Consider the following 56,778-nt stretch of genomic DNA (forward strand, 5'->3'; position numbering starts at 1 on the left):
CGCATCTTCGCGGTGCCCTCGTCCGCCTCCACCGGTGGAAGTTTAAGGATCGCACGGAAATACCAGTTGAACACGGCACTTACAGGTGAAGGAGATCTTCAGTGCGAGCGTATTCGGCCCTTAGAGCCATGCACCCACCAGCTGGCGAGAGATCAGAGGTCGGTGGAAAGGTTGTTGATTTCCGACGACCGGTCAGCCATCGCGCTCAGGCGAGGATGGTTGAGAAGAGCTTCACTCACCCTCGCCAGAGGTACTGCGAACTCCTGCAGTATGGCCAGATAGGTAACCAAGTGAACTGACTCCGCAATGATGTGGAGTTGCAAGCTATCGCGAAGTGGACGCCACCTCTTGGTTCCGCCGTGTGCAACGTGGTTTCGTGCCCAGACCGCCCAGCTGGCCCACTGCTCGGTGTCGAGTCCGAGTGCATCCCGGACTTCCGGCGCGAGTTTGTCGTGCAGTGCTTTGAGGCGAGTGTTCAGGGAAACATCGTTCCCACGGTTGAGACACCAGCAATGGAACCCTTCGGCCGCAGCCAAGGCCTGACTGACATACTCCTCGACCATCCGCGACGAGTATCCGCACAGGCCTACAGCTACGCTCCATGCATAGCTTGCTTGGTTCCCGTCAGTTAGCCGTTGCCGCGCATGGAGGTATCTCTCCAGTGGCACATCGGCCAGGGTGAACACTACGGAAGCGGGCTGGTGAACGTCATCTGGACGAGCCACCTTGCCGACATGCGTAAGTAGAGAAACGTCACTGTCACTGCCGGTATCTAGGGTGATCTGCTCGACTCCGCACGCCTCAAATGTGGCCAACTGGACGAGGTCGTCGATCGGGGCTATCCGCTCAACGAAATCGGCAGCTGACCCGGAGGCGTTGTCCGGCAGCCGAATAGAGGCATGCGCGCTGACTTGGAGGGTTACCATTTGGCCACGCCGGAGATTGGTCGTCATCATCTGAAGTTTCAGGTCGGGCCAGGTCTCCGTTGCTTGGCTGATCCACGGCTGTGTTGCCGTGGTGGCAATTGAGTAGCAGGCGTCCTGTGTGTCCGCCCGCGCGTATGCCGCTCGGCGACCGCCAACTACGGGAAAGATGTACGGCATCAATAGTGTTCCGTCGGGTTGTTCTTCGCGTGGATGCTCGACACCTTCAATCTTCGCCCATTGCGGCGGGTAGATTCGTTGGTCGTCGGTGAGGTAGTACAGCTCATCGATCTTGACCGTAGCTCGGGTCAAAACTGGCTCCTGCGGGCTCGGGATGTGCGCTCCCACGCAAATCCATGACGAATGCCAGAATTCGTCATGGATGCGGCCGATGAGTCCGGCAGTGTAGGCGCCACGCTGGGCATCCCAAAGGGTCACTGCCTGTCCGGACTCAGATTCACCGTAGATCGTTCCGGGGCGCACGTCTCCGACAATCTGATTGGTGTAGGACCCGCCAGTTGGAGTCTGTTGGTATTCGGGTTCTGGTGAGAAGCCGCCGATTAGTTCGAGCGTTGCGCCGTCGTCAGGCTCCCACATCAATAGCCCTGGGATGCGGTGGTCAGGAGATTCCGGTAGGTAGAACCATCCCTTGATCCGGTGGGACTCTGACTGTCTCATGACACAACCGAGCCGAGTCGACTTGCTAAGGCTGGAGGCGTTGGGAACGCTGCTGCGGGGTTCTCGAATAACGGTCGCCAAGCGGCCACGGTCGGCTCTAGGTAATCGGGGTAATTTCTGCGCCGTACATGGGGTTTCGCTGGGTGAGTGGCCTGAGCTTCATAGAGGGCGACCGCGCATTCGGTCATGATTGCCGCCGCCGAGAGGCTGTCCGCTAGCTGGGCCAGGACATCTTCCTCTGTTCCGATGTAGGCAGTCATCCATTTGTAACCGTGCACGAAGCTCGAACCGACAGTGTAGAAGCGTTCTGCACCGATTGACATTCCATACCGCAACCCGTCGGCATTGGTGATGTGCGGTGGCGGATTCCGGTCAATCCAGTCCCCGGACCAGCTGATGAAATGCTCGTAGCCTGACGATGGTCGCTGTCGAGCGGCTTTCGGAAGGGCAGTCAAGATACTCAGGCGCTCGCGATATTGCCGTTCGGTCTCGACGAAACTTTGATAGGCCGCGTCGCGGCCGTCATCGGTTCGCGAAGTGAGGAAGCGGCTCTCGACCGCGATATACCCCTTCTGGTAACCGATCTCGCGCTCGATGTAGCCGAGGCACCGAGCGCGTCGAATGGCTCGACTGGAATCGGCGAGAAGCCAGATGGTCTTCGCGGCGTTCTCGATCGCGCAGCGGCAGAGGATTCCCGTCGAGAGAGTGCTGGCCCGCTTCTCTTTGAGGGAAGCACCAAACGCCTGAGCTGCGCCAACAAGGCATTCAGCGGCGTTCATGACCGGGAAACGTGCAGTCGAGCTAACCAAATTGTTGCCCAGCGCAGGCATAAAGTATCTGTCGTCCAAGTCCAAGCTACTTCCCTGGTCGGGCGCGAAACGGGAGGGATCACGAGGCTTGCTGCTGTTGTCCGCGCATACCTGAAGAAGTAGCGCCCATTCGCCCATCCGCCACGCGCGTACAGCCCGGTCCGCGTTGCTCCACATTAAGCTCGCTATGTTCAGCAGCCGTTCCATGGGATCAGTCACCATAATCGGGCACCCTAACCCTCATCCCTGACAGCAGTCGCTCCTACGGACGTACGCGGTCGGTGACGCTGGGGTGCCAGCCATCGACGATCGGGCCTGCGAGGCGCGACGGATTCTGCGGCAAGGTCGCGCGAGGAACGCGAGGAAGTTGTAGGCCGTCCTCGCGCGTACGGCCGCAGCCGTGCGCCTCGGCGGCGTCGCGCTATACGTCGACCTCGCTGTGCCCCTCGGGTGCAGGAAGACCGTCGCACTGGCGTTGGCCGCCCCGGCGACTGTGTGACACCAGCTAGGACCCGGGCAGCTCAAATCGTAAAGAGGCCGTATTCGACGACTTCAGGCGTCTGTTCCCACGTTGGATCAGATGCCCATTCCCCAGCCAAATTCAGGTAACTAACGTAATCGGCCTGCCGTACCAAACCGTTCGACGGCACCGTCCCGGGCGCGATGTCGGGTTCGTTAAGTGCTTTCCGGACTCGCTCGTCAAGTATCAGCGGCCGTGGACGATGGTCGGTGTGGTACCCGGCGAAATAGAGCAGTTTGGTACCGAAGGACATATTCAGGCCGTCGATCTTGTGGGTGTTGAGCAGTGCGCGCCAGCCCGCCGCTGCGCCCTGGCTCCGCGTGATAGCGACGATCGATCGGATCTTGTCCCTTGCGCCATCGGTGCTGAGGATCGTCTGTACACGGTGTGGTCCATAGTCTCTCGGTTTGTATCCCCACGCCATAGCCATCAGGAATAAGTCGACCGAATCACCATCTGCTTGCTCGTGGATGAACTTGCGGGCGATTCCACCTTCGGCTTTTGAATGGGCAGTCAGATTGCTGTGGGCAATCATGTGACCTTCGAATGCGGTGGCCCACCGTTCAGGTACCCACAAGATCCGCTGGGAGTCGACATCAGCGGCGGTGTACTTCCGTAACCGGTCAGGGACACCATGGTTCATCTCGGATCTCCCATCACCAGAATGACGAAGGCGTCTGATCGACTACCACTGCAGCGACGCTAGTCAACGATGGCAACAGACGAGGGCGGTTTTCCGGGCACAGGGGCAGGTGCCCACTCGGTATGTGCTGCGGGGACAATCGAACGATGGCCGTAATCGTCCTGGATACGAACATTTTGGTCGCATCACCGCTCCTTGACAGCCGAGAGTGGTCGTCGTTGACCGAGCACGCAGCCGACTGGGGCATCGAAATCCTAGTGCCCGATGTCGTGCTGATGGAGACGGTGAACGTGGTGAGACGCGCCTGGACGAGCATGCGGCAGAAACTGGACGACCTGGCGCTCGGCGGTTTCGGGCTGGAAGACGCGAAATCGGCGATTCTGGTAGAGGTCGGCAAGCGTTCTGTGGCCTACGAAGAATGGCTTCGCTCACGCCTCGATGAGATGGGCGTCAAGGTCTCACCCACACCGTTGATCGACCATTTGGAGATCGCCCGCCGAGCATCGGAGGGCCGAGCCCCATACTGCGGCAAAGACAAAGATGGATACCGCGACACCCTCGTGTGGTATTCCGTTCTGACAACGGCGCAGGAAAACCCTGATACCGAGATCTGGTTCGTGAGTGACAACCACACCGACTTCGGCCCCAAACCGCCCAACTGGACGGGCGAAGGCTCCGGCCAGCGCGAATCCTGCCCGATCTTGTTCCACACCGACCTGACCGCCGAACTGGCAGAGTACGATCTCGACCGACGAGTGTTCTATGTGGTGAGCCTGGCCCGTATCGAGCAGCACTTCGCGTCGCAATTCGCACCGATCGACGCCAGCGACCTTCAGCGACTCATCGACACGATGGACAAGGATGCACAGGCGCAGAAGCTTGTCGATGCAGTCGCCGGTTTCAAGCTTGATCCCGAGGAGGCTGCGCTGCCATTGGATGCAGAAGCCGCCGAGATCATAGGGGCGCGCGAGCAGGTCGACGGTTGGGTATTCACTGAAGCCGCACGCCGGGGCGACGCGGGGTGGACTGCACGATTCGCCGTCGACACTGAAGTCGATATCGCATTGGTGGGGACCGGGATGGTCGCCTCGGAGCACACTAAGGTGCTGCGGCTTCTCGGCCAGGTCTGGATATCGTCCGATGGCCAAATCCTCGATATCGCCGTGGACTGCGCCGAAGCTCTAACCGATGATCCGATGCGCAATCGATGGCAAAGGCGAGCGGCGCGGTCCCCTCTTGGGGACACCGAGCTGTCCAACATTTTGGAACTACTCAAATTCCAGCAGGAAAACCAGTCCAAACTGGTCCGCGATGCCCTGCCTACATTTACAGCCCTCGCTGACATGCTCAAAACCGAAGAGGAGAAGCGGGCCAAGCTAATCCGAGAAGCCATCCCTACCTTCACTGGTCTCGGCGACATGCTGCGGGGCCAGCAGAACGAGTGGGCGAAGTCCATCCGCGAAGCGACCCAATTGTCCGGCCTTGCCGACATCCTGAAGACTCAGCAAGAAAAGCAGGCCCAGATGATTCGCGACGTCATGCCCGGTCTCAGTGGAATCGCCGACGTCCTCAAGGACCAGCAAGCCCAGTGGGCCAAAATGATTCGCGATAGCACGCCCAATTTCACCGGTCTGGCCGAGGCCCTCAAGATCCAGCAAGACCAGTGGGCCAAGACGATCCGCGAAGCCACGTCCGGCTTCACCGGGATCGGGGCCATCCTCAAGAGGCAACAGGAGCCTGCGCCCATAACCGATGGCGTCGCCGACGCCGATACAGGCACGGATGCCGACACCGACACCGACCACCAACCGTGAACCGACGACAGTCTCGATAAAGACCACTTTTGCGACGCCAAAAACGGCCGCGTGAGCGCGAGCGTTTGCCCAGCTCGCGTTGTCTCATATGTCCATCTCAGAAATAGATGTCGCAAAAAGAGCGTTGAAATGAGTGATGAGACACGCTTTCGAACTGCCCAGCGACCGAAGCACCGGTGTCCGCCTTGGCTATACACGCGTGAGCACCGTCGCCCAAACGCTCGAACAGCAGAATGCTGCACTTGAAGCGGCAGGCGTAACGAAAACTTTTTCTGACGTGATGTCCGGTGCACGGGACGACCGGCCCGGGCTTGCGGCTCTCATCAACTATGTTCGCGCGGGCGACACCGTGGTCGTGTGGAAGCTCGATCGGCTCGGGCGCAACACAATACACATCTTGGAGACGGTCAAAGCGCTGACCGACCGTGGAGTGACGCTGGTATCGACGACAGACGGCATCGACTCCTCGACGCCAGCAGGCCGGATGATGATTGGGGTTTTGGGGTCCCTCGCAGAGTACGAACGGGAGCTGATCAAAGAGCGAACCGCCCTGAAGCGGGCCGCATCTCGCGCCAACGGCACCAAATTCGGGCGACCTCGAAAGGTCGACGACACCGAGCACATCGCCACCGCCAAGCGGATGAAGGCCGACGGTCATACGGCCCGGGCGATTGCCAAGTATCTGGGTGTTAGTCGCGCGACGCTATACCGCTACCTCGCCACCGTCTGACCGACGACGTAAATCAACGCGATCTCGACCCGCGTGCACTCTGCCATCGGCGTGCAGTCGCCGGTGGCGAAGCCAGCAGCGATCGCTGCCATCCCACGAAAGGAGATATCAGATGACTCACTGGAGCCTTGGAGATACCAAATTTGTTGAGGGCCAAGCCCCCGACAGTGATGAATTGCTTTGGGGTGAGACCCCTGGAGCCATGATCGAGGCGGGCATACAGCGGCTCATCGCCCGGCTGTACACCGAGCTGCGCCGCCAACCCACGGTGGCCGAAATCGACGAGCAGATCTATGGCCCCGCTCCGGCACCGGAGATTGTCGAGGGTATGGCGAATGCGGCCAGGGTCTTCCGCGAGGACTTAGGCCGTGACCCCGCGCCCGATGAGATGCAGGCGGGACTACTGCTCGCTGATACCCAGGGCGCCCTGTTCACCTACCTCGAACTCGAAATCCAGGTTGGAGATCGAGTGATGTGGGCCGAACGTGATGACGACGGCGAGTTACTGCGCCAGAGTGTCGATGGCCGCGACGAGATCGTGCCCGTTTACGGCATCGTCACTGCCCAACCCGAGGGCTGGCACGGCGACAACACCGTCACCCGCGACGACGGCCACATCGCCATTATTGGCCGAATGTGGCTCATCAAAGTGCACGGGTGAGCACGCAGTTGAGACTGACCTAGTGAAGGCTGGCTCAGCAGCTTCTCGAAAATGGGAACACCGAGGTGGGCGAGACAAGGAAGTCGGCGCATGTTCAGACCCGAGTCGTCGGAATCTCGGTTAATCTCCCCCGAGAGGGCTAAACAGGGAGGGGTGACGGGCGCGCGGTGGCGACGACCAACGCTGCGACGGTCCGGAGCACCCCGGCGCCCTGGCAACGGGAGCTGGAGTGACTGAAGAGGAAGCACGCGCCATCGCGCTCTCGATGATCCCGACGTCGTCTGGACCGCTCAGTCTCAGTGAGTTGGAGCAGTACCTGGCGGCGGCGGCGGACCGGCTACGTGGCTCGATCGATCAGGCCGACTTCAAGGCGTACATCTTCCCGCTGATGTTCTTCAAGCGAATCAGTGATGTTTACCTGGAGGAGTACGGGCAGGCGCTGGCCGAGTCCGGCGGGGACCACGAGTTCGCCGCCTTCGCCGAGAACCATCGCTTCGCCATCCCGGAGGGGTGCCTGTGGCAGGACGTTCGGGAACGGACCGAGAACGTGGGCCAGGCGCTGGTGACCGCCTTCCGGGAGATCGAGAAGGCCAACCCGGACACGCTGTACGGGATCTTCGGCAACGCGGCCTGGACGAACAAAGACAAGCTGTCGGACGCCAGGCTGATGGACCTAATCGAGCACTTCTCGACCAAGGCACTGACGAACTCGGCCGTGTCCCCGGACGTGTTCGGGCAAGCCTACGAGTACCTCATCAAGCGGTTTGCAGACCAGTCAAACAAGAAGGCCGGGGAGTACTACACACCACGGTCGGTGGTCCGCATGCTCGTCAACATCCTTGACCCCCAGGAAGGGGAGACCGTCTACGACCCGGCGTGCGGCACCGGCGGCATGCTGATCGAGGTGATCGAACACGTTAAGACCGCAGGCGGCCGACCTCAGACCCTGTGGGCCAAATTGTTCGGCCAGGAGCGAGTGCTGGCGACCTCCGGCATCGCCCGCATGAACCTGCTGCTGCATGGTGTCGAGGATTTCCGCATCGTCCGCGACGACACCTTGCGCAACCCAGCATTCTTCGACGGCACCCACCTCGCCCGGTTCGACTGCGTGATTGCCAATCCGCCGTTTTCTTTGAAGAACTGGGGCTCCGATCAGTGGGTGACCGATCGGTGGGGCCGCAACCGGCTCGGTGGGGTGCCCCCCAAGGGATACGCCGATTGGGCTTGGGTGCAACACATGATCTGCTCGGCCGCACCGCGCAGTGGCCGTGTGGCCGTCGTCCTGCCCCAAGGTGCACTGTTCCGTCACGCAACTGAAGGCCGGATACGCGAGTACATGTTGACGGCCGATTTCATCGAGGCCGTGATCGGTCTCGCGCCAAACCTGTTCTACGGCACCGGACTTGCCGCCTGTGTCCTGATCCTGCGCACCGCCAAGCCCGCCCGTAGGAAGGGCAAGGTTCTATTCATCAACGGCGAACGACTGTTCAAACGCGGACGCAACCAGAACACGCTGGAACTTGAGCACGCCGCCACGCTCCTGAGCGCCTACCAAGCATTCGCCGACCAGCCTGGCCTGGCTCGCGTCACCACCATCGACGACATACAAGCCAATGGCTACAACCTGAGCATTCCGCTATACGTTGAGCCAGCACTAGCTGATGAACAGGTCAGCCTCGCGCAAGCCCTCTCCGACCTCCAAGCCGCCCACGACGCAGCTTCCGAAACCAAGGCTGCCCTGGATGCCGAACTCGCAGAGTGGGGACTAGACGCATGAGCAATCGGATCACCCAGAGCGAACTGGAGTCCTACTTGTGGGGCGCGGCTGTTGTCCTGCGCGGCCTCATCGACGCAGGCGATTACAAACAGTTCATCTTCCCGCTCGTCTTCTTAAAGCGCCTGTCCGACGTTTACGACGAGGAGCACGCTTCAGCCGTCGAGATCTACGGCGACGAGGAACTCGCCGACCTCCCGGAGAACCACCGATTCGCCATCCCTGATGGCGCGCACTGGGACGACGTCCGCAAAGCCACCACCAACGTCGGCGCGAAAATCCTGCAAGCCATGCGGGCAATCGAGTCGGCCAACCCCGACACCCTTACCGGAGTCTTCGGAGATGGCGACTGGGGCAACAAGAACCTGCTACCCGACTCGACGCTGAGTGATCTCATCGAACACTTCTCTATCAAGACGCTTTCGGTCACTAACCTGCCCGAGGACGAACTCGGCCAGGGCTATGAGTTCCTGATCAAGAAGTTCGCAGACGATTCGGGTCACACCGCCCAGGAGTTCTACACCAACCGCACACTCGTGCATCTGATGACGATGATACTCAAACCCCAACCCGGAGAGTCGGTATACGACCCGACCTGCGGCACCGGCGGCATGCTGATTTCCACCGCTGCCGAGCTGCGCCGCCAAGGCAAAGAATGGCGCAACCTGCGTTTGTACGGCCAAGAACTCAACTACGGGACCTCGGCCATCGCCCGGATGAACCTGTTCCTGCACGGCATCACCGACGCCCACATCGCGCACGGCGACGTTCTCACGGCACCCGCCTTCCACGACCGGCACGGACGCCTACAGACCTTCGACGTGGTCCTCGCCAACCCGCCCTACTCGATCAAGGCGTGGAACCGCGCCGCGTTCGCCAAGGACTCCTACGGCCGCAACGTGTGGGGCGTCCCCCCGCAGGGGCGGGCGGACTATGCCTTCTTCCAACACATCGCCAAGAGCCTCGATCTGAAGACCGGCCGTGCTGCGATCCTCTTCCCGCATGGCGTCCTTTTCCGGCGCGAGGAAGCAGCACTACGCGAGGCGCTCGTAAAATCCGACCTCATCGAATGCGTCCTCGGTCTCGGGGCCGGTTTGTTCTACAACAGCCCGATGGAAGCCGTTGTAATTACGCTGCGCTCGCAAAAGCTGATCGAACGGCGCGGCAAGGTCCTATTCATCAACGCCGTGCAGGAAGTCGCGCGCGAACAGGCTCAGTCGTTCCTCCGAGACATCCACCAGAAGCGAATCCTCGATGTGTACGAATCGTTCGCCGACGAGGCAGGATTCGCTACTGTGGTCAAGCTCGATCAGATCGTGCAGAAGGGGTACAGCCTCGCCATCCCGCTGTACGTCGCCGGTGAGGCCGACGGCTCGGCCGTCGAGCAGATCAGCATCGAGGACGCAGTCACCCAATGGCGCACCGCCGCAACGGAAGCCGAGCGCGCCGTCGCCGACGTCATCACGATGCTCCGACACGAAGTGAGCCATTGATGCTCAAACTCGACAAAAGCGCTTGGAAGCGAGTCGCATTCGGAGATGTCGTCACGAATCGCAATGACTACTTCAACCGCGATCGGGACGGCGAGCTGCCATATGTCGCAGGGCCACATATCAACCCAGGTGGCGTCTCAATCGAGCGCTACGGGTCGACTCAGGACGATGACTTTCCACCCACCTTCAAGCGCCTGTTCGCCGCAGGGGACGTATTGCTGCACACCCGAGGGATTGAGAAGATTGCCGTCGCAGACCGCGCGGGAGTGACCGGTGAAAAACTCTTCGTCTTGAGAAGTTCGGACCCGCAGGTGCTCGATCAACGATTCTTACCATGGCTGTTGCGTTCGCCGTCGGTTGCTCGGTACCTGAAAAACAACTTCTCAGGTTCGGTAAACAAATTTCTGAATTGGAAGCCGCTAGCCGCGATGGATTTTGGTCTTCCACCGCTGGACGAGCAGAAGCGCGTCGCCGACCTCCTCTGGGCAATGGAGGCGCACCGGCGTTCGCTAATAAGATCCATTGGGGCGGTCCGTATCGTCGAGGCTCGCGCACTCGACGGGGCGGTTGGTTCGGACTGGCCGATCAAGACGGTCTCGGATCTCGGAGATGTCCAGCTTGGGCAACAGCTCCACCCGAAATACCGCTCGGGTCCCAAGATGCGAAAGTACCTGCGGGTCGCCAACGTCTACGACGACCAACTCGACCTGCGCGATGTTGCGGAGATGGATTTCAGCGATCGTGGTGCCGAGAAGTTTCGGCTGGAGACTGGTGACATCCTGCTGAACGAGGGGCAGAGCATCGAACTTGTGGGGCGTTGTGCGATGTATCGCGGCGAAATTGAAGACTGCTACATCCAAAAGACGTTGCTGCGATTTCGATCAGGCCCCGAGATCCTTCCTGATTTCGCATTGGCGTGGTTCCGCCGATGCTTCCTGGTCGGGGCATTCTCTGCGCTCGCGAAACGCACAACTTCCATGGCGCATCTGACCGCCGTTCGGTTCGCGGCAATGCCCATGCCTTGCCCGTCGATCGAAGAGCAACGGCGGGTTGTCGCAAGCACTTCGACATTGAAGCAGGCCCGTGGCGCCCTTGAGGGTGAGTGTTTCCACCTCGCCGCCCTGCGCGCCGCCGTCTCAGTCGAGACATTCGGAGAACTTCGATGAGCCAATTCAGCGAAGCAAACTCGGTCCGCGATTTTGTGCGTGATCTTGTGACATCGGTCGATGTCCAATTCGTGCCGGGTGGCGATTTGCCGCGCACCACTGGTCAGGTACTCCTTGAGCCACAGGTGAAGGCCGCTCTGATCCGGCTGAATCCGGAAATCGAGGCGGAGCCCGGTCGCGCGGATGAAGTGCTGCACCAACTGCGGGCGATCATCCTCTCCGCGCGCCACACGGCGAATCCGGTTGTGGCGAATGAAGAGTTCATGGCATGGCTGACAGGACAGAAGTCGATGCCGTTCGGGCGCGACGGATCCCACACAACCGTCCGGCCGATCAACTTCGATGACGCGGATGACTCGGCGAACCATTGGATGATCTCGACCGAGGTGACGTTCGCGCAAGGCCGAGTTGAGCGTCGTTTCGATCTGGTGTTGTGGTGTAACGGGTTTCCGTTAGTGGTGGGGGAGGCGAAGTCGCCGGTGCGCCCGGCGTACACCTGGATCGACGGGGCAGCACAGATCAATGAGGACTACGAGAAGAACGTCCCAATGTTCTTCGTGCCCAACGCGCTGAACTTCGCCACCGAGGGCAAGGACTTCCGGTACGGCACCGTCGGCATGCCGGTCGAGCTATGGGGACCGTGGCGCGAGGAAGATACCGGCCAGGACGCCCCTGCGAAGGTGGGTCTTTCGGCGGTCAAGGAGGCCGTGGAAGGGGTCCTTTCGCCAGTTGGGGTGTTGGACTTTCTGCGGTTCTTCACCGTGTTTGCGACTGACAAGAAGCACCGAAAGATCAAGATTATCGCGAGGTTTCAGCAGTTCCAGGCGACAAACCTCATCGTCGAGCGGGTGTTGCTGGGGCGCATCAAACAAGGGCTGATTTGGCACTTCCAGGGGTCGGGCAAGTCGTTGCTGATGGTGTTCACCGCGCTGAAGCTGCGGGCCATGGCCGGGCTGACCAACCCGACGATCCTGATCGTTGTGGACCGCATCGATCTCGATACCCAGATCACCGGCACCTTCAACGCCTCCGATGTCCCCGGCCTCGTATCCACAGACAGCCGTGCTCAACTCCAGGCGCTGCTGGCGCAGGGTGCGCGGAAAATCATCATCACGACGATCCACAAGTTCGGCGAGGCTTCCGGCGTGCTGGACACCCGCGACAACATCATCGTGATGGTCGACGAGGCCCACCGTTCCCAAGAGGGTGATTACGGCCGCAAGATGCGTGAGGCGTTGCCGAACGCTTTCCTGTTCGGTCTCACCGGCACCCCGATCAACCGGCGTGACCGCAACACCTTCATGTGGTTCGGCTCTACTGAGGACGAAGGCGGTTACCTGTCGCGGTACGCGATGCACGACTCGATCCGCGACGGCGCGACGCTGCCACTGCACTTCGAGCCTCGCCTGTCGGAGATCCACATCGATGAGGAGGCCATCAACGCCGCGTTCGAGGAGTTGGCCGAGGAATACCGGCTCAGTGAAGCCGACCAGACCACACTGTCGAAACATGCCGCCTCCATCGAGGCATTGATCAAGGCTCCCGAACGCATTCGCAAGATTGCCGCCGACATTGCCGAGCACTTCACCACCAAGGTCGAACCCGAGGGCTTGAAAGCACAGGTGGTCGTCTACGACAAGGCGACCTGCGTGGCCTATAAGCAGGAACTGGACAAGCTTCTCGACCCCGCCGCGTCGACAGTGGTGATGAGCAAAAGCCGCAACGACCCGCCTGACTGGTCACAGTGGACACCGGACGGCGACGAACTGGAGCGGATCGTCGCACGGTTCAACGATCCGTCCGACCCGCTCAAGATCATCATCGTGACAGCCAAGCTGCTGACCGGCTTCGATGCTCCCATCCTGTACGCCCAATACCTCGACAAGCCGCTGAAAGAGCACACTCTGCTCCAAGCGATCACCCGCACCAACCGCGTATTCCCGCCCAACAAGACTCATGGTCTGATCGTCGACTATCTCGGCGTCTTTGACGACGTCGCCAAAGCGTTCAAGTTCGACGACAAGAGCGTCCAGCAGATCGTTACCAACATCGAGGAGTTGAAAGCCCAACTCGCCCCGGCGATGGAGGCGGCACTATCGTTCTTCCCCGGTGTCGATCGCACCGTGGGCGGCTATGAGGGCCTTATCCAGGCCCAGGCAGCGATCGCCGACGACGCCACAAAGGATGCCTTCGGCCTCGCCTACAGTGTCGTGTCGCAACTGTGGGAGACGATCAGCCCCGACCCGATGCTTACTTCTCATGAGGGTGATTACCGTTGGCTGACCGACGTTTACGAGTCGGTGCGGCCCGCCGATGTAACCGGCCGTCTGGTGTGGCACGCGCTGGGGGCGAAGACCGTCGACCTCATCAATGAGCACGTCGTTGTCGAGGTGCCCCGCAGCGACCTGGAGACCATCGTGTTGGATGCGCAGGTCATCGAGGACCTGATGAGTGGCAAGAAGAAGGACGTCACGGCCGAGGAGATCGAGAAGCAGATCACCGCCCGGATCGCTCGTCACCTCAACAACCCGAAGTTCGTCGAACTCGGCAAGCGGCTCAACGAGTTACGCGAAAAGTACGCCGACATCCAGCAGTCAAGCCTGGACTTCCTACGCGAACTTCTGGTACTCGCCCGCGACACCGTTGCCGCCGAGAAAGAGATCAATGAAGTACCTCGCGAGGAGCAGGGCAAGGCGGCACTAACCGAACTGTTCGAGTCGTTGAAGACCGATGGGACCCCCGTCATCGTGGAGAACATCGTCAACCGGATCGACGAGGTCGTAAAGGCGGTGCGCTTCCAGGGCTGGCAGGCCACCATCCGTGGGGATCAAGAGGTCCGCCAGGCCCTCCGAAAGACGCTGTACGTCCAGTTCAAGATCCGAGACAACGACGTCTACGAGAAGGCGCTCGGATACGTCCGGGAGTACTACTGAGCGGGATGCTTTCCGACAGAAACGCCCCGAATTTCGGCGCAACCGCCAAGGATTTACCGATACATCTCCCGAACGAAGTATGTGGTGGTGGTGATCAGGACCACGGAATCGTCGCTGGCCACTCCGGCGCAGGCAGGATCGAAAGTATTACCTCGGTGGTGATTACGCGTTTACCTGGGTGGTGATTACCGCGTAGGTGTCAACTTGCTACAGGAACATGCGCGATTCTGGATGGACTGAACTATGTTCTTGGGTCATCCGACGACGCCGCTTGTTGACCATCGGCCAGGCAGCACCGCGCGCGCCCCTACGGTGAAGTCGGGATTGGATGGCGGCATCGATGTCCGGCGTCGGTGCTAATCTCGCTCGCGCCGAGACGCTTTGACGAGTGGGGGATAGGTGCACGACTACGACCTGAATGATTCCGACCGGTTCGTCAAGGTGCTCGACCTTGAGGTGCCGTGGGCGCACTCCTACGCTGACATGCAGCCGGGCAAGACCGACCGTGAGCGCCGCGAGAACTATCGCAGGGCGGCAGCAGGGAGTTTGGTGCCCATCCCAGCCGATCCTCAGTGGTGGGCGTTCCGCATCGGCGTCCAGAAGGCGGGCAGAGCGCTTGACGTGGACAACGTTGCCAAGACGATCATCGATGCATTCTGCTCATGGCAGATTGTCAAGGACGGATCCCCATTCATCGAACTGGGTCTGTTCCCAAATGACACTTTCGACCATGTGCGTGTCCTTCAGGTCGTTGGGCAACGTGGCGCTTCCGACAACACGCGGATCGAGATCTTCGCCTGTGTCAGGTGATCGACGCTGTCCGCGCCCCGCGATCAAAACACAATCGTCTGCACAGATTCGTGTTGACCATTATCGTCCTTCCCAACAAATGCGGAGGTTGACGAGGTCCGCAGTGCCCGAATGAAGCATGAGAGCGATCGCAATATGCGCACCCTCGACAAGCGACGAGATCGGGCTTTCAATGTCGTGAGCGACAGGAGGCTGCAGTCCGTCTTCGATGTCATCCGTCACCCAGGTAAGGCGCACATTGCGGGCATCGCCCGCTCCCTTGTTCTCCACGATCAAGTAAGGGTGATCTCGACGTTCGAACCTCGCCACTGGTCGGCCGCTCGCTTTGCGGGCGGTTCGCTGACCTGCGGCAGGTAGATGTGTTCCCGGACTGTGGCCAGGAGGTCGCGACGGGAGAGGGTCACCAGTTCATCCACGCCGGAGTATTCCCTGTAGTGGCCCCACGACTGCGCACGTACTTTGAAATCGCGCACTGCAGCGTACTGGTTGTGGTCCAGCGAATCGGGTACGACGGGCGTGTTGGAGAAGTAAAGCAGCGCAGGCTGATTTCGCGCCTGCGGCACCGCAACTTCGGGGTCTTCGTCGCGCTCTCGTATTTCAACTCGCAGGTGTATGACGAAGTGCGTGCGGACGGTCACCCCATTGCGCTGGTCTGTGGTCGCGACGTCGTGGATGCCCTGCGGAGCAACGGATACGGGGGCGTGGCAGGGAACGAGGTATCGAGCCACGACTGCACCGCTGCGGAAGCGGAAGCTTGATCGTGCTTATCGACGCGTCGTGCCCAACAAGCTGGTCCGGCGCGATCCAGACCGCTGATCGAGCAACCGCACAACATCGTCCATTAAGCGGAACGCCGAGAGGGTGGGGTAGAGCACGCGGCTGAGATCGCTCGTTAGTCTGAGGTTAAGCACGCCCGGGTCAGGGGTCTCGTACTGCTCTTGCTCCGACATACCAAGGACCGCCCAGGGTCGACCGTGCGCGAACCCGGAACACACCTGCCACGGCAGGAGTGGAGCCGCGGCCGTCGAGTGATCGTCGGCGTACTTGACTGCTGTACTGCTGCGATAGCCCTCCCGCACTTTCGCGGTGGAGATACCGCGCGGCGTGGCGACGGAATCGAGCTTGGCCAGTTTGGCGTCGCGCGTCGTCTCGTCCGCCAGCCCTAGCGGCTCCAGCGCGATCCGCTGTTCGATGAAGTTTCTCGCGTGCCAACGGAGCGTGCGCTCAATCCGTTCGTTGCGCAATGACGGATGCAGTATCCAGAATGCGGCCGACAAATTTTCGAGCGATCCGCGCACGAGGCTGTAGACCGCGTCGGCGTGCAAGAGCTGCAGGTCGACTACGAGCGACTTCGCGGCATGAAGGTGATCCACTCCACCTACAAAGCACATTCGAGCGGCGTGAGACACGCAATACGGGCTGCTCTTCTTGTCGTCACCTGACAGCGAAGAGCCAGGGCGTACTGGGAAGTCATTAGGATCTTGGATTCGTTCGGTCATCTTGTCGATAACCGGCGCAATCTCCAGCCATCTCGTCACTACCTGCTCTTCAGGCAGTTCGGCGGCCACCTCGTCACCACTCACCAGACAATCGTCTGCCTTGCCGCCGACAAGACGACGAAGACACGCTCCAAGCGCAGAAAGCCAGTGAGCTCCGGCGTATTGAGCGACAACGACTCCGCGTCTAGATCACTTCGGTTACGGTTCTCCTGCGCCTGAGGTCAGCTGGATACGACGCCCGCCTTCATGCGACCCGATACTGGGTCTCCTCAAAGCGGGAGGTGCCCGTTCGAGTCGGGTCCGGCGCACGTGGATCCGATGCCACTGGTGTTGAAGGCAACGCCTGCTCGTTCAGCCTTCAAGAAAATGTTGGGCCAAAACAATCACTTCCTCATAACCATTCTTGTAGGCCTCGACGCCGTCGAATCAGGACAAGCGAACCTCTCGCCGGAATTTTCAACGTCCTGGAGCCCGATCAATGCGCATGCCTCGGCTCGGCGGAGTCGAGACTTCGCAACCAAGGCGCTGCTGGCTTGGGCTTCAACAGCACTCGACACTTATCGCAGACAGCTGTCGACTCCGACGAATGTCTACTTATCCATTGGTGAGTGCGATGCCATCAAGGCCGAAGAAGGGCTAGGGGCTCGGCTTCAGCGGCTCTCACAACTGGTCGGAGCTGTAATGGGTCCAGAGAAGGAGTTGGTGGAACTCTTAGTGGTGTGGCGTAACCGGGTCGTCCATACGAATGCGCGGGATGTGGTTTCGGGTGGTCTCAAGCGCCGTTTGCTTGCGAACCAGGCCCTTCTCGCCAAGGATTACCAAGGCTTGAACATCGAACGAGCAATGGAGGGTGCGAGGCGAGGTAATGCGCCGAAGTTCAAGGAAATCACCGCGCTGGTGAGGGCCGCGCACATCTTTGTCCGGGAGATCGATAAAGCCATACTCGCCCGCGTTGATCTCGATAAGTGCCTTCTCGCTGTATTATCGACCTACGTATCGGAGGATCCCGTTAAGCGGTGCAGGAATATATGGGGCCGAGATGCCGCTCGCCGTCGTCGGTCGATAATGCAGGTAGCGCAGAGCTACGGGATGTCCCAGGAGGACGGGACCGAATGGTATCGAACGAGTTCCTTGCCCAAGTCATCTCGTGGAGCACAAAAGACGCACTTCTGCGGTTGACGCAGGATCAGATTCCGGTCAGACACCAATGATGTTCGCGATGGCCGACTCAATGTCGGACCATTCCTGAATCCAAGCCACTCTTACACCCAGGTGCGTGAGTCCAGCCTGCTTTATGGCCTTCAATCCTTTATCAGCTGGCTCACGAGTGATCCATAGGTGCGGCAAGTACTCAGATGGCTGTCCCAACGCGGTGAGGTTAGCTATCGTCTCCGCCTTTGCACCCGCCAGCCAACGGCGGATATTGGGATCGGACATCGAATGTCCGACGAACAGCATCCGATTCGTAGCCGCATGATAAGCGAAGAGGGTTTGGGCCCACGATGATGAGCTGGTAGCGACTGTCAGGTAGTCGGTTTCATTGAAGACGAGCTTGTCGGGTGAGTGACGTCGTTCAGAAACTTTTGGATTCAATGACTTTGGTATCAGCGATCCGTGGCAATGGAAGATGGGTATCCGGAGACTTGCGTTGTTATCGAGGCCACGCAGCACCCTTTTGTATCGTGGCGCGGGACGACCTTCTCCTGCGCTATATGCTGAATAGATGCGCGACGCATCTAAAAGTGCCGACAGGAACACATCTGCGTTGAACGTAATGATAGATACTGGCAATCTTCCTTTTGCTTCCGCTCGATTCAACGCGTTAACGGTGCCAAGTAAACTGCTGTCAGGATAAATTTCAGTAAAGAACTCCCAAAATCGAATAAGCTGTAACTTTCGTAAGAAGTAAACGTAGTTCAGGCCCAGTTTTACCAAGTCCTTCAATCCCGCGCTATCGGCATCGCTTAGAACGCGCTCGTAAAGCACATCGTTCAGAAGCTCGTGATATTCGACAAGCGACCGGCCGCTAGTCGTGTAGTGATTGGCGCAGGCTTGGAGAATGCTATCAAGACTCCAGCCCGTGCCAAGGATTGCGTCGCGAAAAGAATCCGCATCATAATTCTGCCTGAAGACCGTGTTGACAACTGTCCGTGTTAGATCAGCCCACGTGGGTGCAAGGCCTTGAGAAATCCCTGCACCTACGCACAACGTCCATTGACTCGACCCAAGCATTCCTCTGCTCTTGGGTCCTGTCCCTTCGACTGCTTCGAACTTGTTCTTAGTCACGGCGCTAGGTTCGCAGACACGCGTCGATGGTGTCCATGAAGAGATTCTCCCGTCAGAGGCGGCCCGACACCCGCATACACCTACACGCCAAGCAGGCGCCTTGAAGCCGGACCATTGGCCGCGCTGGATGAGCACCGCGTCAGCCTGCCCCTACCTTGCTGGTCAGTCAGCAGTGGACGACGTTGCCAGATGCGTCAGACCGCCATCAACGGGCGTCCCCGGCAGTTTGCCCTCGGCGGTGTCCAACACCCGTTTGACTGCGCGGTGGTGCACGCCGACGGCGGCGGGCGACGCGTTGGTGAGCTAAGTGGCGCGGCCGCCCATTAGACCCGGCCGGGTCTAGGTAACCTCTGCTGCGCAGTTGGACGGACGCGAAAAGCGTACAGTCGGACCGCGAGGAGAGGATCCCTGCATGGTCGTGTGGATAGTCAAGGGCGGATCCCAAGGCGAATTTGAGGAGCGTTTCCTGACCCAAGGGGTAGTCGGAAAGGGCGGCAACCTCCCAGATCTCTCCAATGTCCAATCGGTTGAAGACCTTCGGGCTATTTTCGAGACCGCCTATCCAGACGCCAAGAAGAGTCAGGTAGCCAACCATGTTGGCCAGTTTTGGTCGCTTGTTCATCGCATGGACAAGAGCGAACTTGTGGTAGTTCCCCTGAAAACAACCGGGACCATCGCGATCGGGCGGATCGACGGTGACTACCAGTATCGAGTCGACCTCGGGGAATCCCTGCACCATGTACGCCCCGTGCGGTGGGTCAGCACCGAGGTGCCGAGAGACGCTTTCGATCAGGACCTGCTCTATTCGTTCGGCGCGTTCATAACTGTGGGACGGGTACAGCGGGATCTGGCTGAAGAAAGGATCCTCGCCGCCACAAAGCGGCAATCCGCCCCCTCTCCGCCTTCTGCCGCCGAGGGGGCGGAGGTTGCGGCTGCCGTCGAGGAGGCACCGGATGTTGAGGCGGTCGCCCGTGAGCAGATCCGCCAGTTCATCAGCGCCAACTTCGCCGGTCACGAACTTGCTCGACTAATTGGCGCGATTTTAGAAGCGCAAGGGTTCATGACCACGCTCAGTCCTCCTGGCGCGGATCAAGGCGTGGACATTTTGGCCGGATGTGGGCCCATCGGACTCGATAGCCCGCGCGTAGTTGTTCAAGTTAAGACAGGCCAAGCTGGCATCGACGAGTTCAGATCACTGCGGGGACTCGTTACTTCGCTCGGGGCCGATCAGGGCATGCTGGTTGCGTGGCGCGGTTTCAAAGGAACTGTGCGTACCGAGTCGAAGCAGGACTACTTCAAGATGCGTCTATGGGACGCCGAGGATGTACTGACGGCCCTGTTCTCTGTATACGACCGACTGCCAGCGAGCCTGCGGTCCGAACTCCCGCTCCAGCACATATGGGCGTTAGTGCGGCCGTCGGAATAGCCGCGCGGCCGCGCCGAAGGGCCTTGAGTCGTTTTCCGTCCCCGGTAGCTCCATCGAACTTCGCGGTGCTTGCGGTGAGCGGCGTAGAGATAAATCGCTTCCAAATTCCACGCCGAGCGTGCTAACTAAGGTAGGCAGGTGGGTCGCTACTCCTGTGTGCTGCAATCGGTGCGCGCAGAATCCGACGTGGTCATACGAACGCGAATCAAGGTGGAAGCGATGGGCGAGTTCGAAAACAAAGACTCCAAGGACGGCTTCACCGCCAAGGTGTGGCGCGGCGAGCGGATGAACCTGATCGGTTTCGACGTCGTAGCTCCGGAACCGGACCTCGTCGGCTTTTCGATAGAGGTCAAAGGCCCCCATGCAACGGACTTCACGGCGCTACGCAACCGAATGACCTTCTCCTACCCGCAGGGTGCGGCTACCGAGGTGACCGGCGACCGCAACTTCCCGTCGCTGCAGGCGCCGTTCCAAAAGTTTCGCTGGGTGCATTTCCCCGCCCAGCCGGTCGACGGCACTTACTCCTACCGTGTCACCAAGCAACACATGCCGGAGGACAACAAGCTGCTCGCGGGCACCCAGCTGATCCTCGACATCGACAATCGCGCGGTGACCTACGACGGGCTGGTGGATGTCGGATTCACCCGGAACTTCGCGTCGTCGCAGGCCTACCGCGAGCAGTTCGGCAACAACCCCGACATCATTCCCGCCGACGCCAAGGACGGCCTGGACTTCACGAAATCCGCGCTGAAGAACGACCGCGGCGAAGGCGTCTACAACTGGCTCGGTTTTGAGGCCAAGTACCTGCTGTTCGACTTCCTGGCCCGCGCACACGACGATCCCGGGCTGACACTCGATGTGATGGCCTACGACCTCAACGAACGCGACATCGTCGACGCGATCGCATCTTTCGGGCCACGGCTGCGGGCGATCATTGACGACTCCACCGGACCCGACAACCCCCACGACGCGCCCGACAGCACGGAGACCCGCAGCGCCGAGCGGTTCACCGCCGCAGGCGCCGAGGTCAAGCGCACCCACTTCCAGAACCTGCAACACAATAAGGTGTTCATCACCCGACGCGACGGCGTACCGCAATCGGTGCTATGCGGGTCCACCAACTTCACCTACCGGGGTCTATACATCCAGGCCAACAACATGCTGGTCTTTCGCTCGCTCGGCGTCGCGGAGCACTACGGCGCGATGTTCGACCTGGCCTTCGCCAACCCCGACACCTTCCGCGACCAGGACTTCGCCAAGAACTGGCACACGGTGGTAACCGACAACGCCCCGACCATCCAGCTGTGCTTCTCCCCGCACCGCGACACTAACCTGTCGCTCAACCCCATTCGCGCGGCGGTCGACCAGGCCACGTCCTCGGTGTTTTATTCGGTGGCTTTTCTGAGTCAGATGACCAAAGGACCGACGGTGGACGCGTTTCGGCGGCTGATGAGCCGCCCTGTCTTCAGCTACGGGACCGTCGACAAACGCGGCAAGCTTGAGCTACGCAAGCCCGACGGAACCATCGGGCTGGTCGATTTCGCATTTCTCGCCCGCCAGGCCCCCGAACCGTTCAAGACCGAATGGTCAGGCGGCCAGGGCCGCAACATCCACCACAAGTTCGTGGTCACCGACTTCAGCCTGCCGACGGCGAAGGTGTTCACCGGCTCGAGCAACTTCTCGCCGTCCGGCGAGGCGGGCAACGGCGACTCGCTGATCGAGATCGACGACCGCAAGGTCGCTACCGCGTATGCGATCGAGGCCGTCCGAGTGTTCGACCATCTGCAGTTCCGCAATAAAATGCGCGCCGCGTTCGGAGCCAACGCCCAGCGGCTTGCCAAAGCCCAAGCGCCCAAACCGATCACCCTACAGAAGCCGACCGTGATCAGCGGCGCCGACGAAGCGTGGTTTGACCGCTTCTACAGGCCCAACACACAGACGCTTCGTGACCGCCTCCTGTTCTCGACCTGACCGACTCCACAACGACTGCCAGTGTGGCCGACCGTCGCGCGGTGACCTCGCCTCAGAGTGCCTCGAAAGCCGGGCTGAGCCTTCCCGGCCTGCCCACAGTTACAGACATCTTCCAGTGATCCCCGGTAATGAACTTCTGCTGCTATAGCGGCTTTTCAGGCTCCTCCGGTGGACTGCCAGGACAGTTCAATCTTGACAGGGGGTTAGGGCATCCCTCTGGACGGCGAGAGATCACCGGTGAGTGGTCCGTTCCGACCGTGGTTCCCAACGCCCTGGGATCGCGAGGACCGTGGGCTTAGTTCACAATCGCTGACGTGGCTCTTGACGCTCCGCTGAATCGTCGTCAAGTAGAGGTCCTCAGGTGGATCAGCGATGGCTGTCCGGCTGACCGTTACACCGACGTCAGGTTTAAGACTGTCGCTATCGCGCTTCAGAGCAGGCGCCTCGTGTCGATTTCCAAGCGTGGCGGAGTGTGGTCCGCGACAGTGCTCCCGGCTGGCATGCACTACCTGACCCACGGTCAGTACCCACCCGGGCATTGGAGGATCAGAAAGGCCCGCAATTCTTCGGATGAGCCCGATGCCGCGGTGGCCAATCCAGCGCAGATTTCACGGCTAGCGGCAAAACTGCCGCCACCTCCTAGGCCGAAGCCGCCAGATGGCTTGACGCCAACGCGAAAGCTGTTGAAAGACATCATCGATGCGGGCGGCATCTTGGAACGTGACATCCGCGAAGACGACACCAGCTACCGCAGCTTGGTTGGAATCATTAACCGCAGGAAGATGGCGCCCGATGGCCAAGAGGTGATCATGCTAAGCGGCGCCACGTACTACGAAATCATCTTTCGCCTGTCGTCGGTATCAGACTGGAAGACCGAGCCGCCAACGGAGGTCGTAGCGGCTGAACGTGTCACACGATGGCATCCCGTGGTGGCGACACTGCGCAAGGAGAAGTCGCTCAGCTCCATTGAGAAGACTTTGCGAGAGCGCGCTTTCAGGCTGCTTCATGCTCTGGCGCGAGAGGCGGAGAGCCGTGGCCATAGCATTCGGCAGCCGAAGCGGAACGTCCATGGGTATGTCGATGACCCCAGCCAGTTATTGGGCGACCTGATCATTCACGTGAAGGACATCCAATGCTCGCTAAATCTCTGGCAGCCCAAGGACAGAGTGTCTCATACAGCTACGCCCGATGAACTGGCGAGAGCAAGGCGTGAGACGTGGTATCGGGTGTCCACACACGACTACGTCTCGGCCGACCGCCTCAGCATCACGCTGGATACTGACAGTCGTTACTCGACGAAGGTCACGTGGTCGGAGAAGAAAACGCTGTCGCTGGAGTTGCGACTACCCGATGTGATGACGACCTTCGAGCGATGGGCGGTCATTGATGCCGAACGCAAAGACGCTGAGCGGCGCGCGGCGATTGAAGCCCAGAAACGGCGAGAGCGGGAGAACGAGCTTGCTCGAAAGGCGTATACGCAGCAGGCGCTTGCCGATGCCATGATCGCTGATCTGGATGCATGGGAGCTTGTCGGCAGACTCGAGCGATTCCTCACCGAGATGGAGAAGCGAATCGGGCATCTGACTGATGAGCACGAGCGTGCTCGTGCGATCGAGTGGCTGGGGTGGTGCCAGCGCTTTATGGCTGAGAGGGATCCATTTAGCAAGCCGATCCAGACGCCGAGCGTCAAGCCGCCCGCCTACAGCGACGTCGCGGTTTTCCGCAAGCGCCTTGGGTTTGATGCCTCTTACTGGTGACACGGCGTGCGCGCTGGGGCGCTAGGGGAGCGTTGATGCCATCAACACCTTTTGTCGTATCCCAGGTTTCCCACCGCGCGAAATCTGATCATTCTCTGGTGCAGCGTGTAACACAACGTCGCGCCTGCTGAAACGAAACGGTGCAGAGGTGAGGCCGCCGGTGTAGGTAGTTACGAGTAACGGACCCTAATAGGTTCGCTATCTCGATCGGATTGAATCCAGATTCCGCCACCGTGCTGCTGAGCTTCCTGGACTTCACGGTACAGCTGGACAGCCTTATTGATGACCGCGGTCTTGGTGTCGTCGGTCAGCGCAGAGGCTGCGTCTAACGCTTCGACGGACTTCTTGGACAGGTTCACAGTCGCTCGAGCCGCTACCGCGGCGACCCCGGCTCTTGCATCGATCTTAGTGGCCACGTGATCAGCACCCCTTCCCCCCGGGTTAGTTGACAGTCATCCTGGGACACCTCACCGTGTTCCGTGGATACGTCGATCGTACATACGATGCGTGTAATTATCGAGCTAATCAACGTGTCTTAGCCACATAGTATGCATACAGATTATGAACGCGAACCGCACCAAACACATCCATCGTGTGTGTGTTATCTGGGTCACATGCGATTGAGTTAACTTATGACGACGGTTGTGCAACCTGCGGCTTTGGCCGAAGCCGCTAGGCGAGGGAGGGGGCCATTGGACACTGAACGTGACGTCGTAGAGATAGACCTCACCCACGAAAGCCCCGAGGATCTACGGCGTGTCTACGCTCCAGGCGGCGGCAGTTTGACCCCCGGTGTCGCGCTTTCCTTGGGTCATCTACGCGACTTCATCGCCAAACACGTCCGGCGGTTCCTCAACTGACGACGGTCCTGGACTTGGGCGCGATATGAACGCCACGACTGGCAATCCCACGGATCACGAGGAATCCGAAGGCCCACAGGTTGAAGACCTCCCGGTCGATGAAAGCCCCCGCGACCTTCAACATCATGAGATCTCGGGGGAGTTCCCGGGCGGGTGGAAGTTTGCTCTGCGGTCAGGTAGTAAGGCCTTCGGGCGCGCACTCGCATGGTTAATCGTGGTAGCCGTGTCGATAGGGAGTGGCTATGCGGTTGATCGACTTGTTGCAAGCCTCGCCATGGGAAGCAGTTCAACCCTAGTTCTCGTGTTAATCACGAGCGCCACCGTCCTCGTCGGGGGCGCCTGCTACGTCGAGGCCAATATCCCTTGGAAATCGCTGAAGTTGTCCAGCGCGATCGCATTGCTAGCCCTTGCGTGCTTGGCGATCGGTGCCTTCTACGTGGTCGACCGACACAGCAACTTGTTCAATGACAGAGGGGAGAGCTTAAAACACCGAGGCGTGCCAGGCATCACTGGCGATTCTTATACTGTGCGGCCCGGCGACACGCTGTGGGATATCGCAGATCGGTGGGGCGATGAGGGGGGATATCAGGACCTAGTCGCCAAAAACCCGGGGACACAACCGTCGGGGACGGATATCAGGCGAAACCCCAATTTGATTCATCCCGGAGACGTATTCAAAAACCCCGAAACCCCCACCAGCCGCGGATAGAAGTTCAGCGGCTCGTACGCCCTTTGGAGTCGTCGATCGGACTGCAGCTGCTACCGGCGTGCCTGGTCGTTGATGCCATCAACACCGTCGGCGTAACCCGAGGTCATTTCGCGTACTTTCGCGTCGTTTGGCGTAGCCAAATCCCCCGTTTCCGCAGCTCAGCGCGATTTTCACGACGGGTTCGATTCCCGGCAGCTCCACCAAATGGATCGCCGCTTGGCGGTCCTTTCGTTTGACTGGACAGAACGCTTCGCCCGGTTACTCCGAATGGACGAAGGCGAGGGGCGCCCATGCGCGGTAAGCGACCGTTTCAGCTGATCTCCGTCCTCGCTGTCGCGGGCTTGGCCGCCTGTGTCAATACGACGACAAACACCGCCACGGACCGCGGCAACGCACCCGCAGGGCCGCCGTCGATAACCAGCGAGCCGTTCGGTCAGGTGGGTGAGGCGCACGTGCGCCGCTATACGCTCACCAGCGGACACGGCATGCGCGTGCGAATCCTGACCTACGGCGGCATCATTCAGTCGATCGAGGTCCCCGACCGCACCGGGCTCATCGGCAATGTGGTGTTGGGTTTTCCGACCCTGGACGGGTACCTGAACAACACCGGATCCGCCAAGACCTATTTCGGCGCGCTCGTCGGCCGCTACGGCAACCGGATCGCCAAGGCGGCATTCTCGTTGAACGGCAACGAGTATCACCTGCCGATCAACAACAACGGCAACAGCCTGCACGGTGGCACCGCGGGCTTTGATACCAAGGTGTGGCAGGCAAGCCGGCGCGACGACGGCGACAGCGTTGGCCTGGAACTCCAATATGTCAGTCCCGCAGGCGAAATGGGGTACCCCGGGACGCTGACGGTCACCGTCACCTACACCCTGAACCGGCAGAACGAACTACGCATCGACTACCACGCGACCACCGATGCGCCGACCGTGATCAACCTGACCAATCACAGCTACTTCAACCTGGCGGGCGAGGACACGCGCGACGTGTACGACCAGAAGGTCACCATCCATGCCGACAACTACACGCCGACCGACGCCACACAGATCCCGACGGGCCAGATCATCCCGGTGAAGGGCACGCCGTTCGATTTCACCTCACCGACCGCGATCGGAGCGCGTATCACCGCGAACGACCCACAGCTGCTGATGGCGCACGGCTACGACCACAACTGGGTGATCAACCGGGGCGACAAAGCAGGCCTGGTGGAAGCGGCCAGGGCGGAGGATGCGCAGACAGGGCGCACGCTGACCGTCTCCACGACCGAGCCCGGGGTGCAGTTCTACACCTCCAACTTCCTTGACGGTGCGTTCACCGGCACCAGCGGGCATATCTACCGGCAGGGTGCGGGATTCACGATGGAGACCCAGCACTTCCCTGATTCGCCGAACCACCCGAACTTTCCGACGACCACGCTCAACCCCGGCCAGACCTACGATTCGACGACTGTTTTCGCCTTCGGCACGCAATGAGCCGTGGGGCCGGCGCCCGTATCTGCGGTGAGACTGGCTCGATTCTCGAACACCTCCACAGAGAATGTCCTGCTCACGGCGGTAATTTGCGTTGCGCCAGGGGTGAGCGGCTTTAATCGTGATGAACTCTCGCAGCTATAACGAGGAGCTTTTCATGACCTATCGCCGCCTTGCCTTGGCACTGGGCGCGGTGGCGGCGGCGGCCGCCGTCATTCCCGTCGCGGCCCACGGTGAGCCGCCGACGAAGTGCCTGACCAACACCCAGACGGGCAAGCAGGTCTACGTGCCCTGCGATCTGCTCAACGCCGGCGCCAATTTCCCGCCGGGGCAGCGTTGCCCACCGCCCATCGAGCAGTACCCGAAAGATGTGGCGGACTGGTGCGGCGAAGTTCCCGGCCTGGCGAGTACCACGCCCACGACTCCCACGAGTCCGACGACTCCGACAACGCCTACGACTCCGACAACGCCCACGACGACGAGCTCCGGGCGGCCCACGAGTTCCACCAGCCCGACGAGCCGCGCGACCCCGACCACGACCGCGACGGCTCCCACCACCGCGCCGAACGCCATGAAAACGGCGGGCCCGGGCGATACACAGTGACGAATCCCTAGCCGGGCGGCGCGGTCACGACGATCGATTCCTGCCCGATCTTCCAGGCCGTCATGAACGTGCCGATGCTGACCTTGGTGTTGGCGTGATCGGCGTAGGGGTCGTTGAGGTGGACGACATCCTTGTCGGTGTCGATGCCGGTGACCACCAGCAAATGATCGGCCGACGTGCGCTGGTCGTTGGAGTTCAAGATGGTTCCGGAGTTGACCCACGCGATGACCTTGCGGTTCGCGCCCAGGTACTGCTCCAGCGACGACAGGCCCACCTCGTCGGGGTGCTTGTCATAGGTCATGTGCGACTTGATGCCGTAGTGCTCGAGCAGCACCACCGTGTCGGCCATGTCAATGCCACCGTTCGGGCCGTCGTGAGCCGGGTCGCCGGTGGGGGCGTAAATGGGGCCGTCGCGGATCGACGAGGGCGTGTGCTGTGCCAGCTTGATGATCTGTTGCTCGGTCGGGGAGTGCCCGGTGACCTCCCCAACCACGTCCGCCACCGAAGCCAGCCCGCAGTTGTCCTCATACGACTGCTGCTGCCAGAACTCGGCGGCGGCGTCCGGGTCGCCGTACACGCCGCTGGCAATCGCTCGGGTGCTGGGCGGGCTGGCCTGCGTCCGGCCGCCGTCGACGGTAGCTGAGGTAGCGGTTGCGCGTATCGACGGTGACGCCCCACTGCACGCCGATAGGGTCGATATGCTGGCCATACCGATGCAGGCGGCCGCCAGGGCCGCGGGCGCCGCGGCCACGATCCGAAAGTCGAACATGTTGCCTCGCAAAGGCCGGTCGAACTACCGATTGGTCAGAAACGTAGCATCCCCAGCAAACCCGCGCAGCGCAATTGAAGCGCCGACGAACCTCAGTTCCCCGCTTCGATCGCCGCGACTCTTGCCGCCGCGTCGGGTCCGCAGAACCGCTGCAGGTCCACCCCGCCCGCGGCCAGCAGATCGTCGATGCGGTGTTTCAGGTCGCCCGAAGTGAGGTGCGCATACAGGTTGGCGCCCGGGCACGACGTCGACGCCAGGTCCCGATGGCCCGCCAATGTGGTGGTCGCGACGCGAAACGTCTGGGCGGCCCACGCGAATGCCCGAGCCGCTCCCAGGAGCTGCGCCTCGGGGACCGCCTCTTGATCGAAGTCGCCCTCGCAGAGGACGAGGAAATGGCCCGTCGTGTCGTAGTCCGTCGCCGTGTCGCCCGCGAGCTCGGTGCTCCGCAATTCGTAGATGTTGCCGTTGCGGTCGACGCCGACGTGGTAGGCGATGTCGATCCATCCGTGCTGATCCTGGTGGTAGCGCTGGTCCTGGCGCAGGTGGTTGGGGGCGTTGCGGTTGTCACCGAGGACCACGGCCTCGTGGTGCAGGGTCATCCGGGTGATGGTGTGACGCCTGCCCCCGGGGCGGGCCGGCCGGGCGCCCCAGGCGTCCCGGCACAGCAACAGGGCCGAACTCCCAGCGGTCAGGCGGACGTCTGCCGTCGACGTCGGACCCGTCGGTGTGGTCTTCGAGCGCGGCCCGACCACGGCCGCCGCCCCGAGGCCGCCGGCCAGTCCCAGCATCTGGCGGCGGCTGACAACGGCCGGCCGGCTTGACGCGGGCTCACACACGCCTCACCACGATACGGGGGTCGACGTCGCGAAACGGACCGATCGCGGGGACCTCCCATGGTCACGAGACGGTAACGCTTGCTTCCCGCGGCCCGAAAGACACGGTGTGGCAAGAGGCAACATGACGAGGAAAGTCAAGGTTGTCGCAGTGTTCTCGCTCGGCGCCTTGGTCGCAACGGCTCCCGGGACCGTTGACATCGCCGCCCGCGCAGACGCATCAGGGTGGGCGTTGTACAGCGGCGTGAACCGGCTTCGCCAATCCTGCGGGCCGATCGGCCAGGACCCACGCCTGACCGATGCGGCGCAGCGGCACGCCAACGACATGCTTACCAACGGGGTCAACGGCCACATCGGTTCGGACGGCTCTTCACCGCAGACGCGCATCACGGATGCGGGCTACCGCACCCCCTACAGCGGTGAGGTCGTCTTCTGGGGTACCGGGTCCGCCGCGAACATCAACCAAGCGCTCGATCTGTGGATGCAAAGCCCGCCGCACCGGGCGATCATTTTGAACTGCGCTTACACCGCGGCCGGCTTCGCCACCGCCTCGGACGGCAACAAGATGACGGTCGTCGGCGACTTCGCCGCCTGAAATGCGCGCCGCGCTGCGTGTCAATGCCTGAGAGTTGTTGGTTACAAGGCGAATTCGTGGCGACAAACCGCGTAATAACCATCCAGGCAAATCCGGATGGCTCGGCGAGAAACCGGACTAGGCTTTGGCCGTAGGAGGAGAAGCAGGTCGGGAGGCGTGCCGATGGGACGGGCCAGCAGGGTTGGCAACAGCTCGCTCGACCGCTGGCGCCTACGTCGGCGGACGGCCATCGCCGTTGCGGGCGTCGCGCTCGTGGTCGTGGCGGCGTGCGGGCGTGGTCAAGCCTCGCACCCGGCGGCCGGCGATTCCTGGCAGCTCACGCACGCCCCGACCGCGAAGCCGCCCGGTTCCCCGGCCGCACAGCCCCCCGGTTCCCCGGCCGCAAAGCCGCCCGGACCGGAGTTCGCACCCCTTTCCAAACTGATCAACGACGCTATTGCGGCCAACAGGCTGCCCGGCGCGGTGGTCCTGATCGGCCACGGCGGCGCCGTTGCGTTCGATCAGGCTTTCGGATCGCGCAAGCTCGCGGGCGAGCCGGGGTTGGATGGGTCGCCCGCACCGGCCGAGCCGATGACCGAGGACACGATCTTCGATCTGGCGTCGTTGACCAAGAGCCTCGCGACGGCGACCGCGGTGATGCAACTCTACGAACAAGGCAAGGTTCAGTTCGACGATCCCGTGCAGCGCTATCTGCCGGAGTTCAACCCGGCCAACGACCCACGGCGCGCAAACGTGACGGTTCGAATGTTGCTGACGCACACGTCGGGTGAGACGGGCGACGTCGAACTCAAGGATCCATGGGGACTGGCCACACCCGACAAGACCGAAGGCGTTCATCGTGCGCTCACGACGCCGCTCGAGTCGAGCCCCAGCGGGTCTTTCCGCTACTCCGATATCAATTTCATCCTGCTTGGCGCGCTCGTCGAGAAAGTCACGGGCGAGGCGGAAGACGTCTACGTCCAGGAACACGTATTCGCGCCGCTTGGCCTGCGGGACACCCGCTATCTCCCGTTGGACAAGGCATGCGGTCCACACGCGGTCAGGGGAGCCGCGGTCGGGTGGGCCGCCGCGTCGACGGCAGGCGAGGGGCAGCCGTGTCCCGCGGGCAGCTGGGACACGGACATCCTGCCGCGCATCGCACCCACGGCGCGGGACGAAGAAGGCCGGGCCGATCCGGCCAAGAATCCCGACCTCGACCGTCTGCTGCGCGGCACCGTGCAGGACACGACCGCCCGCCGCATGGGCGGGGTGGCCGGGCACGCCGGCGTCTTTTCCACGGCGCACGATGTCGGCGTCTACGCGCAGGCGCTGCTCGATCGGCTTGCGGGCCGGCCGAGCGAATTCCCGCTCCAACAACAGACTTTGGAGTTGATGACGACCCCGCAGCAGCCGGGACACACCGACCAACAGGTCAAGGCGGCGGACGACGCCGCGCGGGCGGCAGCCGCGAAGAGGTCGAAGACCGCGCATCCGCTGCTTGCCGCCCGCTATCCGGCGATCGCGGGACAGAATCTGCTCGGTCTCGGCTGGGATATCGATACGCCGCTGTCCATGCCCCGCGGAGCGGTTTTTCCCGTCGGGAGTTTCGGACACACGGGCTTCACCGGAACCTCGGTGTGGCTCGACCCGGCCTCGGACACCTACGTCGTTCTGCTCACCAACTCGATTCATACGCGCGGCAGCCCACCGATCTCGGACATCAGGGGTGAGGTGGCAACCGCCGCGGCCCAGGCCCTGGGCCTCTAGGGCCGCTCGAAGTGTTGGTAGTCAAGGGGCGCCGCCCATTCGCCGCCCCAGCGCCAGCCATGATCTGTGAAGGCGCGCACCGCCGGATCGCCAGGGTGTAAGAGTCCCGGGTCGGTGCGGCTGCGGTCCAGGTAAGCCGCCGCGTTCTGCGGTTCGAAATACCCGCTGGCGTACAGGCACGGATTGACGAGCGTATTGATATCGATCGCCCGGCCGTAGGCGTGTGGCGACCATTCGTTGGTTCCGGGGATGAGGCGGCAGTTGAACGCCGACGTGTTGTCGTCCTCCATCGACAACTCGTCATTGGCGTCCTGGTAGTGGTCGACGGTGCGGATCTTCTCGATGGGATAGCCCAGACGGAAAAGCTGCTCGAAGATCACGACGACCTCCGGCGCCAAGTCCTGATGCACGATCAGCTGGCCGCGGTGCGTCTGGCCGTCGAAACCGACGTAGTCGACGTCGACCCGTCGCAGCTGTTCCGGCTCGACGGGGCAACCCGGCCGCCACGTCGCACCGAGTTCGGCCGCGGTGACCGTTTCCACGGTCGCAGCGGCGGCGGCCGGCGGCGGGTTGGCCGGCGGCGTGGCCGCCGCCGATGACGATGACAGGGCGGCCGCAGACGGAGACGGTGCGGCCGCGCGCGCCGGCGCCGCGGCCGTGCATTGCACCAGCACCAGACCCGCCGCGAGCATTCCGGCCGCGGCGGCAAACCGGCGCCCGAAGCGCGTCAACCCCGATGCAGTGTTCACCGCCTGCTTCTTCCGACCCTCCGAGCCCGCCGTCACCTTACGCCGAGTGTGCGCCACGGTGCGTGCAAGATTTCTGTGTTCGGTTGAACGGCGCGAGGTTATATTCGAGCATGCGCTTCATCCGTGTGGCTGCGGCGGTCGGCATGGCCATCGCCGTATCGCTCGTCGCGCCGGTCGTATTGGTAGTGGCGTCTGCTCACGCTGACAATGGCATCGAGGGCTACGCACGTTGCGTCGGAGGCGGCGTGCAACCCCCGCCGCCCGGGGTGCGTCCGGAGAACTGGTTTCCCAGCGTTCACGTGATTGAGACGGATGTGGATGGGGCCGTGCCGCCGGCCCAAATCGTCGAGAGATTAGTGGATATGGGAGTCAACCGGCCCGACGCGGTGCGGCAGGTGCAGTGTTTTCTGGCCTACGAACCGCGTGGGTGACGAGCTCAGGGCTGACGCGCAACGATGACAGGGATCTTCGCCCTGTTGACCACCGCCGACCCAACCGAGCCGAGCAACATGCCGGCGAATCCGCCACGGCCGTGGCTGCCGACCACGATCAGTTGCGCCAGTTCGGAAGCCTCGATCAGCCAGTGGGCCGGGTCACCGATTTCGATTCTGCGACGAATCGCCACGTTGGGATAGCGTTCGTGCCAACCCGCTAGCCGTTCGGCGAGCGCCTCCTCCTCCTCGGACAGCTGGGCGTCCCACTTGGAATCTTGAAAAGCGTTGTTGGAGTTGAACACTCGCGGATCGGCCCAGGCATGGAAAGCGATCAAGGCGACGCCTCGTCGCGACGCTTCTTCGAACGCGATCGCGGTCGCGGCTTCCGACGCCGATGATCCGTCGATGCCCACGAGCACGGGTGCCCGGTCGACATTGCTGAGCGGCGGTTCCCCGTCGTGGATCACCGCGACCGGGCAGTGCGCGTTGTAGACCAATCCCGAACTCACCGAGCCAAGGACGCTGCGAACCACCACGCCGCGATACCCCCGATAGCCGACGACGACCATCTCCACCTCTCTGGAGAGGGCGACGAGCGTGGCGATGGCGGTCGAATAGATCACCTCGCCGTGGACTTGAATGGGACCGAGTTCACCGGCGCTCTCCTCGGCGACCCGCATTGCCGACGTGATCACTTCGCGCGCCCGGTGCTGCTGCCAGTGCCCCACCGGCGCGCCTGACTGGAGCCACCCCGGCATCGGATCGTCGACGACATGGACCAGGGCCAGTGGCACGTTGCGCAACGCGGCAGTCAGAGCCGCCCACCGCACGGCACCCAGTGCCGCCGCCGAGCCGTCGACGCCTACCAAGATCGCGTTAGGTGGGGGTTGCCACATTCCAGCTCGTTTCTGATCGGCCGCGTGCCCACAGGCAGGATCATCCAGCACCGCCTGATTTGTCAGGGCCGAAGCGATGCAAGGACTAAGGACCAAGGGCATCGATTGAAGCGACCATTGCACTCTGACCTACGCGGCGGTCGCCGCGACACCGTCGGGTCAGCAAGTTGGCCGGAGTACATCCGGCCATGCCGCTCGAGGCCGCCTGGGGAAAGATGGGCACATGACCGATGCCGCCTGGAGCCTCTATGCCGAGGAAGTCGACAACGTCGACGGCTGGTTCTTCGAGGCCGATGTCAAGCTCTTCACCAAGCTGCTCGCGTCGCAGACGGCGGAAAACATCAAGGGGGACATGCTCGAGATCGGCGCATACCAGGGCAAGTCCGCCATCCTGATGGGTTACGGTCTGCGCGACGATGAAGAACTGGTGATCTGCGACTTGTTCGAGGCCGTAATGGATCACGCGGACATGTCGCTGACCCCACGCCAGCAGTATTCGGGCCTGGAGCAGCAGCAGTTCCTCGCCAATTGGGATCGGTTTCACGTTCGCCGGCCGACGCTCGAAGTCTGCGAGTCATCGGAGCTCGACCTCGGAGAACGGGCACTGCGCTTCGTCCACATCGACGGCTGTCACAGCTACCGGTGCGTCGCGAACGACATCGCCCTCGCCGTGACCCACACGGCAAACCGGGGCGTGATCGCGATAGACGACTATCGAGGTGTCGAGACTCCCGGCGTCGCCGCGGCGGTCTGGCAGGCGGTTGGCAACGGCTGTTTGTTCCCGTTCGCGGCGACCTACATGAAGATCTACGCCTGCACGTCGGCCGCTGATCAGGGTTTCTGGTCGGAGCGAGTCCGAGATTGTGCCGACATCTGTGCCTTCCCCGATTTCGGGTTGCCGTCGTATCGCAGCGTTTCGGAGAGCCAGATCGAACCCTCGGCCGCCACTTCCTGACGGGCGCGCGTGGATCAGTCCGCGTCCCGCGGCGTTCGTTGATCGGCCAACGGGCCACGAGCGGCCGCATCTTCCAGCGCTTGGGCGGCAATGGCGGCGCTTTGAGCGGGCGCGGTCATCTGCGCGGCGACCTCGCGGGTCCGAGTGACGTAGGGCGGGGTGAGGATGGACCGCAGATCCGCGACGAGAGACTCCAGGGTGGTGTCGGGGAAGCGCCGGCCAATTCCGACTCCGAGTTGACTGACCGCACTCGCCCACATCGGCTGATCGACCGATACGGCGAGGGCCAGCGTGGGGACTCCGGCCCGGATGCCGGCGAACGTCGTGCCGGGCCCCCCGTGGTGAACGACGGCCCGACAAGCGGGAAACACCGCCGCGTGGTTCACCGCGCTCACCACTTTGACGTCGGCGGAATCCGTTTGCGCGGTCAAGTCACTCACGCCGCTGCAAATCAACGCCCGCTCGCCGAGTTGCGCGCAAGCGTCGGTGATCATCGCGATGACGTCAGTGGGAGACGCGACTCGTGCGCTGCTGCCGAAGCCGAAGTAGATCGGTGGCGTCCCAGCCTCAATCCACGACGAGACATCGTCGTCGACTTCCGTCGGCAACTCGAGGGTCAGCCCGCCGACGAACGGCCGTCGGGCGCCGCATCCGGCCCACTCGGCTGCCAACCCCGGGAAGAAGAGTTCGTCGTAGGCCTGGATCTCGAGCGCTCGCCGCGTCGAGGGCCTCGTCGCCGGGAGGCCCAGCGCCCGGCGTAGGGCGTCTTCAGCCTCTTTGGTGATGGACGAACCCGCGTGGTCCGGCGGGATCGGGTAGATGTGCACCGCCGCGTGTGGAATGTCGTAGTGTTCGGCGACATTCGCGGCGAGCCCCTGTTCGCCTGCGTCCGTCAACAGCAGGTCGGCGCCGTCGGCCAGGGATGTGAGCGCCGTGCCCAACTGTGGCCAGAGTTGCTTTATATCGCTGAGAATTTCCCACGCCATGAGGACTGGTGGCGGCGTCGTCCCGTATTTGCGGACGATCTCCGCATTCTGCTGCACTTGGTCGCGGCCGTGCGCGACTGCGGTGAGGCCTGCCGACTCGATGAACCCAATGTAGTTGGGCGGAACCGCCATAAGCACGCGATGGCCTCTCCGCTGAAGCTCCCGGCCGACGGCGGCGCAAGGCTCGATATCTCCGCGTGTTCCCAAGGTCGCCAACACAAATCTCATCGCCAGAACCTCACTCGAGGTGATCGGTGTGCAGCGGGCGGCCCGCAAGAATTGGGATGATCATTCGAAGTGTCCGATCGTCCGTGCGACCCCGTCGTCGTCCGGAACTCTCGGCCGCCGGCCCCGGCCAAGGCTATCCGAGCGAAGGTGCATGTTGACTCCTCTGGGGCTCTTCCCGCCGCCAACAGCCTCCCAGGTCCTAACATTGATGGGCGAGGGTCATCACTCATCGACCCTGCGGGTCATCAAGGCGCCGAATCGAGGAGAAGTATTCGTGCATCAGTCGCATTCACCCCTGTCGGCCACGCGAACGCTGCTCCTTGGCCTCTCGGTTGTCGTTGCTTCGGCGCTCCTGCCGGGCGCGCTTGCCACCGCCCGCGCCGACGCGATCGGATTCCCGCCGGACTGGCCTTACTACGAGATGCAGACCGAACAGACGATGTGCAGAGCCATGGCTGACGGCTGGTCGCGCGCCCAGATAGTCGGGGCGATGCAACAGGCGAACAACCAGGGCGTGACCGGGCTGAATCCGGATCAGGCCGCCAAGCGCGCCAACATGTGGGTCGATCTGGGCCGGATCAAGTATTGCCCGGGCGCTAGCGCACCTTAATCGCCGACGGTCACGAGTTGCTGTTGGTCCAGCGATCGAACGGTGCTTCCATGTCGGGACAAAACGTCCCGACGGCCGCGCCCATGATCTGGCCCGCCTGCACCGCGGCATAGCCGTTGCTTGCCACGGCGGGGTAGATGGCGTCGAAGTCGGTGCCGCCCCGCGCCTGCTGGCATACGGAGTTTCCGATGCCGACCATTCGCCCCGGGTCGTCGTAGGGAACGTGCAAGACGTTCAGCGTGTGCAGGTAGGCCGCGACCGAGATGGGATCGGGGTCCGCGTGGGCCGCCGGCGTCAGCGCTGCCAGCGCGCCCAGCGAAGCGGCGACCAGCGCCGATCTCGTGAAGGTCCGGCGGATCATGTCGCTAGCAGAGGGCGGCGGAAAACCACCCGCCGGCCACCAGGGCTATCACGAGCGCGGCGGTGGCGTGCCCCGTCGACGCCGCGACGACGACGCCGGTGATCGCCGCGATGAGGGCCATCACCACGACCAGGGCCAGCAGTATCCGATGTGAATGCACGGCTCCGTTCGCGCGCGGTGCAACGACTACGTACTTGCCCGATCTGTGGGGTGCGGCCATAGGAGCTCCCGTCGCGTTGTGACCTCGGATACAAAGAAAGCACAAATGTGCTGTGCATCACAACCGGACGCGATGAAGTGGCGCGGCTTTTGGCCGTTCGTTAACCGTCCGGGTCGGGCGCCCACCGTGGCGCACGCGCATCTGGCCGGCGCGTCGACCGTGCGGCCGCCAAAGCCACGGCGCGCTCGCCGTTGATCGTGGTCATTGGCGGAGGCTGGCCCTTGCGCAGCGTCGCGATCAGTTCCCGGTAGGGGCCGATGAGATAGACGGTGTCACCGGCTTTCAGGCGGGCGTCGCGGCGCGGGCGCAACCTGACCGGACCTTCCGGCCGTGTGATCGCGATGACGCGCGTCTGCGTGGACAGATCGATCATCCGCAGCCCGTCGAGTTCGCTGCCCGCCGCCACCAGCATTCCGCCGACCATGAAGGAGCGCTGGCCGACCCAGAACGTGCCGAGCACCTGCAAGCCCATCGCTGCGCCGATGAACCACGGCGCCGCGAGGTCGACTATCGACCGCACGTTCTCGAAACCGAACCGCCGATGCACGGCGGTGCCCAGCGCGCGGCCCTGAACTCGCATGACGATGGGGACCCTCGTGTCGGAACCCAGCATTTCGAGCAGCACGATTCCCGTCTCGATGTTGTTCATGTCGTCCTGTGTCACCAGCGCGACCCCGCGGGCGCGATCGACGCGCGCCGATTCCAGGGTCTGGCGCATCGTCGGATCCCCGAAGATCACCGGCACATCGAGGTCGGCCACGGTCGGCAGGAAGCGGTTGCCCTCGTCCGGCTCGATGACCAGCACGTCGTAGCCGGCCGCGGCCAGATCGCTGACGACCCGGAACCCGATGGAACCCAGCCCGACGACGACGACGTGGTCGCGCATGTGGCGTGCGCGCCGCAGTCCGGCCGATTGGACGAAGCGGCGCGACAGGAGGAGGTCGGCAAGGAACGCGACGAGGATGGCGGTGACGCTCGCGCCGCCGAACATCAACAAGACCGCGAACAGCCGCAGGGCGGTGGATTGTTGGGCGAAGGTGAAGTCGCCATAGCCCACCGTCGTGATCGTCTCGGAGGCGAAGTAGAGGGCGTCGATCCACGACATTCGGGGGTTGTGATAGGCGAAGTGCACCACCGCCGTCGAGCCAAGGGTGAGACACAGCGCGAACGCCAGCGAGGGGAAGAGCATGGGGTTCACTTCGTCCCGGATGGCGCGCACCGCGTCGATGACCCGCCGCACCGGGGAGTGGCGAGCGCGCGTCGCGGCCGGGGGAGGCAACGTGATTCCGCGGGCGTCCAATTCGTCCTTCACGCCGATCATCGACGTCCAGTCGCCGGCGTAGACCCGCAGATCTCGTCCGGGGCATGGCACCACCTCGCCGGGTGCGGGTGAATTCTTGCCGTGCACCACCGCGACCGGTGCCAGGTCGGCGTAGATCTCCCGGAGCGTCGCGTTGTAGGGCGCCTCGGATCCCCAGACGACGAATTCGATACCGGCCGTGTCGAACTGGTGCGCGTTGCGGGACAGGACGGCCTCGACGATCGACGGCGCCGCGAGGTCGGCGACGTCCAAGATCGCGCCGGGTCCGTTGACGGCGACCACTGCTTCGCGCAGCACGTCGTTGGCCAGCCGGGCCACCACCCGCACGTTTGGACTGAACTCCCTTGCCAGCAAGGCGATTTCGAGGTTGACGGCGTCGTTGGGGCCCGCGCACACGACGGCACGCGCCCGATGCACGCCGGCCCCGAGGAGGTCGGCGGCGGTGTTGATCTTGATGATTCGCGCGCCCGCGCCCCTCAATTCCTCGGCGATCGTCTTCGACAGCGCGTCGTCACCGCTGACGATGATCTCGCGGTGAAACTGAAACAGCTCGCCCATTGCGCGGGGCTACGTTCGATTCTTACGCGCGTCGATCGCCACGGCTGGTCGCCGGATGACCGCCGGTTGTGTTGCGTGGCATGACTACTCCTACTTCTGCTGCGGCTGGGTGGTCCATATGACTATCGGCCAAGGCGCTGGGAAGTGCCACCGGAACCCGGCGGCCGTGCGGTCAATCGCCTGTCTTTCTGTGACGCAACAGGTTCGACTCGCGGTGGTGACGCGGGCGAAATAGTCAGGGCGTAGAAAGCGCTCGCACGCCACTGCCGACGATCAAGCTAAGGAGCGTTGCGTGTCCGAGAAGACGCCCGACGATATTTTCAAGCTCGCCAGGGACGAGAACATCGAGTACGTCGACGTCCGCTTCTGTGACTTGCCGGGCACCATGCAGCACTTCACGATTCCGATCTACGCCTTCGATGAAGGCGTCTTCGAGGAAGGCCTGGCCTTCGACGGTTCCTCGATCCGCGGGTTTCAGTCGATCCACGAGTCCGACATGGTCCTGCTGCCCGACCCCGAGACCGCAACGATCGACCCGTTCCGCGCCCGCAAAACGCTGAACGTGAACTTCTTCGTGCACGACCCGTTCACCCTCGAGGTGTACTCGCGCGACCCGCGCAACATCGCCCGCAAGGCCGAGAACTATCTGATCAGTTCCGGCATCGCGGACACCGCCTACTTCGGGCCGGAGGCCGAGTTCTACATCTTCGACTCGGTCAGCTTCGACTCGAGCACCAACGAATCGTTCTACAAGGTCGATGCGGCGTCCGGGTGGTGGAACACCGGAGAGGACGCCGAGGCGGATGGCAGCCCCAACCTCGGGTACAAGGTCCGTCCCAAGGGCGGGTATTTCCCGGTGGCGCCGACCGATCACTATGTCGATCTGCGCGACGAGATCCTCACCCACCTGACCAACGCCGGTTACTCCCTGGAGAAGGGCCACCACGAAGTCGGCAGTGGCGGCCAGGCCGAGATCAACTACAAGTTCAACACGTTGCTGCACGCGGCCGACGACCACCAGATGTACAAGTACATCGTCAAGCAGACCGCGTGGCAGGCCGGGAAGACCGTCACCTTCATGCCCAAGCCGTTGTTCGGCGACAACGGTTCCGGGATGCACTGTCACCAGTCGCTGTGGAAGGACGGCGTGCCGCTGATGTTTGACGCGACGGGATACGCCGGCCTGTCCGACATGGCCCGCCACTACATCGGTGGCTTGCTGTACCACGCCCCGTCGTTGCTGGCCTTCACGAACCCGACCGTGAATTCCTACAAGCGCCTGGTTCCCGGCTTCGAGGCGCCGATCAATCTGGTCTACAGCCAGCGCAATCGGTCGGCGTGCGTGCGCATCCCGATCACCGGCAACAATCCGAAGACCAAGCGGCTGGAATTCCGGTGCCCCGACTCGTCGGGCAACCCCTACCTGTCCTTCGCGGCCCAGTTGATGGCCGGGCTGGACGGCATCAAGAACAAGATCGAGCCGCCTCCGCCGGTCGACAAGGACCTCTACGAGCTGCCGCCGGAGGAGGCCGCGGAAATCCCGCAGGCACCCACGCAGCTGTCGGCGGTGATCGACCGTCTGGAGGAAGACAGTGAATACCTGACCGAGGGCGGGGTCTTCACCCCCGACGTCATCGCGACGTGGATCAACTACAAGCGCACCTACGAGATCGCGCCGTTCAACCTCCGGCCCACCCCATACGAATTCGCCCTCTACTACGACGTATGAGGTAGTTCGCTTCCGGCGCAGTTAGCCGCGCCGACGCCCCGGGTACCCGTGCGGGCATGGGGTGGATGCAATCACATGCGGTCGCAATCTTTTCGGCGTTGCTGTCTGCGTTCTGGGCCGCCGTCGGCATCGTCGTTCGACAGCGCGCCGCCCAGGAGGTTCCCGCTGATCAGGGCATGTCCGGGACGATGGTGACGACCATGGTCCGGCGACCGTTGTGGTGGGCGGGCCTGGTCGCCGCCGTTGCGGGCTACGTGTTCCAGGCCGTCGCGCTGGCCCACGGGTCGCTGCTGCTGGTCCAGCCGCTGCTGGTTTCCTCGCTGCTGTTCGCGCTGCCGTTGGGCGCCCGGCTGTGCGACCAGCGCATCAGCGCGGTCCAGTGGGGTTGGGCGACTCTGCTGACCGGCGCGCTGGCGGCCTTCGTGCTCGTCGGTCAGCCCCGGGAGGGTGACAGCCGTCCGGCGGTACCGGCGTGGACGTTGACGCTGCTGGTGACGGTGCCGTTGCTGGTCGTCTGCGTGATGGCGGCCGGCCGCGCGATCGGCCGTGCGCGGGCGATGCTGCTTGCGGTCGCCGTGGCGGTCCTGCTCGGCATGATCGCCGTGTTGACGAAGATCTGCACGCACCGTTTCGCCGTCGGCGGTTGGCATGGGCTGCTGACGGTCCCCGCCCCATACATATTGGTCGGCCTGGCCGTGGCGGTGACGGTGGTGCAGAACTCCGCGTTCCACGCCGGTGCGTTGCAGGCGTCGGTGCCGATCATGTTGGTGGGGGAGCCCGTGGTCGCGGTCCTGCTCGGTGTGGCGGTGCTGGGTGAACACCTGACGGTCGGCGGCTCGACGGCGCTGGCGCTGTTGGTCGCGGTCTCGGCGATGGCGGCCTCCGCTGTCGCGCTGAGCCGCAGCCAGGCGATCGAGGTCGAGAGCCGCCCGGCCCAAGAGCCGTCCCTGGCGGGTGTCAGCGGCAAACGGAACTGGGAGTTATGAGTCGCTGTCCAACAGCCGCAGCGGGTGCAGCCCGTCGACCGCGCCCACGAACGGCGGATGAATGCTGTAGCCCAGCATGCGGCGAATGTCGTCGGAGACCGCCCGCGCGGTCTCGCGCGATATCGACAGCGTGAAGGCTTCCATCGGCCGCAGCCAGGGTTGGCAGTACTGGGCGGTGACGGCGAGACGGTCGCGGTCGGTGCTGTTGGCGCCCCCGCCGTGCCAGAGCGTGCCCACGAAGAAGACGCACGAGCCGGCGGGCATCACGACGGGCAGGGCCCGGTCGTCCGGCCCGGGCCGGCGCTTGCCCCAGCGATGGCTGCCGGGATAGAGGACGGTGGCGCCGTTGTCGGCGGTGAAGTCGTCGATGGCCCAGATCGTCGCCGCCGCCAGGGGTTCGCGGGGCCGCGGAATCGGGTAGAACCCGTCATCGTGGTGGGCCAGCTGCGCGGCCTCTCCCGGCTGAATGTTGATGGCCTGCAAGGCCGAAAGCAGGTAGTTGGGCATCAGCAGCCGATCGAGCACCGCGAGCACCCGCGGATGATCGACGATCCCGTCGCACATCCGGGTTCTGCTGAGCAGGCTGTAAATGCGCTGGGTGCGCCGGCCCTCGAAGGAATTGCGGCCCGTGTGCCCGAGCCAGGGTTGAGTGACCTCGCGGATCTCGTCGCATTGCTCGGGAGTCAGCAGGTCGTGCCAGATCACGTGGCCGTCGCGGTCGATAGCCGCCATGTCGGCGTCGACGACCTTGCTGTCGACCGAACTCCCGCCGGTCGGTGTCCGCCTGTACCGCTGCGCCAGATCGCCCCTGAGGTCTTCCAGCGTCGTGACGGAGTCGTCGATGTTCATTGGCACTCGCCCTTCGTCCCGGTCCAGATTAAGCCGGGTAGGCCTCAACTCAACCCCTCAACCCGGTGATGAATCGCTGCACGCTTCGGGTCAACGATCGCGGGACGTGGTCGGGATCCATGAGCTCGTTCTCCGCCAGCGGGCCCGCTTCGTCGGCCACGGTGCCCTCCGTGAACGGCCGCAACGTCTTGCCGTCTCCGCGAAGGGCCTCGATGGCCGCGAGGACCGACCCGCGTTCGTGCGTCGCGCCGTCGAACTCACCGACGGTGACTCCCAGGTGTTCGGCCACCAATTGGCTTCGCAGCGCTGTGATTTGGGCGCGCACGCGATCGCCTTCGGGGCTAGCCGGCTCCGCCTCGACGGCCAGGTCGCATTCGCTGTCGAAACCCATCGATCGGTTGTTGAGGTTCGATGACCCGATGCGCAGGAGCCGGTCGTCCACCACCACCACCTTCGAGTGGACATAGATCGGCGCCCCGCCATCGGTCACCGGCCAGTAGATGCCAAGCCGCCGATGCTCGTCCGCGGCCCACAGCACCTGGATGAGCCGGTGACGTGCCGAATCCATCGTCCCCCGCTCGAGGGGGTTGTTCCCCCGGCGGGCAATGACGATGACGATCTCCGGCCCGTCGTCTTCCTTCAGCCGCGCGGCCAGCGCGTCGATGATGCGCCGGGACGCCAGATATTGGTTTTCCAGATAGATCGAATCCCGTGCCGCCGCTATGGCCGCCAGGTTGAGCGCCTCGACCTGCCGGGTCTCGGGGCGCCGGCCGAGTTCCGGCAGGGTCAGAGCGATTCCCACGTCAACGCCGCGCAGCGCCGGCTTGAGTTTGCTGGGCCACGCGGTGTGCTTGGCGGTGACCGGTTGCAACGACTGCTCGGTCGCCGTCCGCCACCGTTGAAGGGCTTGCTCGCCGAGTGCCCGTGCGGCCGCGCCATCGACCGCCGCGGCGACGTCGTGCCGCGGCCCATAGCTGCGTCCCAACGTCCGACGAACAGGACCGTCATGGTCGTGTGCGCGGGTGTCCCATCGGTCGATGGTGAGGTCGATCCCGCCGCAGAACGCCACGGAGTCGTCGACGGCCACGATCTTCTGGTGATGGACGGAGCCGGTGGGGTGGGCCCCGTCGATCGCGAAGTGGATTCGCCTGCTGCTGATCTGGTTCACCAGCGCCACCGGAGTCAGCCCGAACCAGATGCCGTCGAAGGCCGGCAGCAGACGCAGATTGGACTTCAATAGGTAGATCTCGAGTTCGGGCCGCTTCCAGAGCATCCAATAGAGAAAGGCGCCCAGCTGATTCGGGCCGGGAAGGGTCTTGACCCCCCGTTCGAACGTCATCCTGGCGTCGAAATCCCAACCGATCAGCACGATCCGGTGCCGGGCCCGCAACATCGCCGTCTTGACATGCCGGAAATAATCGGCCGCGTCGATGATGTGACCGAACCGGTCGGCACGCTCCAGACGCCAGCACGTTCGCCCAAGGATCAACAGTCGATCGTCGCCCACGGCGCCCTCAACCAGGTTGACGGTTCTGCGCGGGCATAAGCCTTGTGTACCACACCCGGGCCCTGGGGAAATGTTTGCTTAACGGGGTCGGCAACGGGTCGACAGGACAACGCCGAACATCTGTAGAAGGCTGAGACGGTGCGGATGCTTCTGGCGCTGGCGAGCTTCGCCGCCGTCATCGGCGCGGCCACGCCCGCGCTGGCCGATCCGGCCGGCAATCCCGATGCGAGCTTCTTGGCGGCGCTCGATCAGGCCGGCGTTCCCTACAAGGACGGCGCCGTCGCCATTCGGGTGGGCAAGAAGGCCTGCGCACTGATGGACCAGGGTCACTCCAAAGCCGCTGTCATCCAAAGCGTGTCCTCGGAGAACTCCGGGTTCACGGTGGCGGAGGCGACCAGCTTCACGACCAGCGCGGTGAACGCCTACTGCCCCCAGCACATTGGGGAACCGGACACGGTGGCACCGCCGCCTCCGACCAACACCGGAATGTTCCCCTGGATTCCGTTTCCGCCGCCCGGTGCGGCGTAGCAAGGCCAGGCGTTCGCAGCCGGGCTGGCACGCGGCAGCCTGTCCCGCCAAGATGGACTAGATGTGGCCCGACTGGTGGATGATCGCGCTGGGCATCCTGAGCGCGTTCGTGGTGATCTGGCTGATCCTCGCCGTCACCTTCTGGCTGCTGAGGCCCAAGGCCAGATTGCAAGACCTGGTGCGGCTGTTGCCCGACGTACTTCGGCTGCTGAAACGCCTCGCAGCCGATCAAGAACTGCCGCGGCGGATCCGCGTCGTGTTGGTCGCGTTGATCGCGTTCGTCGTCTCACCGATCGACCTGATACCTGATGCCATTCCGGTGATCGGATTCGCCGACGACGTGGTCGTCGTCGGCCTGGTGCTGCGCTGGATCAGCCGCATCGCGGGACCCGATGCGCTGGCCAGGCACTGGCCCGGCACACCCGACGGCCTCGCCACCCTGTGCTGGCTGTGCGGCCTACCCGATCCCGCGCTGGAGTGACCGTGGATCTGATTCGGCGCACCATGCGATACCAGGTCCGGGTCGGCGCGCTCATCGAACTCGCCCTGTGGATGGCGATCCCATACCTGTGTATCGGGTTCGCGTGGACCGTTTTTCACCCCGACGAGGCTGGACAGATTCAGGCCCGGGTGGAGGCGGTGTTCCCTACGGGAGCCGACGCCGTGGCCTTCGGCTTGACCACGGCATTGTGGCCCGCCTCCATCCAAATCGCCCACGCCTGCCCGGCTCCGTGACCGCCGTTGGGGTAAACCCGTGCGCGGAGGAGCGGTTTGCTCCTAGGCTGCCGGGCATGTCAATCGACCGAGCGGCACTTCTGGCGGGCAGTATCCGACTCACCTCCGGCGTCTGGTTCCTCGTCGACCCCTTGAGCGCGAACCGATTCTGGGGGGATCCGGAGGAACCGACGCCGACGGCGCGACTGTTGTTGCGGTCCATGGGATATCGCGACGCGTTGATCGGTGGGCTGCTCGCCGCGGCGGCGTTGCGCGGCAAGAACACCCGCGGCTGGTTCCTGGCGTCGGGCGGTGCCGACGCGGCGGACCTGCTCGGCGGCATGAGCGTCCACCAAGAGCTGAGACCGTCGCAACGAATCATCGGCCTGGGTGGCGCCGTCGTCGGCATCGGCGTGGGGCTGTGGGGCGCGACGCGCCGGACCACGCGGGGGAGCGAGGAACCGGCGCGGTGAGGCCCGGATCGCGGCCAGGTGGTCGCCGGAACAAGGTAGATGCGGTTGACTGGACGCCATGGGTTTAGGCGTACTGACATTCGTAACCGATGAGGGGATCGGCCCGGGGGAGCTGGGGCAGGCGCTGGAACAGCGTGGATTCGAGTCGCTGTTCCTCGCCGAGCACACCCACATTCCGGCGGGCGACATCACGCCCTATCCGGCAGGCGGTCCTATCCCGCCGAAGTACTACCGCACCCTGGATCCGTTCGTCGCGTTGACCGCGGCGGCTGCCGCCACCGAGCGGCTGGTCCTGGGCACCGGGATCGCGCTGGTTCCCCAGCGCGATCCGATTCACTTGGCCAAAGAGGTGGCGTCGCTGGATCTGGTGTCGCGGGGCCGCTTCCGGTTCGGAGTGGGTGTGGGCTGGCTGCGCGAGGAAATCGCCAACCACAGGGTCGACCCGTCGGTTCGCGGACGGGTGGTCGACGAGCGGCTGGACGCGATGATCGAGATCTGGACGCACGAAAAGGCGGAATTCCACGGCAAATTCGTCGACTTCGGGCCCCTCTACAGTTGGCCCAAGCCGGCGCAGAAGCCCTATCCGCCGCTGTACTTCGGCGGCGGGCCCGCGGGCTTCAAACGCATCGCCCGGCTGCATGCCGGCTGGCTGTCGATGACACCGTCGGCTGACGTCTTGGCGCCCCAGTTGGAGCAGCTGCGCGGCGTGGCCGGTCCGGACGTTCCGGTGATCAGCTTCCATGGCGGCGCGCCGACGGCCGAAGAGCTCGAGGGCTACCGCGCTCTCGGGTTGCAGCACCTGCTGGTGGAACTGCCCACCGAGCCGCGCGACGAGACGCTGCGGCGCCTCGACGAGCTGCAGGCCGAGTCCGCCAAGTTGTCGTAAGGCTAAGTGCCGCAGAACGTTTGGTACTTGCCGAAGTCCTCCGGGGCCGGGCTGGCGAAGCGCTCCAGGCCCGGCCGTTCGCCATAGGGCGACGTCACCGCGGCGAGGAGTTGCTCGAGTGGGCCCAGATCACCCGCGGTCGCCGCGGTCAGAGCTTCCTCCACCAGGTGGTTGCGCGGAATGTAGACCGGGTTGACGCGGTCCATGACATCGGCGTCGGGGCCCAGCGCCTGCCAGCGCGAAAGCCACGCGTCGAAGCCGGCGAGGTCGACGAACACGCCCCGCGCGGGCTCTGCGTCGCCGCGCGCCGCCCGACCGAGCAGGCGGAAGAACGAGGTGTAGTCGACGTGGCTGTCCTTGAGCAGGGCGAGCAACTCGTCGACCAGGGCGGCCGAGGCGCCGTCCTCGGCGTCGGGCACACCGAGTTTGGCGCGCATCCCGGATGACCACACGGCGTCGTACTCGCGCTGGAAGACGCCGAACGACGTCTCCGCGAGCGCGACCGCCTGCTCGAGATCCTCGGAGAGCAGCGGAAGCAGCGTCTCGGCGAACCGGGCGAGGTTCCAGCCGGCGACGACGGGCTGGTTGGCGTAGGCGTAACGGCCCCAAAAGTCGATGGAGCTGAAGACCGTGTCGGGATCATAGGCCTCCATGAAGGCGCACGGCCCGTAGTCGATCGTCTCGCCGGAGATCGTCATGTTGTCGGTGTTCATCACCCCGTGGACGAACCCGATCAGCATCCACCGCGCGACGAGCGCCGCCTGAACGGCGACCACCCCCTCGAACAACGCGAGATAGGGCCGGTCGGCGCTCGCGGCGCTGGGATGGTGGCGGGCGATCGCGTGGTCGGCGAGGCGCCGCAGCAGGTCGATGTCGCCGGTGGAGGCGGCGAACTGGAAGCTGCCCACGCGCAGGTGGCTGCTGGCCACGCGGGTCAGCACCGCCCCGGGGAGTTCGGCCTCGCGCAGGACCGGACGGCCGGTGCCGACGACGGCCAACGATCGCGTGGTCGGCACCCCGAGCGCATGCATCGCCTCGCTGACGATGTACTCGCGCAGCATGGGCCCCACGGCCGCCAGGCCGTCGCCGCCGCGCGCGAACGGTGTCGGCCCGGAGCCCTTCAGGTGGATGTCGCGCAGGCGTCCGTCGCCGTCGGCGAGCTCGCCGAGCAGCAGGGCGCGACCATCACCGAGGCGGGGGACGAAGCCCCCGAACTGATGCCCGGCGTAGGCCTGGGCCACTGGAACGGCGTCGCTGGGGAGCAGGTCGCCCACCAGGAAGCGCAACCCGTCCGGGCTTCGCAGCCAGTCGGCGTCCAGGCTTAGTTCCTCCGCGAGCCGCTCGTTGAGGGCGAGCAACCGCGGCTCGGCCGGCGGCTCCGCCTGCCACCGGACGGCCATCTCCGGCAATGCGCGGAAGAACCGGTCCTGCAGGGCGACCGTCATATCCGGGGCGACACTCACCTCAACGAGCCTACGGCGAATTACGAGCCGAGGGCCTGGCCGATGAGGTCGCGGGCGCGGTCGAGCATCGACGCGAACGGTCCGAGGGCGAAGTTCATCTTCGCCGACTCCACGCCGGGGTGCGGGTGCGTCGGCGCGATGGCCTGAGCCGCGCGCACCGCCACCCCCATCCGCTTGAGGTCGGTTTCGTCAACTTCCTTCTGCAGCACGGGGAACTCCTCGCTTTCCTCGTGCTGCGCGTGGTCCAGCACGGCCTCGCGAAGTTTTTTCAACTCGTCGATGAACTGCTGGGAGGTGACGTCGAGGTCTTCGATGCTCGAAAGCAACTCCTTGGCCTGGTGTTCCTCCGTGAGTCGAGCGTCGACGATCGCGTCGCCGGCGTCGGACTCCCGGCGCACGCGCGGGTGCACGACCATTTCCTCGGCTGTCTCGTGCACGGCCAGCAGTTGACGCAGCGTCGCGAACGGCTTTTCCCGTGCCTGGGGATCGGATGCGTGCAGCACCTCGTCGAACAGGTCCTCGATGAGGTTGTGCTGCGCCTTCAGGAATGCGACGACTTCCTCGGGCGACTGGACAATCATGTCGGCCATCGCCGATACCTCCAGTGTTTCTGCGAATTCGGTTGCGCACTGTGGGCTGTGTGCGCCTTCGCCACGCATACCCGCTGCGTAGGGGGCTAAACGGGCCCTGTGTGCCCCGCCAGCAGGTCGGCCGCCGTCTCTCCAAAGATCTGAGTAGGCAACAACTTTCGTTTGCCGGCCGGGCCGACCACGACGACACGTGGCCGGGCGCGAAAGCGATCTGCGTCACACGCCGGATTGGATGTTATCTGCCGAGGGTCGAACGGGTAGCCGCTAGAAAGGCGCTTTCGTGCCGATCCACACAATCAACGCAGGAGGCGAATTTTTCGATGACTTCATCGGACAAGACGACGGTGCTGGCGCAGTTGCGTGCGCTTCACCAGCTGACCAACACCGAGATCCAGGTCGCGGAAACCCGCATCGCGCAGGCACGTACCGAGGCCGTTCAGCGTGAGCTCACGCAGAACGCGTCCAACGCCCGCGAGCGGTCCGAGGCGATCGAGAAGGCGATCCGCGGGCTCGGCGGTGTCCCCGACATCGTCGGGCCGTTCCTGGGCCGGGCCGCGGCCGCGGTCAAGGCGCTGACCGAGCAGGCCCAGCCGTTCGACGAGGCGCTCCTGGGCGACCTCGCGCTGGAAGATCAGTTGCTGGACCGGTCCCGCTACCTGAAGGCCCTGGCCGTCGCGGCCGAGCTTCCCGAGGTCGAGAGCCTGGCAACGCGGCTGATCACGGCGCATTCGGCGACCGTGGACTGGCTGACCACCGTGCTGGCCGAAGACGCCCTCGGCGGCCCGGCCGCGCTGCGCCGCACGCCGCTGCAGGCCGCGGCCGGAACCGCGGTGAAGTTGGTCAACCTGCCGGTCGAATGGTCGGTCCGGGGCGTCGACAGGGCCGCGGACGCGCTGCGCTCGGCCCGGCCGACGTTCAACGAGCTGGTGAGCCGGGGTGCGCACGCCGGTGACGTGGCAACCCGCGCGCTCGCCGCGTCGCGCAACGCCGCGCTCGAGGCGGCCGAGAAGGTCACCCGCAGCGAAGGTGCCCGGCAGACGGCCGACGCCCTGCATGCGGCACGCGCCGCTGTGGGGGTCCTCGACGCCGACGAGCTGCCCATCGCCAACTACGACGAGCTGAACGTCAGCGAGGCCGTCGCCGAGGTGAAGGAGCTTGCGAATCCGAGCGACGTGCGGGCCATCATCGCCTACGAAGAGGCGAACAAGAATCGCCAGCGGGTCGTGTCGGCCGCCCAGACGCGTGTCGCCGCGATCGCGCAGGAGGTTGTCGGCATCAACTAGCCGAGCATTCAAAGCCAGGCCGCCCGGGCGAGGGGTTCCTCCGCCCGGGCGGCCCAGCCATTTCTGTGCCCGGGGGGCATACCCGACCGCCCGTTGGGGGACATCGCTACGGTTAAGGCACCAGTCCGATATCGATAACCCCGAGAGACGAATGTACGACCAGGTCAACAGCAGCGCGACGGAGCCCGACGACGTCATTGGCTACCGCATCGATCCCGTTTTGGCCCGGAGCTGGCTCTTGGTCAACGGCGCGCACGCTGACCGGTTCCAATCCGCGGCGCACTCCCGGGCCGACATCGTCGTGCTCGACATCGAGGACGCCGTCGCCCCCAAAGACAAGCACGCCGCCCGCGACAACGTGGTGAGCTGGCTGGGCGCCGGCAACACCGACTGGGTCCGCGTCAACGGTTTCGGCACCCCGTGGTGGGCGGACGACCTCGCCGCGCTGTCCGGCACACCGGTGGGCGGGGTGATGCTGGCGATGGTCGAATCGGTGGACCACGTCACCGAGACGGCGCAACGGCTGCCCAACGTGCCGATCGTGGCGCTGGTGGAAACGGCCCGCGGCCTGGAGCGCATCACCGAGATCGCCGCGGCTAAGGGCACCTTCCGGCTCGCCTTCGGGATCGGCGACTTCCGCCGCGACACCGGCTTCGGAGAAGACCCCAGCACGCTGGCCTACGCCCGGTCCCGGTTCACCATCGCCGCCAAGGCGGCGAGTCTGCCCAGCGCCATCGACGGGCCCACGATCGGCTCGAATGCCCTGAAGTTGATCGAGGCCACCGCCGTTTCCGTGGAATTCGGGATGACGGGCAAGATCTGCCTCACCCCGGACCAATGCGGCGTGGTGAACGAGGGTCTGTCGCCATCACAGGACGAAATTTCTTGGGCGAAAGAGTTTTTCGCCGAGTTCGAACGCGACGGGGGAGAGATCCGCAACGGGTCCGACCTGCCGCGGATTGCCAGGGCCACGAAGATCCTCGAGCTGGCCCGCGCCTACGACATAGAATCGTCGGACTTCGACGACGAAGAACGGGATCATTCCCCCGCGCCGTCGGACACCTATCACTACTGAGCGACAAAGCGGGTCCGAGATGAGCGTCGTGGTGGATTTTCATTTCGATCCGATGTGCCCGTTCGCCTATCAGACCTCGCTGTGGATCCGCGACGTTCGCGAGCAACTCGGCATCACCGTCGACTGGCGATTTTTCAGCCTCGAGGAGATCAACCGGTCCGAGGGCCAGAAGCACCCCTGGGAGCGGGAGTGGTCCTACGGGTGGTCGTTGATGCGGATCGGCGCGCTGCTGCGCCGAACGGACATGGCGCTGCTGGACCGGTGGTACGCCGCCATCGGACGCGAACTGCACACGCTGGGCGGCAAACCGCACGACCCCGCGGTTGCGCGCCGCCTGCTGGGCGAGATCGGCGCCGAACCGTCGCTCCTCGATGCGGCGCTCGACGACCCGACCACCCACGACGAGATCCACCACGACCACCACCGGGTCGTCGACGCGGGCGGCTACGGGGTGCCGACACTGTTTTTGTCGGGGCAGTGCCTGTTCGGTCCGGTACTGGTGGACCCGCCGACCGGGCCCGAGGCCCTGACGCTGTGGAACGTCGTCACCGGGATGGCCGAATTGCCCCACGTGTACGAGTTGCAACGGCCCAAGACACCGGCCGACGCCGAGTTGATCGGCCGCGCGCTGCGCCCCTACCTGGACGGACGCGACTGGGTCAGCATCAACCGCGGCGAGGTCGTCGACGTGGAGCGCCTCACCGGCCAATCCTGAACAGTGCCTAGGCCGCATGGCGCGCGATGGAGACCCCGATGCGGAATTCCACCTCGCTGACCGTGATCACGGGCGCTCGCGGCGGGGCCGTCGATCGGTAGCTCTTTCCGGTGGGAGTGGTGAATTGCGCGGTGTGAGTGTGGTTTTCGTCGACGGCGGCGCTCACCCGCCACCCCGCGGCTTCCTTGGTGTAGTTGCAGCCCTCGCATAGGCCCAGACCATTGTCCGCGGTGGTGGGACCGCCGTCGGCCCACGGCTGCGCGTGGTCGCGGTGCCTGACGGGCGCGTCGCAATACGGGGTGCGGCAACGTTGGTCGCGCAATTCGATGAACGCGGCCAGCGCGCGCGGAAAGATCCGTGCCCGCGACTCCATCGCCACCAGCGCCCCGGCCCGGGGATGCGCGTAGAGCCTGCGGAGCGTCGCGCGCGAGCGCCGGTCGGTGACGGCGCTGCTGACCATCGCGCGCGCCACCGCCGCGGGGATCGGGCCGTAGCCGCAGATGTCCGCCGGCGCGTTGGCGCCCCCAAGCAGCGTGTCGTCGGAGAGCACCAGGTTGACGGCGACCGGGGTGGGGGCCGCCGCGCTGCGGCCGGTGACCCGTTCCACCAAGGTGTCGGCCATCAGCTGCCCGCGTGAGCGGCCGTCGCCGCGGGTGTCCGCCTCGCGGCGGAGCGCCGCGTACACCGAAACGCCCTGGGCCACCGGCAATAACGCGGTGAGATACGTCATCGTGTCGGGCGCGGGCCGGATGGTCACCGTGCGCTCCCGCTCTGCCCTGGCCGCCCGGTCGACGACGGCATGCGGGTCAAGGCGATAGGCGATCGCCTTGGCGGCCGCGGCCACCCGCGCGTCGCCCATGCCGTCCAGGTTCGCCTGCTCGGCGCACAGTTCCGCGTCCAACGCGCGGCGATCCTCGACGTCGAGGCAGGCGCTCTCGCGCACGATCAGCGTCGCCCGCCACTCCGACAGCACCCCGCGCTCCAGCGCCGCCAACGTGTGCGGCATCTCGTGCACGAGGGCTTTGGCGAAGCCCAGGTGCCGGCAGCCCCGAGCCGGGGCATCGCGGCGCGCCAGCGCGACCTCGGTGGCCATGCCCCGGCCGCGCCGCGCCGCGGATACGCCGGCAGCCGCCTCGGCAGCTCGACGCGCCGCGTCCAGCGCGGCCGTCGCGCGGGCCTGCCCGGCGGCGGCCGCCGACTTGGCCGCCTCCAGCTCCGCGATGCGCTCGATCAGCGCCGATTCGTCGGCCGACGGGTCGATGACCGCCAATTCTTCGAACATACGTGCGATGCTAACCGGAACCACCGACAGGCCCGCCGCTACGCTGGCGGGTGTGAGCGGCCAGAGCCGGATCAGGGTGGCGCGGGTCTACGACGACGTCGGCCCCGACGACGGCCAGCGCGTGCTCATCGACCGCATGTGGCCGCGAGGAGTGCGCAAGGGCGACCCGAGGGTGGGGATCTGGTCCAAGGACGTCGCGCCGTCCAAGGACCTCCGCGAGTGGTATCACCACCGGTCAGAACACTTCGACGAATTCGCCAAGCGCTACGAGGCGGAACTCGACGACAACCCGGCGCTCGACGAGCTGCGCGAGCTGGCCCGGCGCGGCGTCGTCACCCTGGTCACCGCGACCCGCGACCCCGACATCAGCCATGCCGCCGTCCTCGCGGAGCTGCTGAAAAGCCACTGAGCGCGTGAGACGATCGTGCGATGCGGCTGGGATTGCACGCCCTGGGGATCGGCGCCGGCGCCGATCGCGCCGTGATCGATGCCGTCGCGTCGACCGCGGACGACTGCGGCTTCGCCACGCTGTGGGCCGGCGAACACGTCGTCATGGTCGACCGACCGGCCTCCCGCTATCCCTACTCCGAAGACGGCGTCATCGCCGTTCCCGCACAAGCGGATTGGCTTGACCCGATGATCGCACTGAGCTTCGCCGCGGCGGCGTCGTCCCGGATCGGGCTGGCGACGGGCGTGCTCCTGTTGCCCGAGCACAATCCGGTGGTGGTGGCCAAGCAGGCCGCCAGCCTGGACCGGCTCGGCGGCGGGCGGCTGACCCTGGGGATCGGCGTCGGCTGGTCGAGGGAGGAGTTCGCCGCGCTTTCGGTGCCGTTCGCCCGTCGGGCCGAGCGCACCGCCGAATACGTTGCCGCGATGCGCGCGGTGTGGCGCGACGACATCGCCTCGTTCGACGGCGATTTCGTCAGCTTCGACTCGATTCGGGTCAACCCCAAGCCGGTGCGCGACCGCCACATCCCGATAGTGGTTGGCGGCAATAGTGATTCGGCGCTGCGGCGGGCGGCGACGTGGGCTGACGGTTGGTACGGCTTCAACCTCGACGGCGTCGAAGCCGTGCACGACCGGCTCGCCGAATTGGAGCGGCTATGCGCCGAGGCGGGGCGTGATCGTGGGCAGTTGCGGCTCTCGGTGGCGTTGCGCGATCCGGGCGTCGGTGATGTCGGCGCCCTCGCCGATCTGGGCATCGACGAATTGGTTCTGGTCGCGGCGCCGCCCGAGCGGCCCGCTGCGGCCGCCGAATGGGTTTCGGCCCTGGCCGAACGGTGGATGGCAGGGGCGCCCGCGTGAGCGAGGACGACCCGATACTGCCGCGGGAGTTGACCGAGATCCCCGATGAGGTCCGCGCCGTCCCGCCCCCGCCCATACCGGCGTTGCCCGAGCCGTACGGGTTGCGTCTGGCCGATCCGGACGCCGACGCGGAGATGGTCGCCGAGTGGATGAATCGGCCGCACCTGGCCGAAGCGTGGGAGTCCGCCTGGCCGGTGACCCGCTGGCACCGCTACCTGAGGGCGCAACTCGAAGGCGGGTTCTCCCGGCCCTTCATCGCCACGCTGTACGCGATGCCTCGTGCCTACATCGAATTGTACCGGGCGGCAAAGGATTCCATTGCTGACCGCTATGACTACGATCCCCACGATCTGGGCCTGCACGTCGCGGTCGCCGATCTGGACTACATCAAGCGGGGCCACGTCAGTTACCTGCTGCCCTACCTGGTGGGCAGCATCCTGGGCCTCGATCCGCAATGCCGGCGCATCATGTTCGATCCGGATCACCGCAACGTCCTGGCGCGCACGTTCTGCGAACGGGGCGGCTGCGTCTTCCTCGGTGAGCACGACATGTCGAACCGGCGGATGGCCCTTTACGCGCTGCCCCGCACGCCCGACGACGTGCCCGGCGGCTGACTCAGAGCTGCTCGGCGATGCGCTGCGCCAAGAACGCGGCCGCCTCACCGAGCGCGACGCTGACGACGATGTTGGCGATTGCCGCGCGCACCTGGCGCTCCTCGCCGAGCCGTTGAGTTTCCAGCATCCAGGTGGAAAAAGTGGTGTAGGCGCCTACGAACGCGGTGCCGGCCAGCAGGGCCGCTTCCTTGCTCAGCACCAGGCCCCCGAGAAAGCCCAAGAGCGCTGCGCCGCTGACGTTTACGGCCAACGTGCCGAACGGAAAGGACCGGGCCACCCGGCGGCCCACCGCGCGGTCGACGACGAAGCGCAGCACCGAGCCGACGCCGCCGATCAGCGCGACACCGACCCACACCGCGACCGTCGTGACCGCGCCGGCCGTCATCCGCGGACCCGGACCCGGCGCACCAATTTGGTGGCCAGGTGTACGGCCAGCAGTCCCAACACGACGCTGGTGACGGTGTAGCCGGCGGCCAATGCCCAGTGGCCGTGCTCGACCATCCTGAGCGTCTCGACCTGCATCGTCGAGAACGTCGTGAGCCCACCGCACAACCCGGTGCCGAGCAGGGGACGCCGATAACTCGACAACGGCAACCGTTCGAGCAACCGGGTGGTGAAGTACCCGACCAGGAAGGCGCCGACGATGTTCACCGTGAAGGTCGGCCACGGCCACCTCGCCGGGTCGCCCGCGGCGAGGACGCCCAGGGCGGCGCGGGCCAGCGAGCCCAGCGCCCCGCCGGCGAAGACCGCGGCCAGTTCGCGATAGTCGTGCGCCACGTGATCCCTTTCCCCTGTGCAGGATTTACGGGTGGGTGAATCCGGGACGTCAGAAAAGTACCTGACAGGTCGGCGACGTGCGCCGCGGGCAGAATTGGTAACCATGGCCCACCCTCGCGCCGGTCAGCCGGCCCAGCCCGAAGACCTCGTCGACCTGCCGCACCTGGTGACGGCCTACTACTCGGTTCAGCCCGACCCCGACGACGTCGCACAGCAGGTGGTGTTCGGCACGTCGGGCCATCGCGGCTCCGCGCTCAACGGGGCGTTCAATGAGGCCCACATCGTCGCGATCACCCAGGCCATCGTCGAGTACCGCGCCGCACATGGCACCACGGGCCCGCTGTTCATCGGCCGGGACACGCATGGCCTTTCCGAGCCGGCATGGGTCTCGGCGCTGGAGGTGCTGGCCGCCAACGACGTCGTCGCCATGGTGGACTCCCGGGACCGCTACACGCCGACACCGGCGGTCAGCCACGCGATCCTCAACTACAACCGCGGCCGCACCGACGCGCTGGCCGACGGCATCGTCGTGACGCCGTCGCACAACCCGCCTCCCGACGGCGGCTTCAAGTACAACCCGCCCAACGGCGGGCCCGCGGACACCGACGCTACGAACGCAATCGCCAAGCGCGCCAACGAAATTCTCCGCGACGGCGCCCGGGTGAAGCGAGTGCCGTTCGCGCGAGCGCTGGATGCCGTCCAGCGTTATGACTATCTCGGCACCTACGTCGACGACCTGCCGAACGTGGTCGACATCGACGCGATCCGCGCGGCGGGGGTGCGGATCGGTGCGGACCCGCTCGGCGGGGCGAGCGTGGACTACTGGGGCGAGATCGCGCAGCGGCATGGGTTGGACCTGACCGTGGTCAACCCGCTCGTCGACGCGACATGGCGGTTCATGACGCTCGACCACGACGGCAAGATCCGGATGGACTGCAGCTCACCGGACGCGATGGCCTCGTTGATTGCCAACCGCGATAGCTATCAGATCGCCACCGGCAACGACGCGGACTCCGACCGGCATGGCATCGTCACGCCCGACGGTGGGCTGCTCAACCCCAACCACTATCTGGCGGTCGCCATCGATTACCTGTACACCAACCGGCCGTCGTGGCCGGACGGCATCGCCGTCGGCAAGACCGCCGTCAGCTCGTCCATCATCGACCGGGTGGTCGCCGGCATCGGCCGCAAGCTCCTCGA

At 64.1% G+C, this 56,778-nt stretch carries 55 protein-coding genes and 1 tRNA gene (1 of these 56 only partly in view); 35 read left to right on the forward strand and 21 right to left on the reverse strand.

All coding sequences use genetic code 11. The features are described from left to right. Positions 1-152: 152 nt before the first annotated feature. The 3 genes from A5704_RS24685 to A5704_RS24695 form a co-directional block, all read right to left on the reverse strand. The gene (locus A5704_RS24685) at positions 153-1,601 is read right to left on the reverse strand and encodes a HEPN domain-containing protein (protein WP_197508536.1); all 1,449 of its coding nucleotides are present in this window, start codon (positions 1,599-1,601) and stop codon (positions 153-155) included. Further along, positions 1,598-2,617 carry a hypothetical protein gene (locus A5704_RS24690; protein WP_067891580.1) on the reverse strand — a complete coding sequence of 340 codons (1,020 nt, stop codon included), beginning with the start codon at positions 2,615-2,617 and terminating at the stop codon, positions 1,598-1,600. The genes A5704_RS24685 and A5704_RS24690 overlap by 4 nt, the downstream gene beginning before the upstream one ends. 314 nt (positions 2,618-2,931) lie before the next feature. Next, positions 2,932-3,573 (reverse strand): hypothetical protein, encoded by a 642-nt coding sequence (locus A5704_RS24695; RefSeq protein ID WP_067891583.1) that lies wholly within the window; start codon positions 3,571-3,573, stop codon positions 2,932-2,934. 146 nt (positions 3,574-3,719) lie between these two features. On the opposite strand from A5704_RS24695, the gene A5704_RS24700 reads away from it, so the two are divergent. From A5704_RS24700 to A5704_RS24735, 8 genes are all read left to right on the forward strand, one after another. After that, positions 3,720-5,387, forward strand: coding sequence for a PIN domain-containing protein (locus tag A5704_RS24700; protein WP_067891589.1), 1,668 nt, complete (start codon positions 3,720-3,722; stop codon positions 5,385-5,387). A 136-nt stretch (positions 5,388-5,523) separates the two neighbouring features. Beyond that, entirely contained in the window at positions 5,524-6,117 is a 594-nt protein-coding gene (locus tag A5704_RS24705; RefSeq protein WP_082954962.1) for a recombinase family protein, read from the forward strand. Between the two features lie 112 nt (positions 6,118-6,229). Further along, positions 6,230-6,778 carry a hypothetical protein gene (locus tag A5704_RS24710; RefSeq protein ID WP_156737752.1) on the forward strand — a complete coding sequence of 183 codons (549 nt, stop codon included), beginning with the start codon at positions 6,230-6,232 and terminating at the stop codon, positions 6,776-6,778. A gap of 229 nt (positions 6,779-7,007) precedes the next feature. Continuing rightward, positions 7,008-8,555 (forward strand): class I SAM-dependent DNA methyltransferase, encoded by a 1,548-nt coding sequence (locus A5704_RS24715; RefSeq protein ID WP_231969292.1) that lies wholly within the window; start codon positions 7,008-7,010, stop codon positions 8,553-8,555. Then, the gene (locus A5704_RS24720) at positions 8,552-10,045 is read left to right on the forward strand and encodes a class I SAM-dependent DNA methyltransferase (RefSeq protein ID WP_067891600.1); all 1,494 of its coding nucleotides are present in this window, start codon (positions 8,552-8,554) and stop codon (positions 10,043-10,045) included. Before A5704_RS24715 ends, A5704_RS24720 begins: the two co-directional genes overlap by 4 nt. Next, positions 10,045-11,211, forward strand: a complete 1,167-nt coding sequence (locus A5704_RS28600; RefSeq protein WP_197508537.1) for a restriction endonuclease subunit S — start codon at positions 10,045-10,047, stop codon at positions 11,209-11,211. Before A5704_RS24720 ends, A5704_RS28600 begins: the two co-directional genes overlap by 1 nt. Next, positions 11,208-14,144: a type I restriction endonuclease subunit R gene (locus A5704_RS24730; RefSeq protein WP_067891605.1), complete on the forward strand. Its 2,937-nt coding sequence runs from the start codon at positions 11,208-11,210 to the stop codon at positions 14,142-14,144. Before A5704_RS28600 ends, A5704_RS24730 begins: the two co-directional genes overlap by 4 nt. A gap of 399 nt (positions 14,145-14,543) precedes the next feature. Continuing rightward, on the forward strand, positions 14,544-14,954 hold the full coding sequence (locus A5704_RS24735; RefSeq protein WP_067891608.1) for a hypothetical protein: 411 nt from the start codon (positions 14,544-14,546) through the stop codon (positions 14,952-14,954). Between the two features lie 272 nt (positions 14,955-15,226). Here A5704_RS24735 and A5704_RS29895 read toward each other — a convergent pair whose 3' ends face one another. Both A5704_RS29895 and A5704_RS24750 read right to left on the reverse strand, forming a co-directional pair. Then, a complete protein-coding gene (locus tag A5704_RS29895) occupies positions 15,227-15,682 on the reverse strand; it encodes a hypothetical protein (protein ID WP_369828497.1) in 456 nt (151 codons plus the stop codon). Between the two features lie 36 nt (positions 15,683-15,718). Next, positions 15,719-16,537: a hypothetical protein gene (locus A5704_RS24750; RefSeq protein ID WP_156737754.1), complete on the reverse strand. Its 819-nt coding sequence runs from the start codon at positions 16,535-16,537 to the stop codon at positions 15,719-15,721. 127 nt (positions 16,538-16,664) lie between these two features. On the opposite strand from A5704_RS24750, the gene A5704_RS28610 reads away from it, so the two are divergent. Both A5704_RS28610 and A5704_RS28615 read left to right on the forward strand, forming a co-directional pair. Continuing rightward, a tRNA-OTHER gene (locus tag A5704_RS28610) sits at positions 16,665-16,761 on the forward strand. Between the two features lie 10 nt (positions 16,762-16,771). After that, entirely contained in the window at positions 16,772-17,632 is an 861-nt protein-coding gene (locus tag A5704_RS28615) for a hypothetical protein (protein WP_156737755.1), read from the forward strand. 18 nt (positions 17,633-17,650) lie between these two features. Here the strand turns inward: A5704_RS28615 and A5704_RS28005 are convergent, their stop codons facing one another. Next, the gene (locus A5704_RS28005) at positions 17,651-18,739 is read right to left on the reverse strand and encodes an SIR2 family protein (protein ID WP_156737756.1); all 1,089 of its coding nucleotides are present in this window, start codon (positions 18,737-18,739) and stop codon (positions 17,651-17,653) included. A 412-nt stretch (positions 18,740-19,151) separates the two neighbouring features. Between A5704_RS28005 and A5704_RS24755 the strand changes: the two genes are divergently transcribed. From A5704_RS24755 to A5704_RS24780, 6 genes are all read left to right on the forward strand, one after another. After that, a complete protein-coding gene (locus A5704_RS24755) occupies positions 19,152-20,165 on the forward strand; it encodes a restriction endonuclease (protein ID WP_067891617.1) in 1,014 nt (337 codons plus the stop codon). A 219-nt stretch (positions 20,166-20,384) separates the two neighbouring features. Next, positions 20,385-22,136 carry a phospholipase D-like domain-containing protein gene (locus A5704_RS24760; RefSeq protein ID WP_067891676.1) on the forward strand — a complete coding sequence of 584 codons (1,752 nt, stop codon included), beginning with the start codon at positions 20,385-20,387 and terminating at the stop codon, positions 22,134-22,136. 683 nt (positions 22,137-22,819) lie between these two features. Beyond that, positions 22,820-23,893, forward strand: a complete 1,074-nt coding sequence (locus A5704_RS24765) for a hypothetical protein (RefSeq protein ID WP_231969313.1) — start codon at positions 22,820-22,822, stop codon at positions 23,891-23,893. An 885-nt stretch (positions 23,894-24,778) separates the two neighbouring features. Beyond that, positions 24,779-25,462, forward strand: coding sequence for a LysM peptidoglycan-binding domain-containing protein (locus tag A5704_RS28010; protein ID WP_082954965.1), 684 nt, complete (start codon positions 24,779-24,781; stop codon positions 25,460-25,462). 290 nt (positions 25,463-25,752) lie between these two features. Then, a complete protein-coding gene (locus A5704_RS24775) occupies positions 25,753-26,940 on the forward strand; it encodes an aldose epimerase family protein (protein WP_067891626.1) in 1,188 nt (395 codons plus the stop codon). A gap of 378 nt (positions 26,941-27,318) precedes the next feature. Further along, positions 27,319-27,552, forward strand: a complete 234-nt coding sequence (locus tag A5704_RS24780) for a hypothetical protein (RefSeq protein ID WP_067891629.1) — start codon at positions 27,319-27,321, stop codon at positions 27,550-27,552. Here the strand turns inward: A5704_RS24780 and A5704_RS24785 are convergent. Then, positions 27,549-28,310 (reverse strand): C39 family peptidase, encoded by a 762-nt coding sequence (locus tag A5704_RS24785; RefSeq protein ID WP_067891632.1) that lies wholly within the window; start codon positions 28,308-28,310, stop codon positions 27,549-27,551. The two genes, A5704_RS24780 and A5704_RS24785, sit on opposite strands and share 4 nt — an antisense overlap. A gap of 92 nt (positions 28,311-28,402) precedes the next feature. Next, positions 28,403-29,146 carry an N-acetylmuramoyl-L-alanine amidase gene (locus A5704_RS24790; RefSeq protein WP_231969332.1) on the reverse strand — a complete coding sequence of 248 codons (744 nt, stop codon included), beginning with the start codon at positions 29,144-29,146 and terminating at the stop codon, positions 28,403-28,405. 121 nt (positions 29,147-29,267) lie between these two features. On the opposite strand from A5704_RS24790, the gene A5704_RS24795 reads away from it, so the two are divergent. Both A5704_RS24795 and A5704_RS24800 read left to right on the forward strand, forming a co-directional pair. Beyond that, a complete protein-coding gene (locus A5704_RS24795) occupies positions 29,268-29,738 on the forward strand; it encodes a CAP domain-containing protein (protein WP_197499074.1) in 471 nt (156 codons plus the stop codon). A gap of 162 nt (positions 29,739-29,900) precedes the next feature. Next, positions 29,901-31,484 (forward strand): serine hydrolase, encoded by a 1,584-nt coding sequence (locus tag A5704_RS24800; RefSeq protein WP_067891634.1) that lies wholly within the window; start codon positions 29,901-29,903, stop codon positions 31,482-31,484. Here the strand turns inward: A5704_RS24800 and A5704_RS24805 are convergent. Further along, complete coding sequence (locus tag A5704_RS24805; protein WP_369828498.1) at positions 31,481-32,269, reverse strand: M15 family metallopeptidase; 789 nt, start codon at positions 32,267-32,269, stop codon at positions 31,481-31,483. The genes A5704_RS24800 and A5704_RS24805 overlap by 4 nt on opposite strands. 74 nt (positions 32,270-32,343) lie before the next feature. Between A5704_RS24805 and A5704_RS24810 the strand changes: the two genes are divergently transcribed. After that, positions 32,344-32,664 (forward strand): hypothetical protein, encoded by a 321-nt coding sequence (locus A5704_RS24810; protein ID WP_067756958.1) that lies wholly within the window; start codon positions 32,344-32,346, stop codon positions 32,662-32,664. Between the two features lie 5 nt (positions 32,665-32,669). Here the strand turns inward: A5704_RS24810 and A5704_RS24815 are convergent, their stop codons facing one another. Continuing rightward, positions 32,670-33,563, reverse strand: a complete 894-nt coding sequence (locus tag A5704_RS24815; RefSeq protein WP_067756955.1) for a universal stress protein — start codon at positions 33,561-33,563, stop codon at positions 32,670-32,672. A 223-nt stretch (positions 33,564-33,786) separates the two neighbouring features. Between A5704_RS24815 and A5704_RS24820 the strand changes: the two genes are divergently transcribed. Then, positions 33,787-34,518 carry a class I SAM-dependent methyltransferase gene (locus A5704_RS24820; RefSeq protein WP_067756952.1) on the forward strand — a complete coding sequence of 244 codons (732 nt, stop codon included), beginning with the start codon at positions 33,787-33,789 and terminating at the stop codon, positions 34,516-34,518. A 14-nt stretch (positions 34,519-34,532) separates the two neighbouring features. Here A5704_RS24820 and A5704_RS24825 read toward each other — a convergent pair whose 3' ends face one another. After that, positions 34,533-35,732 carry a glycosyltransferase gene (locus tag A5704_RS24825; protein ID WP_067756949.1) on the reverse strand — a complete coding sequence of 400 codons (1,200 nt, stop codon included), beginning with the start codon at positions 35,730-35,732 and terminating at the stop codon, positions 34,533-34,535. Between the two features lie 274 nt (positions 35,733-36,006). Here A5704_RS24825 and A5704_RS28620 point away from each other — a divergent pair, with 274 nt between their 5' ends. Beyond that, positions 36,007-36,342 carry a hypothetical protein gene (locus A5704_RS28620; RefSeq protein WP_156670163.1) on the forward strand — a complete coding sequence of 112 codons (336 nt, stop codon included), beginning with the start codon at positions 36,007-36,009 and terminating at the stop codon, positions 36,340-36,342. A gap of 10 nt (positions 36,343-36,352) precedes the next feature. On the opposite strand, the gene A5704_RS24835 is transcribed toward A5704_RS28620, so the two are convergent. The 3 genes from A5704_RS24835 to A5704_RS24845 form a co-directional block, all read right to left on the reverse strand. Further along, entirely contained in the window at positions 36,353-36,703 is a 351-nt protein-coding gene (locus A5704_RS24835) for a DUF732 domain-containing protein (protein ID WP_067891635.1), read from the reverse strand. A gap of 4 nt (positions 36,704-36,707) precedes the next feature. Then, a complete protein-coding gene (locus tag A5704_RS24840; RefSeq protein WP_197499077.1) occupies positions 36,708-36,863 on the reverse strand; it encodes a hypothetical protein in 156 nt (51 codons plus the stop codon). Positions 36,864-37,023: 160 nt separating this feature from the next. Further along, complete coding sequence (locus A5704_RS24845) at positions 37,024-38,802, reverse strand: NAD-binding protein (protein WP_082950193.1); 1,779 nt, start codon at positions 38,800-38,802, stop codon at positions 37,024-37,026. 292 nt (positions 38,803-39,094) lie between these two features. On the opposite strand from A5704_RS24845, the gene glnA reads away from it, so the two are divergent. Beyond that, positions 39,095-40,531, forward strand: a complete 1,437-nt coding sequence (gene glnA, locus A5704_RS24850) for a type I glutamate--ammonia ligase (RefSeq protein ID WP_067891636.1) — start codon at positions 39,095-39,097, stop codon at positions 40,529-40,531. A gap of 65 nt (positions 40,532-40,596) precedes the next feature. Then, the gene (locus tag A5704_RS24855; RefSeq protein WP_369828499.1) at positions 40,597-41,517 is read left to right on the forward strand and encodes a DMT family transporter; all 921 of its coding nucleotides are present in this window, start codon (positions 40,597-40,599) and stop codon (positions 41,515-41,517) included. On the opposite strand, the gene A5704_RS24860 is transcribed toward A5704_RS24855, so the two are convergent. Both A5704_RS24860 and A5704_RS24865 read right to left on the reverse strand, forming a co-directional pair. Then, the gene (locus A5704_RS24860) at positions 41,512-42,366 is read right to left on the reverse strand and encodes a phytanoyl-CoA dioxygenase family protein (RefSeq protein ID WP_067891640.1); all 855 of its coding nucleotides are present in this window, start codon (positions 42,364-42,366) and stop codon (positions 41,512-41,514) included. The genes A5704_RS24855 and A5704_RS24860 overlap by 6 nt on opposite strands. A 49-nt stretch (positions 42,367-42,415) precedes the next feature. After that, the gene (locus A5704_RS24865; protein ID WP_067782483.1) at positions 42,416-43,873 is read right to left on the reverse strand and encodes a phospholipase D-like domain-containing protein; all 1,458 of its coding nucleotides are present in this window, start codon (positions 43,871-43,873) and stop codon (positions 42,416-42,418) included. Between the two features lie 144 nt (positions 43,874-44,017). On the opposite strand from A5704_RS24865, the gene A5704_RS24870 reads away from it, so the two are divergent. The 5 genes from A5704_RS24870 (at position 44,018) to A5704_RS24890 (ending at position 46,474) form a co-directional block, all read left to right on the forward strand. After that, positions 44,018-44,401 carry a DUF732 domain-containing protein gene (locus A5704_RS24870; RefSeq protein ID WP_082954967.1) on the forward strand — a complete coding sequence of 128 codons (384 nt, stop codon included), beginning with the start codon at positions 44,018-44,020 and terminating at the stop codon, positions 44,399-44,401. A 61-nt stretch (positions 44,402-44,462) separates the two neighbouring features. Further along, a complete protein-coding gene (locus A5704_RS24875) occupies positions 44,463-44,882 on the forward strand; it encodes a YkvA family protein (RefSeq protein ID WP_067891642.1) in 420 nt (139 codons plus the stop codon). Positions 44,883-44,905: 23 nt separating this feature from the next. Then, positions 44,906-45,136, forward strand: a complete 231-nt coding sequence (locus tag A5704_RS24880) for a hypothetical protein (RefSeq protein ID WP_067756928.1) — start codon at positions 44,906-44,908, stop codon at positions 45,134-45,136. A 56-nt stretch (positions 45,137-45,192) separates the two neighbouring features. After that, the gene (locus tag A5704_RS24885; RefSeq protein WP_067891643.1) at positions 45,193-45,588 is read left to right on the forward strand and encodes a DUF4267 domain-containing protein; all 396 of its coding nucleotides are present in this window, start codon (positions 45,193-45,195) and stop codon (positions 45,586-45,588) included. Between the two features lie 58 nt (positions 45,589-45,646). Continuing rightward, positions 45,647-46,474, forward strand: a complete 828-nt coding sequence (locus A5704_RS24890; protein WP_067891646.1) for an LLM class F420-dependent oxidoreductase — start codon at positions 45,647-45,649, stop codon at positions 46,472-46,474. Between the two features lie 2 nt (positions 46,475-46,476). On the opposite strand, the gene A5704_RS24895 is transcribed toward A5704_RS24890, so the two are convergent. Further along, positions 46,477-47,919 (reverse strand): YdiU family protein, encoded by a 1,443-nt coding sequence (locus A5704_RS24895; protein WP_197499076.1) that lies wholly within the window; start codon positions 47,917-47,919, stop codon positions 46,477-46,479. A 38-nt stretch (positions 47,920-47,957) separates the two neighbouring features. Next, the gene (locus A5704_RS24900; RefSeq protein WP_067756915.1) at positions 47,958-48,527 is read right to left on the reverse strand and encodes a hemerythrin domain-containing protein; all 570 of its coding nucleotides are present in this window, start codon (positions 48,525-48,527) and stop codon (positions 47,958-47,960) included. Positions 48,528-48,847: 320 nt separating this feature from the next. Here A5704_RS24900 and A5704_RS24905 point away from each other — a divergent pair, with 320 nt between their 5' ends. From A5704_RS24905 to A5704_RS24915, 3 genes are all read left to right on the forward strand, one after another. Further along, positions 48,848-49,810 (forward strand): hypothetical protein, encoded by a 963-nt coding sequence (locus A5704_RS24905; protein WP_067891647.1) that lies wholly within the window; start codon positions 48,848-48,850, stop codon positions 49,808-49,810. Between the two features lie 151 nt (positions 49,811-49,961). Further along, on the forward strand, positions 49,962-50,885 hold the full coding sequence (locus A5704_RS24910) for a CoA ester lyase (protein ID WP_067756909.1): 924 nt from the start codon (positions 49,962-49,964) through the stop codon (positions 50,883-50,885). A 19-nt stretch (positions 50,886-50,904) separates the two neighbouring features. Continuing rightward, the gene (locus tag A5704_RS24915) at positions 50,905-51,600 is read left to right on the forward strand and encodes a DsbA family protein (protein ID WP_067756906.1); all 696 of its coding nucleotides are present in this window, start codon (positions 50,905-50,907) and stop codon (positions 51,598-51,600) included. 7 nt (positions 51,601-51,607) lie between these two features. Here the strand turns inward: A5704_RS24915 and A5704_RS24920 are convergent, their stop codons facing one another. Beyond that, positions 51,608-52,882 (reverse strand): HNH endonuclease signature motif containing protein, encoded by a 1,275-nt coding sequence (locus tag A5704_RS24920; protein ID WP_067891648.1) that lies wholly within the window; start codon positions 52,880-52,882, stop codon positions 51,608-51,610. A 52-nt stretch (positions 52,883-52,934) separates the two neighbouring features. Here A5704_RS24920 and A5704_RS24925 point away from each other — a divergent pair, with 52 nt between their 5' ends. From A5704_RS24925 to A5704_RS24935, 3 genes are read left to right on the forward strand one after another with little or no spacing between them, the layout of a single operon-like run. Then, the gene (locus A5704_RS24925) at positions 52,935-53,291 is read left to right on the forward strand and encodes a DUF488 domain-containing protein (RefSeq protein ID WP_067891679.1); all 357 of its coding nucleotides are present in this window, start codon (positions 52,935-52,937) and stop codon (positions 53,289-53,291) included. Between the two features lie 20 nt (positions 53,292-53,311). After that, the gene (locus A5704_RS24930; RefSeq protein WP_067785503.1) at positions 53,312-54,187 is read left to right on the forward strand and encodes an LLM class F420-dependent oxidoreductase; all 876 of its coding nucleotides are present in this window, start codon (positions 53,312-53,314) and stop codon (positions 54,185-54,187) included. Further along, positions 54,184-54,801 (forward strand): GNAT family N-acetyltransferase, encoded by a 618-nt coding sequence (locus tag A5704_RS24935; protein ID WP_082950198.1) that lies wholly within the window; start codon positions 54,184-54,186, stop codon positions 54,799-54,801. The genes A5704_RS24930 and A5704_RS24935 overlap by 4 nt, the downstream gene beginning before the upstream one ends. 1 nt (position 54,802) lies before the next feature. Here A5704_RS24935 and crcB (A5704_RS24940) read toward each other — a convergent pair whose 3' ends face one another. Together crcB (A5704_RS24940) and crcB (A5704_RS24945) are read right to left on the reverse strand one after the other, a co-directional pair. Continuing rightward, on the reverse strand, positions 54,803-55,186 hold the full coding sequence (gene crcB / locus A5704_RS24940; RefSeq protein WP_067756893.1) for a fluoride efflux transporter CrcB: 384 nt from the start codon (positions 55,184-55,186) through the stop codon (positions 54,803-54,805). Beyond that, positions 55,183-55,578, reverse strand: coding sequence for a fluoride efflux transporter CrcB (crcB, locus tag A5704_RS24945; RefSeq protein ID WP_067756890.1), 396 nt, complete (start codon positions 55,576-55,578; stop codon positions 55,183-55,185). The genes crcB (A5704_RS24940) and crcB (A5704_RS24945) overlap by 4 nt, the downstream gene beginning before the upstream one ends. A gap of 103 nt (positions 55,579-55,681) precedes the next feature. Between crcB (A5704_RS24945) and pgm the strand changes: the two genes are divergently transcribed. Further along, positions 55,682-56,778, forward strand: partial view of a phosphoglucomutase (alpha-D-glucose-1,6-bisphosphate-dependent) gene (gene pgm, locus A5704_RS24950; protein ID WP_067756887.1) — the 5' portion only. The gene runs 532 nt beyond the window's last position; only the first 1,097 of its 1,629 coding nucleotides appear in the window; it begins with the start codon at positions 55,682-55,684; its stop codon lies beyond the right edge, outside the window.

The sequence above is a fragment of the Mycobacterium sp. E735 genome (assembly GCF_001666955.1).
In the GTDB taxonomy this organism is placed as follows: domain Bacteria; phylum Actinomycetota; class Actinomycetes; order Mycobacteriales; family Mycobacteriaceae; genus Mycobacterium.

What these genes read in the sequence shown, in the direction of transcription:
- A5704_RS24685 (WP_197508536.1), bottom strand. Translation starts at nt 1,601, where the DNA reads ATGAGACAGTCAGAGTCCCACCGGATCAAGGGATGGTTCTACCTACCG.
- A5704_RS24690 (WP_067891580.1), bottom strand. Translation starts at nt 2,617, where the DNA reads ATGGAACGGCTGCTGAACATAGCGAGCTTAATGTGGAGCAACGCGGAC.
- A5704_RS24695 (WP_067891583.1), bottom strand. Translation starts at nt 3,573, where the DNA reads ATGAACCATGGTGTCCCTGACCGGTTACGGAAGTACACCGCCGCTGAT.
- A5704_RS24700 (WP_067891589.1), top strand. Translation starts at nt 3,720, where the DNA reads ATGGCCGTAATCGTCCTGGATACGAACATTTTGGTCGCATCACCGCTC.
- A5704_RS24705 (WP_082954962.1), top strand. Translation starts at nt 5,524, where the DNA reads ATGAGACACGCTTTCGAACTGCCCAGCGACCGAAGCACCGGTGTCCGC.
- A5704_RS24710 (WP_156737752.1), top strand. Translation starts at nt 6,230, where the DNA reads ATGACTCACTGGAGCCTTGGAGATACCAAATTTGTTGAGGGCCAAGCC.
- A5704_RS24720 (WP_067891600.1), top strand. Translation starts at nt 8,552, where the DNA reads ATGAGCAATCGGATCACCCAGAGCGAACTGGAGTCCTACTTGTGGGGC.
- A5704_RS28600 (WP_197508537.1), top strand. Translation starts at nt 10,045, where the DNA reads ATGCTCAAACTCGACAAAAGCGCTTGGAAGCGAGTCGCATTCGGAGAT.
- A5704_RS24730 (WP_067891605.1), top strand. Translation starts at nt 11,208, where the DNA reads ATGAGCCAATTCAGCGAAGCAAACTCGGTCCGCGATTTTGTGCGTGAT.
- A5704_RS28615 (WP_156737755.1), top strand. Translation starts at nt 16,772, where the DNA reads ATGCCACTGGTGTTGAAGGCAACGCCTGCTCGTTCAGCCTTCAAGAAA.
- A5704_RS24755 (WP_067891617.1), top strand. Translation starts at nt 19,152, where the DNA reads ATGGTCGTGTGGATAGTCAAGGGCGGATCCCAAGGCGAATTTGAGGAG.
- A5704_RS24760 (WP_067891676.1), top strand. Translation starts at nt 20,385, where the DNA reads ATGGGCGAGTTCGAAAACAAAGACTCCAAGGACGGCTTCACCGCCAAG.
- A5704_RS28010 (WP_082954965.1), top strand. Translation starts at nt 24,779, where the DNA reads ATGAACGCCACGACTGGCAATCCCACGGATCACGAGGAATCCGAAGGC.
- A5704_RS24775 (WP_067891626.1), top strand. Translation starts at nt 25,753, where the DNA reads ATGCGCGGTAAGCGACCGTTTCAGCTGATCTCCGTCCTCGCTGTCGCG.
- A5704_RS24785 (WP_067891632.1), bottom strand. Translation starts at nt 28,310, where the DNA reads ATGTTCGACTTTCGGATCGTGGCCGCGGCGCCCGCGGCCCTGGCGGCC.
- A5704_RS24795 (WP_197499074.1), top strand. Translation starts at nt 29,268, where the DNA reads ATGACGAGGAAAGTCAAGGTTGTCGCAGTGTTCTCGCTCGGCGCCTTG.
- A5704_RS24800 (WP_067891634.1), top strand. Translation starts at nt 29,901, where the DNA reads ATGGGACGGGCCAGCAGGGTTGGCAACAGCTCGCTCGACCGCTGGCGC.
- A5704_RS24810 (WP_067756958.1), top strand. Translation starts at nt 32,344, where the DNA reads ATGCGCTTCATCCGTGTGGCTGCGGCGGTCGGCATGGCCATCGCCGTA.
- A5704_RS24815 (WP_067756955.1), bottom strand. Translation starts at nt 33,563, where the DNA reads ATGTGGCAACCCCCACCTAACGCGATCTTGGTAGGCGTCGACGGCTCG.
- A5704_RS24820 (WP_067756952.1), top strand. Translation starts at nt 33,787, where the DNA reads ATGACCGATGCCGCCTGGAGCCTCTATGCCGAGGAAGTCGACAACGTC.
- A5704_RS24825 (WP_067756949.1), bottom strand. Translation starts at nt 35,732, where the DNA reads ATGAGATTTGTGTTGGCGACCTTGGGAACACGCGGAGATATCGAGCCT.
- A5704_RS24835 (WP_067891635.1), bottom strand. Translation starts at nt 36,703, where the DNA reads ATGATCCGCCGGACCTTCACGAGATCGGCGCTGGTCGCCGCTTCGCTG.
- A5704_RS24845 (WP_082950193.1), bottom strand. Translation starts at nt 38,802, where the DNA reads ATGGGCGAGCTGTTTCAGTTTCACCGCGAGATCATCGTCAGCGGTGAC.
- A5704_RS24855 (WP_369828499.1), top strand. Translation starts at nt 40,597, where the DNA reads ATGCAATCACATGCGGTCGCAATCTTTTCGGCGTTGCTGTCTGCGTTC.
- A5704_RS24860 (WP_067891640.1), bottom strand. Translation starts at nt 42,366, where the DNA reads ATGAACATCGACGACTCCGTCACGACGCTGGAAGACCTCAGGGGCGAT.
- A5704_RS24870 (WP_082954967.1), top strand. Translation starts at nt 44,018, where the DNA reads ATGCTTCTGGCGCTGGCGAGCTTCGCCGCCGTCATCGGCGCGGCCACG.
- A5704_RS24875 (WP_067891642.1), top strand. Translation starts at nt 44,463, where the DNA reads ATGTGGCCCGACTGGTGGATGATCGCGCTGGGCATCCTGAGCGCGTTC.
- A5704_RS24880 (WP_067756928.1), top strand. Translation starts at nt 44,906, where the DNA reads ATGCGATACCAGGTCCGGGTCGGCGCGCTCATCGAACTCGCCCTGTGG.
- A5704_RS24885 (WP_067891643.1), top strand. Translation starts at nt 45,193, where the DNA reads ATGTCAATCGACCGAGCGGCACTTCTGGCGGGCAGTATCCGACTCACC.
- A5704_RS24890 (WP_067891646.1), top strand. Translation starts at nt 45,647, where the DNA reads ATGGGTTTAGGCGTACTGACATTCGTAACCGATGAGGGGATCGGCCCG.
- A5704_RS24895 (WP_197499076.1), bottom strand. Translation starts at nt 47,919, where the DNA reads ATGACGGTCGCCCTGCAGGACCGGTTCTTCCGCGCATTGCCGGAGATG.
- A5704_RS24900 (WP_067756915.1), bottom strand. Translation starts at nt 48,527, where the DNA reads ATGGCCGACATGATTGTCCAGTCGCCCGAGGAAGTCGTCGCATTCCTG.
- A5704_RS24905 (WP_067891647.1), top strand. Translation starts at nt 48,848, where the DNA reads ATGACTTCATCGGACAAGACGACGGTGCTGGCGCAGTTGCGTGCGCTT.
- A5704_RS24910 (WP_067756909.1), top strand. Translation starts at nt 49,962, where the DNA reads ATGTACGACCAGGTCAACAGCAGCGCGACGGAGCCCGACGACGTCATT.
- A5704_RS24915 (WP_067756906.1), top strand. Translation starts at nt 50,905, where the DNA reads ATGAGCGTCGTGGTGGATTTTCATTTCGATCCGATGTGCCCGTTCGCC.
- A5704_RS24920 (WP_067891648.1), bottom strand. Translation starts at nt 52,882, where the DNA reads ATGTTCGAAGAATTGGCGGTCATCGACCCGTCGGCCGACGAATCGGCG.
- A5704_RS24930 (WP_067785503.1), top strand. Translation starts at nt 53,312, where the DNA reads ATGCGGCTGGGATTGCACGCCCTGGGGATCGGCGCCGGCGCCGATCGC.
- crcB (WP_067756893.1), bottom strand. Translation starts at nt 55,186, where the DNA reads ATGACGGCCGGCGCGGTCACGACGGTCGCGGTGTGGGTCGGTGTCGCG.